Below are 57671 nucleotides of genomic sequence, written 5' to 3'. Positions count from 1 at the left end.
GTGTCACCGGCACCCAGGCCTTGAACTGCGGATTCACCTTAAACGGATAGGTGTGGTCATCCAGAAACACCGTCAACAACTCACCGGAATGGATCAACATCGCATCCAGTTTATTGCGTGCCAGCACCTGCTGCGCCCGTTGTTGCAACGTGGCGATGTGCGCGTGATACAAGGTCTTCAGTGAATCCATTGACGTCTCTCCAGTGTCGCGAAATGGCCGCAAGTTTAGCATACCCCTTGCGCAGTTGCTGATGTCGACACGGCTGTGATCTTGTTAGCAAATAAGCAAAGAGCAGTTTGCAAATAATTAACATCCCTCCCACACTCACGATCATCTGGTATGACCAGATCACCTTTCGCGGTTTCAGGAGACGCACATGCTCTACCAAGGCGCTAACCTTACACTTCACTGGCTGGACGATGGTATCGCCGAGCTGGTTTTTGACGCTGCAGGCTCAGTCAACAAGCTTGATACGCAAACTGTCGCCAGTCTGGGCGAGGCAATTGCAGTGCTGGAGCAGCAGCCAGATCTTCGCGGCCTGCTGTTGAGCTCCGCTAAACCTGCTTTTATTGTGGGTGCGGATATCACCGAGTTCCTTTCACTGTTTAATGCACCCACCGAAAAGCTGAGCCAGTGGCTGAGCTATGCCAACAGCATCTTCAATCGTCTGGAAGATTTACCCGTGCCGACCCTGGCCGCCATTGACGGCTATGCGCTGGGCGGCGGATGTGAGTGCGTGCTGGCAACCGATCTGCGTATTGCTACTGCGGACGCCCGCATTGGCCTGCCGGAAACCAAACTTGGCATCATGCCTGGCTTTGGTGGCAGTGTGCGGCTGCCACGCCTGCTGGGTGCCGACAGTGCACTGGAAATTATTGCGGCGGGCAAAGATGTTGATGGCAATGCCGCCCTGAAACTCGGTCTGGTCGATGCCGTGGTCGCTCGCGAAAAACTGCGCGAGGCGGGGATCACCATGCTCAAAGCCGCCGCCACTGATGGCAGCTGGCGCGCGCGCCGGGCACCGAAACTGGCTCCGCTGAAACTCAGCCCGATTGAAGCAGCCATGAGCTTTTCTATTGCGAAAGCGATGGTGCTGCAGACTGCAGGTAAACACTATCCCGCCCCGCTGATGGCAGTGAAAACCATTGAAGCGGCGGCCAGCCTTGGCCGTGACGATGCATTGAAACTTGAAACCGCGGCGTTTGTGCCGCTGGCGCAGTCTGATGAAGCTCGCGCTCTGGTCGGCATCTTCCTTAACGACCAGTACGTCAAAGGCCTGGCGAAAAAGCGTGGCAGCGAAAGCGGCGCCCCCGCTCAGGCGGCAGTACTGGGCGCAGGCATTATGGGTGGCGGCATCAGCTACCAGTCTGCGTGGAAAGGCGTGCCGGTCAGAATGAAAGATATCAACCCACAGGCGCTAACCCTGGGGATGAACGAAGCCAGTAAGTTACTTAATAAGCTGTTAGAACGCGGCAAAATCGACGGCAACAAACTCGCCAGTGTGATCGCCACTATCCAGCCCACACTCGATTATGCCGGTTTTGATCAGGCCGATGTGGTGGTGGAAGCCGTGGTTGAGAACCCGCTGATCAAGGCCAAAGTGCTGGCTGAAACCGAACAGCATCTGCGTGAAGACGCGATTCTGGCCTCCAATACCTCGACCATTCCTATCAGCCAGCTGGCGCAGGCGCTGCAACGCCCGGAAAACTTCTGTGGCATGCACTTCTTCAATCCGGTGCCACGTATGCCGCTGGTTGAAGTGGTTCGTGGCGAGAAAACCAGTGAAGCCACGCTGAGTAAAGTGGTGGCCTGGGCCAGCAAAATGGGCAAAACCCCTATCGTGGTGAATGATTGTCCCGGCTTCTTTGTTAACCGGGTGCTGTTCCCCTACTTCGCCGCTTTCAGCCTGCTGCTCCGCGACGGCGCTGATTTCCGCCAGATTGATAAAGTAATGGAAAAACAGTTCGGCTGGCCGATGGGTCCCTCCTGGCTGCTGGATGTGGTAGGCATCGATACCGCACATCACGCGCAAAGCGTCATGGCGGACGGTTTCCCGGATCGTATGAAGCATGACTATCGTGATGCGATTGACCTGCTGTTTGATGCCGGTCGTTTTGGCCAGAAAAATGGCAAAGGTTTCTGGCGCTGGGAAGAGGATAAAAAAGGCAAGCTGAAGAAAGTGCCCGATGCAGAGGTGGACACACTGCTGCAACAGGTCTGTCAGCCCGCGCGGGTCTTCAGTGACGAAGAGATCCTGAACCGCATGATGCTGCCGATGCTGAATGAAGTGGTGCGCTGCCTTGAAGAGAAGATTATCGCCTCACCCGCTGAAGCAGATATGGCGCTGGTATACGGCCTTGGCTTCCCGCCGTTCCGTGGCGGCGCATTCCGCTATCTCGATACCCTTGGCAACAGCAATGTGGTCGATCAGGCACGCCGCTATAGCGCGCTCGGTGGGCTCTATGCCTTGCCTGCGCTGCTGGTGCAGAAAGCCCATCAGCATGAAAGCTGGTATCCCGCCGCTAAACCGATTGATGAAGCCGCGCTGAAAAGCGCCTGAGGGCAAAAAGATGGAAAATGTGGTGATTGTTGATGCGGTGCGCACGCCAATGGGACGTTCAAAAGGCGGAGCCTTTCGGAACGTGCGCGCTGAAGACCTCTCTGCGCACCTGATGCGCGAAATTCTGAGCCGCAACCCGGCAGTGGATCCGACTTCGCTCGACGATATCGTCTGGGGCTGCGTACAGCAGACGCTGGAACAGGGATTTAATATCGCGCGTAACGCCGCGCTGCTGGCCGAAATCCCGCACTCTGTACCGGCCACTACCGTTAACCGGCTGTGCGGTTCGTCAATGCAGGCGCTGCACGATGCGGCCCGCGCCATTATGGTGGGCGATGCACAGTGCTGCCTGATCGGTGGCGTGGAGCACATGGGGCACGTGCCGATGAATCACGGTGTGGATTTTCATCCCGGCCTGGGACGCACCGTCGCCAAAGCCGCAGGCATGATGGGCTTAACTGCCGAGATGCTGGCACGTATGCATCATATCAGCCGTGAGCAGCAGGATGCGTTTGCCCTGCGTTCGCACCAGCGCGCATGGCAGGCCACCCAGCGCGGCGACTTCGCCACTGAGATTGTCGCCACTTATGGACACGACAGCGACGGCATTCTTAAACGCTATGACTTTGATGAAGTGATCCGCGAGGAGACCAGCGCCGAAGGACTGGCGGCGCTCAAACCCGCCTTCGATCCGGTGAATGGCACCGTCACGGCGGGCACGTCGTCGGCGTTGTCAGATGGTGCAGCCGCCATGCTGGTCATGAGTGAATCACGCGCCCGTGAACTGGGGCTGACGCCACGCGCCCGCATCCGCAGCATGGCAGTGGTTGGCTGTGATCCGTCGATTATGGGCTACGGACCGGTTCCGGCCAGCAAACTGGCATTGAAACGGGCGGGGCTAAGCGTCAGTGATATCGACGTGTTTGAGCTGAACGAAGCCTTTGCCGCGCAGACGCTGCCCTGCATCAAGGACTTAGGTTTACTGGAGCTGATGGATGAAAAGGTGAATCTGAATGGCGGTGCGATTGCTTTAGGCCATCCGCTGGGCTGTTCCGGCGCGCGCATCAGTACCACACTGCTGAATATTATGGAACGACGCGATGCCCGTTTCGGACTCGCTACCATGTGCATCGGACTGGGTCAGGGGATTGCGACCGTATTCGAGCGTCTGTAATACGTTGAGTCTTACTTTGTCAGATTTACCCGCCGTTAACCGGCGGGTTTTTTCTGTCTGCTACAGCCTGCTACCGGGAATCAGATAAAGGCAAACGCATCGCCATACATCTGTGACTCTACGGCGCCACGCTCGGCACAGAAACGATCGCGGGCAATCTTCGCCATCTCAAACCGTCCGGCGATGTAGATCTCATGCTCGCTCAGCGTGCTGAAGTCCTGCATCACGGCTGTCAGGACTGTGCCTGACCGACCCTGCCAGCCCGCTTCGGGCTGCTCGACGACCGGGATCACCTTCAGGTTCGGGTGCTTGACTGCCAGCGCATCCAGCTCGTCCATATCGTACAGATGCTTGAGCTCACGTCCGCCCCAGTAAATGGCGATATCGCGCTCTGGCTGTTCCGCCAGCGCGGTAAGCAGAATTGAACGGGCATAGGAGAAACCGGTGCCGCCCGCAATCAGAATCAGCGGCTTAGTGCTCTCTTCGCGCAACCAGGCGTCGCCGTGCGGCATATCAACCGTGATCTGGCGATCGTTACGGATGCGATCCATAACGGCCATGGCATAGAGGTTCAGATCGGACGCGCCGATATGCAGCTCAATGATATCTTTTTCCATCGGCGTTGAAGCCAGTGAGAACGGACGCTTGTCGCGCTCATCCATCACTACCATCAGATACTGTCCCGCGCGAAAACTGAATTCCGCTTCAGGGATCAGGCGAACGCGATAGACCGTGTCGGTAATCGCCTCAACTGAAGTTACTTTACAGCTTAACGTTGTCATGCGTTCCCTCTGTCGGGTCGTCTTTATGGTTGTGCTCGCCATCAACGCTGTGGCGGCTGATCAAAAATACCTAGCTCATCCCAGATGGCATCAATGCGCGCGGTGACCGCAGGGTCTTTCACAATGGGTGTACCCCATTCGCGCTGCGTTTCACCCGGCCACTTGTTGGTCGCATCCATCCCCATCTTCGATCCCAGCCCGGACACAGGCGAGGCGAAATCGAGATAATCGATCGGGGTATTTTCCACTAATACCGTATCGCGAGCCGGATCCATACGCGTGGTGATCGCCCAGATCACATCGTTCCAGTCACGCGCATTAACGTCATCGTCACACACAATAACAAATTTGGTGTACATGAACTGCCGTAAAAACGACCAGACGCCAAACATGACACGTTTGGCATGCCCTGCGTACTGCTTTTTAATTGTCACAACCGCGAGGCGGTATGAGCAACCCTCTGGCGGCAGATAGAAGTCCACGATCTCCGGGAACTGCTTCACCAGAATCGGCACCAGCACTTCATTCAGCGCCACACCCAGTACCGCAGGTTCATCCGGTGGACGGCCAGTGTAGGTTGAGTGATAGATAGGCTTATGGCGCTGCGTAATATGCGTCACAGTAAACACCGGGAAGCTATCTACTTCATTGTAGTAGCCCGTGTGGTCACCGTAAGGGCCTTCCGGCGCCATATCGCCCGCTTCGATATATCCTTCCAGCACGATTTCAGCGCTGGCAGGCACCTCGAGATTGTTCGAGAGACACTTCACCACTTCTGTTTTATTGCCGCGCAGCAAACCGGCAAACGCATATTCTGACAGCGTATCAGGCACCGGCGTCACGGCACCAAGAATGGTGGCAGGATCGGCACCCAGCGCCACCGACACCGGAAAACGCTCACCCGGATGCGCTTTCGTCCACTCCAGATAATCAAGCGCACCGCCACGGTGCGACAGCCAGCGCATAATCAGACGATTTTTGCCGATCACCTGCTGCCGATAGATACCAAGATTCTGCCGCTCTTTATGGGGACCACGCGTCACAGTCAGGCCCCAGGTAATCAGCGGTGCCGCATCACCGGGCCAGCACTTCATCACCGGAATGCGCGTCAGATCAACGTCATCGCCACTGAACACCACCTCCTGACAGGGTGCATTACGCAGCCGTTTGGTCGGCATGTTCAGAACCTGCTTAAACTGCGGCATTTTATCGAACAGATCGCGGAAGCCTTTTGGCGGCTCCGGTTCTTTCAGGAAGGCCAGCAGTTTACCCACTTCACGCAGTGCGCTGACCTCCTCCTGGCCCATGCCCATTGCCACGCGCTTTGGCGTGCCGAACAGATTGCACAGTACCGGCATGTCGTACCCTTTCGGGTTTTCAAACAGCAAGGCGGGACCACCGGCGCGCAGTGTACGGTCGGCAATTTCGGTCATTTCCAGTTCGGGATCGATCGACTGGGTAATGCGCTTTAGCTCACCGCGCTGTTCGAGCAGCGCGAGAAAGTCTCTTAAATCGTGATATTTCATGCGGCTTTAGCTTTCCGGCCAGAGTGAATCGGCCATTATAGGTCTGATTAAGCGGATATGCTGAGGTTTATAGTGCAGCCTCTTAAGCAGACGTCAATTTTCAGTTACCTTTTCACCTGCCAGCCGGCCTGTTAAGAAAAGTCTCAGTTTATTTTCTTTGCAGGACGCTTTACCCTGCCCCTGCGCTATAACTCTGGCAGCAGGTTTGCTATTCTTAGCGTCCATTCAATGGGAGCAGTTATGGAATCCTGGTACTTACTCTATTGCAAACGTGGACAGCTATTGCGCGCGAAGGAGCATCTGGAGCGGCAGGAAGTGCATTGCCTGAGTCCGATGATCGCTCTGGAAAAGATCGTGCGCGGAAAACGTACCACGGTGAGTGAGCCACTGTTTCCAAATTATCTGTTTATTGAATTCGATCCGGAAGCGATTCACACCACGACCATCAGCAGCACGCGCGGTGTCAGCCACTTTGTGCGCTTCGGCACCACACCTGCGACCGTGCCATCGGCCGTGATTGAAGCGCTGGAGACTGATGTCCCGCAAATCCTGCTTGATCCGGAAACCCCTCAAAGCGGCGACGAAGTGGTTATCACTGAAGGGACCTTTGAGGGGCTGCGCGCCATCTTTGCCGAGCCGGATGGTGAAACACGCTCGATTCTGTTGCTTAATCTGCTGAACAAGCAGGTGATGCGCAGTGTGGATAACAAGCAGTTCCGCAAGCTTTAAGCCAGTCTGAACAACGTCCGCGCATTCTGATCAATGCGGACCGCCAGTTCCTCAGCATTCTCCCCACGCCATGTCGCCACCTGATGCACAATATGCGGTAAAAAGCAGGGTTCGTTCCGGCGTGAAGTCGGGCGCGGACGCATGTCGCGTGGCAGCAGATACGGCGCATCGGTTTCCAGCAGCAGACGATCGGCCGGAATCAGTGGCAGCAGCTCTCGCAGTTCCAGACCACGACGCTCATCGCACACCCAGCCCGTGATCCCCACGGATAATCCCATGGCCAGACAGCCTTCAAGTTCATCACGCGTGCCGGTAAAGCAGTGAATCACCGCACCCGGCAATTTTGGCAGCCAGGGTTCAAGCACCGCGGCGAAACGTGCATGGGCTTCACGGCAGTGAAGGAACACCGGCATGTTGAGTTCCGCCGCCAGTGCCAGCTGTGCATCAAACGCATACTCCTGCTGCTCATGCGCCGACAGGTTGCGATTAAAATCGAGCCCGCACTCACCGATAGCCACCACTTCCGGTTTTTCAGCCAGTCGACGCAGGGTACTGGCAATGTCCGTGGACCATTCGCTGGCATGATGAGGATGAACGCCCGCGGTAGACCAGCAGAAATCGGGTTGCGCTTCAGCCAGCCGCTGAGCCTGCTGGCTCTCCAGCGCATTAGTGCCGGTAATAAGCATGCCGGTGACGCCCGCATCACGCGCGCGTTTAACCACCTTTTGCCGGTCGGAGGCGAATTGCGTGCTGGTCAGGTTTACACCGATATCAAACATAATTTTTCCCACAGTTTATAAACAAAAACCGCCCATCAGGGCGGTTTGGATTGATCGCTTCCCGCCTGTGCGGGTAACGGTAACGCGGTCGGCATCAGGAGTCGATGTTCTCGTCCTCATCCTGTGACCGGCGGCCTTTACCCACGTAGTAACGGGAAAAGAATACGCCGACTTCAAACAGGCAGTACATCGGAATAGCGAGCAAAGTTTGGGAAAAAACATCCGGCGGTGTGAGCAACATCCCGACGACGAAGGCACCCACCAGAATATAAGGACGTTTCTTCTTCAGATCGTCCGGACTGGTGATGCCGGTCCAGCACAGCAGCACAATCGCCACCGGCACTTCAAACGCCACGCCAAATGCCATAAACAGCGTCATGACAAAATCGAGGTATTTGGCAATATCTGTCGCAACGGTGACGCCGATCGGCGCGGTTTTGGTGAAAAAACCGAATGCCAGCGGAAAGACCACAAAATAGGCAAACGCTACGCCGAAATAGAACAGGAAAGTGCTGGAAAAGAGCAGTGGCATAACCAGCCTGCGCTCATGCCGGTATAGCGCCGGAGCGACAAATGCCCAGACCTGATAGAGGATCACTGGCACCGCAAGAAACACCGACACAATGATAGTCAGCTTAATCGGGGTGAAAAACGGTGAGGCGACATCAGTCGCGATCATGCTCGATCCAACCGGCATCTGGCTAATCAGAGGTGCCGCGACCAGCTGGTAAATATCATTGGCGAAGAAAACCAGCACCAGAAAAATCGCTAATACTGCGATCATGCAATTCAGTAGTCGCTTACGCAGCTCAATCAGATGACTGATGAGCGGTTGAGTATCTTCAACGGCCATTATCGTTCATCACTTGCAGAAGAGGGTGGAGCGGAATGTCGCGCAGTATTGGCCGGTCTGGCGGCTTCAACCGCAGGCGCCTGTGCCGGTGCGCTGGCCACGGCGGCAGGTGCGGCAGAAGATTGCACAGCCGGCGCGGATGAAACGGCTGACGGAGCCTGTGCCGGGGCAGTGGCAACAGCGGAAGGTGCCGCAGCAGGTTGCACAGCCGTGACAGCGTCTGAAACCGGAGCAGGGGCCTGTGCTGGCGCGCTGGCCTGATGTTCTGCGGTAGCCGGTGTCGCCGAAAGTTCCGCCGTGCCAGACTCAGATGCGTCTCCTGCTTCTGAAGCAGGATGAGACACGGGCCTGTGCTGGGCCGAGTGAATGGTGTTTGCCTCGTCTTCCTCTTTTTCAATGTCGATGCTCTGACTGACCGAGCGTTTCATTGAATCCGCCGTTTTACGCAGCTCTTCCATCGACTCTTTCAGCTCAGGTGAGAGCGTGCCGCGGCTCGCTTCTTCCACCTTTTTCAGGCTGTCCTGCAGCTCCTGCAGCTTGAGCTCCTGCGCCAGTTCATGTTGCACATTGGCTGCCAGCGAACGAATCGCCCTGATCCAGCCGACTACGGTTTTCACCGCAACCGGTAAACGTTGCGGGCCGAGTACAATCAGCCCGATAACGAACACTAATACCAGTTCACTAAAACCAATATCGAACACGGTTTACACCTGCTTGTCGTTCTTGGTGTCTTCTTTGGTAGCCGAAGTGTGCTGTTTATCAGCCAGCGTTTTGGCCGCGAAGTCAGCATCCTGCTCTTTCGGTTGATCCTTTTTATCGTCCTCGTCACTCATGGCTTTTTTGAAGCCACGAATCGAAGAACCTAAATCCGAACCCAGATTACGTAATTTGTTGGTACCGAACAGAAGTACAACAATGACGGCAATGATTACCAATTGCCAGATACTGATACCGCCCATGAGATAGCCTCTAATATTCTGTGAAAACGATGAGGTAATGCACCACAGAGTGCCCTTTTCAACCGGGCCTGAGCCAGCGACATTACCTTTTTTTAGACGGACGTGACAATCAGTTTGTCTTACGCCAGCCGATTAACCAGGAGACGATTCCCGCCGCCATTAACACCGCCGGGAAGAAGTCCCAGTCCGGTCGGGTGAGTAGTACAGCCGTTCCGCTTAACAGCAACGTTGCCCCGACGCCAAACAGGTAGCGTGCCTGATGGTGACGAACGCGCTGTGCGTGCATATCACCCACCAATTTATCGACGCTATGCCGTAGCAGCTTGTGCTGGCGCAGGCTGTCGTAAAACAGCTCGGGCAGCTCGGGTAACTTTTCAGCCCAGAATGGCGCTTTCTCTTTCACCGCACGGATAATGGCCGGCAGACCGACCTGATCCTTAATCCACTCTTCCAGGAACGGCTTGGCTGTCTTCCACAGATCGAGCTGAGGATAGAGCTGACGGCCAATCCCTTCCACATAAAGCAGCGTTTTTTGCAGCAGGACCAGCTGCGGCTGCACTTCCATGTTAAAGCGGCGTGCTGTGTTAAACAGGTTCAGGAGCACATGTCCGAAGGAGATCTCAGCCAGCGGCTTTTCAAAAATCGGTTCGCAGACCGTACGAATCGCAAACTCGAAATCTTCGACATTGGTATCGGGCGGCACCCAGCCGGAGTCTACATGCAGTTCCGCGACCTTACGGTAATCACGGTTAAAGAAGGCGATAAAGTTTTCCGCCAGATAACGCTTATCTTCTTTGTTCAGTGAACCCACGATACCGCAGTCAATGCCGATATATTGTGGATCTTCCGGATGGTCATAGCTGACAAAGATGTTGCCCGGATGCATATCCGCATGGAAGAAGCTGTCGCGAAAGACCTGGGTGAAAAAGACCTGCACGCCACGTTCAGCCAGCAGCTTCATATTCACGCCATGGCGTTCCAGCGTAGCAACGTCAGAAATCGGAATGCCGTAGATACGCTCCATCACCATCATGGTTTCGCTGCAGTAATCTGAATAGACTTCCGGTACGTAGAGCATGCGGCTGTCTTCAAAATTCCGGCGCAGCTGAATGGCGTTGGCTGCTTCACGTAACAGGTTCAGCTCATCAAGCAGGGTTTTCTCATAATCGCGCACCACCTCGACCGGACGCAGACGGCGGCCATCCGGCAGCAGACGCGGAACCCAGCGGGCCAGGCGATAGATCAGCTTCATGTCCGCTTTGATCACCGGCAAAATATCGGGGCGGATCACTTTGATCACCACTTTCTTGCCGGTCGATTTCAGCGTGGCGGTGTGCACCTGTGCAATGGATGCCGACGCCAGTGGCTTGATATCAAAATCATCAAACCAGGTTTCAATCGGCGCGCCCATTGAGGCTTCAATCTGCGCTTTCGCTTTGACGCCATCGAAGGGCGCTACACGGTCCTGCAGGATCGCGAGTTGATCGGCGATCAGCGGCGGGAAGAGATCCCGACGGGTCGAGAGCATCTGCCCGAACTTGATCCAGACCGGACCCAGTTGCTCCATCGCCATGCGCATACGTGCGCCGATGGGTTCATGCTGATGCAGATTCGGGATCCAGAAAACAGAGCGACGCCACAGGCGAAACAGGAATGTGAGGCGTGTCTGAGGTATCAGTTCATCAAGGCCATAGGTCAGAAACACCTTCATGATCAGATATAAGCGGCGGATCTCTCCAAAACTCATTTTGCCTCCAGCTGCGCCAGACGCGCATCAAGCGCCTCAAGCGAACGTTCCATCGCGTCGACCTCCTCAGAAAACCAGGCTAATTCCAGCGAGCCAGGCGCAACACGCCACTCTTCGGTGATAGCCTGTCCGAGATAATCCTGGCGACGCTGCACTTCGCCTGTGAAAAAGCGGAATGCCTGTTGCGAGCGCTGACTGATGCCCTGTGCGGCGATATCGCCTACCCAGGGAGCCAGATATTCTGCCGGGTCCAGCTCAGCCAGATCCATCAGCGCGGAGAACTGCTGCACTACCTGCAGGTCGCCATCAACCTGCAGCTCACCGCTGCGAATCAGCGGCGTCAGCTGCTGGCGATCGCGCAGCTTCGTCAGCGTTTTCAGCGAGGTGATCACCGTGCAGTCACTGCTATCCTGCCAGTCCGATAACACGTCCAGTTGCTGTTCACTGAAAACCAGCACCAGCGGATAAGAGAACTCAGTCAGGCGCAGCGTCAGCACTTTGCCATTCAGACGTTGCCGCGCCGGTTTCAGGCCGCGATCGCGATAGAGAATACGGTTCAGCGCCGTTTCCAGGCCCGCGGTAATCAAGGGCATCAGGTTCATTACCATCTCACTCAGAACTTAAATCCACGATGCAGCGCGACAATGCCGCCGGTCATATTGGAGTAAGTGGTATTTTCAAAACCGACATCGTTCATCATCGCTTTCAGGGTCTCCTGATCGGGATGCATACGTATCGATTCGGCCAGATAGCGATAGCTCTCTGCATCCTGCGCCACCAGCTGTCCGATACGCGGCAGAATGTGGAATGAGTAAGCATCATACGCCTTGCTCAGCGGATCCAGCACCGGCTTAGAGAACTCCAGAACCAGCAGACGTCCGCCCGGCTTAAGGACACGGAACATCGAGGCCAGCGCTTTCTCTTTTTCCGTGACGTTGCGCAGACCAAAGGAGATGGTGATGCAGTCGAAATAGTTATCGGGGAAAGGCAGAGCTTCTGCGTTGGCCTGTACGTAACTCACATTGCCAACCACACCCTGATTGCGCAGCTTTTCGCGGCCCATCTTCAGCATGGAGCTGTTGATATCGGCCAGGACAACCTGACCGGTTTCGCCCACCAGGCGAGAGAATTTTGCGGTCAAATCGCCCGTACCGCCGGCCAAATCTAACACGCGCTGACCGCGACGTACGCCGCTGCTGTCAATGGTAAAACGCTTCCAGATACGATGGACGCCAAACGACATCAAATCGTTCATCAGGTCATATTTTGCCGCTACGGAGTGAAACACGTCCGCGACTTTGTCAGCTTTTTCGCTTTTGGCGACCGTCTGAAAGCCAAAATGGGTGGTTTCCTGCTGTGATTCATCTGCCATCGGTTTTACCTGCTCCACAAACAATACTTCCCGAAGTGTATCAGAGTCACGGAAGTCAGGCACGCTGCGCCCATACTATTCGTGGAGGCGTCTCACACGCGGCTCACTCTCATCCGCATCCCTGTCGTCATCTGCATCCTCATCCGCCCGGTTTTCCGGCATGGCGCGTTCGGCCAGTTGCGGGTTGATGGGCCGTTTGATCTCCACGCCCAGCGCCCGAAATCCCTCTGTCTGCGCAATCAGGTTGCCGCGCCCCTCTGACAGCTTTTTCATCGCCTCGCGATAGCTGTTTTGCGCCTTATCAAGACTGTGACCAATGCCGGTCATGTCATCGACAAACAGCCGCATCTTGTCATAAAGCCGGGTTGCCCGATCGGCAATACGCTGTGCATTGCGGCTCTGATGCTCATAGCGCCAGAGATTATTAATGGTTCGCAACGCCACCAGCAGTGTGGTGGGGCTGACCAGCATGATGTTCTGCTGCAGTGCCTCGCCAATCAGCTCAGGCTGGCGATCAATGGCCAGCAAAAAGGCGGGCTCAACCGGGATAAACATCAACACATAATCCAGCGATCGTAAACCGGGCAACTGTTGATAATCTTTTCGGCCCAGCAGACGGATGTGCGCCCGCATGGCAGCGACATGCTCCTGAATCGCCTGCTCACGTTCAATTTCATCTTCTGCATTGAAGTAGCGCTCATAAGCCACCAGCGTCATCTTGGCATCCACGACGACATCTTTGCCCTGCGGCAGACGCACTATTACATCCGGCTGCATCCTGCCCTGTTGTTCTGACTGAATGCTCACCTGGGTTTCATATTCATAACCTTCACGCAGTCCGGAGGCTTCCAGCACGCGGCCCAATACAACTTCACCCCAGTTACCCTGAATTTTGTTGTCGCCCTTCAGCGCTTTGGTCAGGTTTAATGCCTCCTGCGCCATCTGCGCATTCAGCTGCTGTAACTGCCGGATTTCATGGGTCAGGGTGTGGCGTTCACGCGCCTCTGCGCCAAAGCTCTCATGAACCTGACGACGAAAGCCATCAAGCTGCTCACGCAGCGGGCCAATCAGCCCATCCAGACTCTGGCGGTTTTGTTCATCGACGCGACGACCGCTGTTTTCGAAAATACGGTTGGCGAGGTTTTCAAACTGGGCGCTGAGGCGTTGTTCGCTGTTGGTCAGCAGGCGCTGTTTCTCTTCAGCTGCGAAGCGGGTCTCTTCCAGGCGGATGGTCACTTCACGCAGTTCTGCTTCCTGCGCGCTGTTAACCTCCAGCTGATTACGCAGTTCACGATTGAGCTGTTCGCTTTCATTGCGCCAGTAATCAAGCTGTTGCAGTCGCTCATTGGCACCGCTTAGTGCGCCGTGAAGCTGACGCAGTTCCTGCTCACGCTGCTGCGTCTGCTGCTGAAGCTGTTCGATTTGCTGCTGCTGGCGCTGTTGCGCCTCTTCCTGCAGACGGCGCTCGGTCTGGAAACTGGCGACCTGATGACCGGCACGTAACTGTGCCAGCATCCAGCCAATCCCTAACCCGGCAAGCGCCAGACAGGCGCTGATGATGATGTGCTGATCCATGATTTCCCCGCGACTCAGGCTGCTGAGGGAAAAGGTAGAGTCGCACTGTATGAATGTCCAGACAATTTTAGCCAGACTCAGCGGCTTACAGAGCCGCCACCGTCAGCTTTCCAGCCTGCCACGCATCAATCAGGAAAAACGGCATCGGCAGCAGCCATTCACCGTTTTTGACCTGCGCCAGATAGTGCCAGGTTGTCTCGCCGGAGGTGATCGCGACGCGCTGCCGGTTACCGTCAGCGGCGCTGGTTTTACCGGTCATACTGGCAAATCCCGCATTACTACCAACGTGAAAATGCGGCGTATTCCAGCGCACAGGCGTATGGTCAGGCCACGGCTGGGCCTGATGGAAATGAAACAACTCATCATGGCTCAGGAGGCTTTCGCGCACAGTTGGCCACAGCGCTACCTTGAGGAAATACTGGTCGGTGAAGCGTTCACTACCCTGATACTGCGCGATGAAATCACGCATCGCCTGTTCCACACCCCGGAAGACGCCGTGACAGCCGCCCCACATCCCTGCCAGCAGCAGTTCGGTATGAGAGAAGTAGTCACGCATATGGTGGAACCAGTAAGGCGACGCCAGCCAGGCATTAACCGCCGCCGCTTCGCGCTCCGAGAGCAACGAGTCGGCATCGCGCACGATAAAGCGCTTCACCGCGGGATCGTCGAGCACCAGAAAACGCCACAGGGTTGGATACAAAGTTTTTTCATGAGACATATCGACCAGCTGGACGTGCGACTGGTCAAGGCGCAGCCAGACATGCTGCGGCACGCTGTCATCAAGATAGATGCGACAGACCCAGCCGGGATAAAACTCAGGCGCGACTTCAACGTTTTTGATTAAGGTTTCGCAGTAACGTGGCTGATCGCCATACAGGCAGAAAGCAATGACATTCTGCTGCGGCTGACGGAGATCAACAGGCTCAGGTTGCGGAGCGGGAAAGGCCATGCGCTGCCCCTGACTGAAACGTGCATCAGAACGCATCAGCGACGCCAGACCGTAACGTGCGACTTCGTCCTTTTTATCCAGCCAGCCACACACTTCGGTCAGGCCATCCAGCCAGGTTTCAGAAGCTGTAGCCTGCACAGCGGGCGGTGACTGATAAATCTTCTGATAGATTTTGTACGCTTTATTGTACTGACCCAGACGCAGCAGACAAAGGGCGTAGTCGCTCAGCACCTGCATCTGGTTGGGCATTGAGCGCAGCACCTCTTCGCAGCACTGGGCTGCCAGCGCATAGTCGCCCTGTTGCATGGCGGCACGGAAACGTTCGGCACTGCGTTCCAGGCGGGCATTGAGTGCGGCAGGATTCGCGCCGGGGAGAGGACGTCGGACAGGAATGGTGTTGCGCATAAACACTCTCAGGTTTCACTGACGTTACGCGCCATTAACGACCGGCAGCAGGTTTTGAGTCTGGACAAAAACCTGCTGCCTGACGCGGCCTACAGCAAGCGACGCGCCGCTTCGACCACAATCTTCACTGCGTCACTTTCTGTCTGTTTCATGGTGACCGCATCCGGGATCTCTTTCTGCGTGCGGTTCACAATCACGCCCGCCACCATGCCGGCTCGCAGACCCTGGCTGGCGCACATGGTTAACAGTGTAGCGGATTCCATCTCATAGTTAAGTACACCCATCTCCTGCCACTCTTTCATCGAACCTTTAAAGCGGCTGACGACGCGGCCTGAAACAGTGTCGTAACGCTCCTGGCCCGGATAGAAGGTGTCAGATGAGGCGGTGATACCGATATGGGTCTTCGCGCCACAGGCTTCTGCGGCAGCAACCAGTGCGGTGGTACAGGCAAAATCTGCCACTGCCGGGAACTCCATCGGCGCAAAATGCAGGCTGGCCCCGTCCAGACGAACCGATGCGGTGGTCACCAGTACATCGCCAACATTGATATGTGGCTGGATCGCGCCAGTGGTCCCGACACGCAGGAAGGTGCGCACGCCGAGCTGTGCCAGCTCTTCCACCGCAATCGACGTTGAAGGACCGCCAATACCGGTTGAGCAGACCACAACGGGTTTACCATCAATTTTTGCCAGCCATGAAGTAAATTCACGGTGTGAGGCGAGATGCGTGGCATCTTCCATCAGTCCGGCAATTTTCTTCACACGCTCCGGATCGCCCGGCACAATCGCCAGGGTGGCGCCCTGCAGATCGGCTTTAGTCAGGCCAAGATGGAAAACGTCAGACTGTGTCATTTTTCAGACTCCTGTTAAGGGAAGGTATCGCGCCACTCTACGCCAGCACGCCCGATAAATATGTGACAGCATTCACTTAAGAAAATGAAAGTTACATTTCCAGCCAGATGAAATGTGATTGATATCACACAATAACATCTTCCTGGTCCCGATAGCTCTTCGCGAGGCTGTGTCCGGGTCAGCGCAATGTTAAAGAGGAGGATGATTTTATTCGCTGCTGATTCTGTTACCCGACACCTGGCGCATATGCTTTGTCGCCAGGCTATAGTTACGTGATTGCGCAAATGCTTGCACGGAGAGAATAATGAAACCCAGTGATAATATGGCACAAAAACCGGCGACGGGCGGCTTTGCCCCTGCCGTGCAGCCCACCGCCTCTACGACCATCATTACCGAAAGCCCGGCCATTCATGCAGGTGAAACCTCGGTTCCCAGCCAGGGCGAAAACATGCCGGCATTTTTTGCAAAGCCTCACTCAGCGGAAGGCCCGTTGCCTGTTGTCCTGGTGGTGCAGGAAATCTTTGGTGTGCATGAACACATCCGGGATATCTGCCGTCGTCTTGCGCTGGAAGGCTATCTGGCGATCGCGCCCGAGCTCTATTTCCGCGAGGGCGATCCTTCTGAATACAATGATATCCCGACGCTATTCAGCGAGCTGGTCAGTAAAGTCCCTGACACTCAGGTGCTGGCTGACCTCGATCATGCCGCAAACTGGGCGGCGCGCAATGGCGGTGATATCCGTCGCATGGGCATCACCGGTTTTTGCTGGGGTGGCCGCATCAGCTGGCTCTACGCCGCGCATAACCCACAGCTGCGCGCCGCGGTTGCCTGGTACGGGCGACTGACCGGTGAGCGTACGCTGAAGCAGCAGAAGCATCCTATTGATATTGCGGTCGACTTGAGTGCCCCGGTGTTAGGTTTGTATGGTGGTCAGGATGACGGCATTCCACTGGAGAGCGTCGAGCAGATGCGTCAGGCGCTGCATGCCGCCAATGCAACCGCCGAGATCATCGTCTATCCCGAAGCGGGACATGCGTTTAATGCTGATTACCGTCCGAGCTATCATGCTGAATCAGCGAATGATGGCTGGCAACGCATGCTGGCCTGGTTCAGGCAGTATGGTGTGGCATCAAAATAAATGAAAAAGGGGCGCTTCTGCGCCCCTGATTTTACCCACCGGCCCCATTCCTACGCCGTCTCACCACGCAGTTTCTTCGCCGCCGTCACCATATTCGCCAGCGCCTGACGCGTCTCCGTCCAGCCACGCGTCTTCAGACCGCAGTCCGGGTTTACCCAAAGACGTGTTTCCGGAATCCGTTTCGCCGCCTTCAGCAACAGTGCTTCTATCCACTCCACGCTGGGAACATTGGGGGAGTGAATATCATAGACGCCGGGCCCGATTTCATTCGGATACTCGAAATCTTCAAACGACTCTAGCAGGTCCATGTCAGAACGCGAAGTTTCGATCGTGATGACATCTGCATCCAGGGCTGCGATGGCGTCCATAATGTCGTTAAACTCGCAGTAACACATATGCGTGTGAATCTGGGTTTCATCCCGCGCCACCGCAGCATTCAGCCGGAACGCTTCAACGGCCCAGTTCAGATAGGTCGCCCACTCAGACTGATGCAGGGGCAGACCTTCACGCAGCGCAGGCTCATCAATCTGAATAATCCCGATGCCCGCCTTCTCCAGATCTTCCACTTCATCACGCAGCGCCAGCGCGATCTGCTTAGCGATGATTTCACGTGACACATCTTCACGCGGGAATGACCAGCAGAGAATCGTCACCGGACCGGTCAGCATCCCTTTTACCGGCTTGTCCGTCAGCGACTGGGCATAGCGGGCCCACTCCACAGTGATCGCCTCCGGGCGACTGATATCGCCAATAATGACAGGCGGTTTCACACAGCGAGAACCGTAGCTCTGCACCCAGCCGTTCTGGGTAAAGACAAAGCCGTCCAGATGCTCGCCGAAGTACTCAACCATATCGTTACGTTCTGCTTCACCATGCACCAGCACATCCAGCCCCAGCCGCTCCTGCTCGGTAATCGCCTGTTTAATGTGCTCTGCGATGCCGGTGCGGTAATGACTGCTGTCAAGACGGCCCTGTTTAAAGTCGAGACGCAGGCCGCGAATTTCAGTGGTCTGTGGAAAAGAGCCAATGGTGGTGGTGGGCCAGGCGGGCAGATTGAAACGCTGACGCTGCAGGACGGCGCGAACCGGGTAAGCACTCTGCCGCTCACTGTGCTGTGGCGTGATGGCCTCCAGACGCTGCCCCACCGCCGCATTATGCACCCGTCGGGAGTGAGCACGGGCCTGCACCGGCGCGCTCCAGGCGTCCAGCGACGCCGCATCATTGTTGTTCAGAGCCTGACTCAGCAGCGAGAGCTCAGCACATTTCTGCAGCGCAAAGGCGAACCAGCTTTTGACTTCGTCATCCAGGCGGGTCTCGACACTCAGGTCGATCGGGCTGTGCAGCAGTGAGCAGGAAGATCCAATCCACAGCTGCTCACGCTCTCTGGTCAGCGGTTGCAGGCGACTGAACCAGCGGCTCAGATCGGCGCGCCAGACGTTACGTCCGTTGATCACGCCCAGCGACAGCAGCCAGCTGGCGGGGAGTTGCTGATTCAGCTGCTTAATATCATCATTGCCATGGACCAGATCGACATGCAGGCCCTGCACCGGCAGCGCACGAATCACATCAATGTTCTGGCCGATGCTGTCAAAATAGGTGGTCAGCAGCAGCTTGCTGTGGCCCTGCAGAGCGTCATACGCCAGCTGAAAGGCGTCGCGCCAGGTCTGCGGCAGCTCCAGCGCCAGGGCGGGTTCATCAATCTGTACCCATTCGATGCCGCGCTTTGCCAGTTCCGCCAGCACCTGCTGATAGACCGGCAAAATCGCCGCCAGCAGCGACAGACGTTCAAAGGGTTCACCTTTGACTTTACCCAGCCACAGATACGTCACCGGCCCGAGCAGCACCGGCTTAATGTTATGGCCCAGCGCCAGCGCCTCATCAACCTCGTCCAGCAGCTGAGTCCAGCTCAGTTTAAATGTCTGGCCCTGAGTAAATTCCGGCACGATGAAGTGATAGTTGGTGTTAAACCATTTGGTCATTTCTGCCGCCGCCGCGGGTTCGCCGGTCGGCGCACGCCCGCGCCCCACGCGAAACAGCGTATCCAGATCAACGGTGCCCTCTGTGTTCTGATGACGTGCAGGCACATTGCCCAGCAGCAGGCTGGTGGTCAGCACATGATCATACCAGGCGAAATCGCCGACCGGCAGCAGATCGACGCCCGCCTCTTTCTGCTGTTGCCAGTGTCGCGCCCGCAGCTCGCGGCCCGTCGCCAGTAGTGCCTGCTGCGTGCTGTCGCCTGCCCAGTAACTCTCCAGTGCTTTTTTCAGTTCACGGCGCAGACCAATGCGGGGAAAGCCGAGGGTATGGTTGAGGATAGTCATGTGCTGTTCTCCAGATAATCTTTCACTTTGGCTAAAATGGGCAGCCAAAGATGTTTAGCCGTCCAGATGTTTACACTGCTATAATCTGCGGGTACTGTATGTCTCTCAAGCGCAATATGTTCATTTTCGATGTGAAGGACTCTCATGATCGAACTCAAGCACCTGCGGACGCTTCAGGCTCTGCGCAATACGGGATCGCTGGCGGCGGCGGCGGCCCAGCTTCATCAGACGCAATCGGCGTTGTCTCATCAGTTCAGCGATCTGGAGCAGCGGCTGGGATTCCGCCTGTTCGTGCGTAAAAGTCAGCCGCTACGCTTTACGCCGCAGGGGGATATTCTGCTGCAGCTGGCTGAGCAGGTGCTGCCGCAGATTCAGCAGGCGTTGCAGGCCTGTCATGAGCCGCATCAGACCACGCTGCGGGTGGCGATTGAGTGTCACAGCTGCATTCAGTGGCTGACTCCCGCGCTGGACAAGTTCCGCCAGAGCTGGCCGCAGGTGGTGATGGATTTCAAATCAGGCGTGACCTTTGATCCGCAGCCCGCTCTGCAACAGGGTGAGCTGGATGTGGTGCTGACCTCCGACATTCTGGCGCGCTCGGGCCTGTTCTACTCGCCGATGTTTGATTATGAAGTGCGGCTGGTACTGGCGACGGACCACCCGCTGGCGCAGGTTGAGCAGATTTCGCCAGAAGATTTGGCCGATGAAGTGTTAATGATCTATCCGGTTCAGCGTCAGCGTCTGGATATCTGGCGTCACTTCCTGCAGCCAGCGGGCGTGAGTCCGGCTCTGAAAAGTGTGGATAACACCCTGCTGATGATTCAGATGGTGTCGGCGCGCATGGGGATTGCCGCACTGCCGCACTGGGTGGTGGAGAGTTTTGAGAAGCAGGGTCTGGTCGTTACCCGCACGCTGGGCGATGGCCTCTGGAGCCGTCTTTATGCCGCCGTGCGCGAAGGCGAGCAGCGTCAGCCTGTGCTGGAAGCCTTTATCCGCTTTGCCCGTCAGCACGCCTGCGAGCATCTGCCATTTGTGCGCGACGCCGCGCTGCCCGGTGCAGTATTACAGCGGTAATCCGGCGGGCACAAACCTGCGCGAACGCGGGCGAAATCCCCTATAATGCGCAGCCTGTCGACTGAACATGAGAAGATCTCACCATGACTAACAATGATATTCTGCGCAGCGTGCGCTACATGCTCAATCTGAGCGATGCCAAAATGGTGGAGATTTTTGCGCTGGCGCAATGTGACGTGCCGGTAGCGGATATTCAGGCGTGGCTGAAAAAAGATGACGATGCTGCGTTTCGTCCCTGCCCGGATGTGCTGATGGGTTATTTTCTGAATGGCCTGATCTTTTACCGTCGTGGCAAAAGTGAAGATGCGCCCGCGCCGTCCATAGAACGCAAGATGACTAACAATATCTTCATGAGAAAGCTGCGCATCGCTTTTGATCTGAAAACCACCGACATTCCTGATGTCCTGAAGCGCGTGAATTTTACTGTTTCACAGGCTGAGATTGGCGCGATTTTCCGCAAACCGGATCATAAGAACTACCGCGAGTGCGGCGACCAGATTCTGCGGAACTTCCTGAAAGGGCTGGCGATGATTCAGCGTCCTAAGAGTGAGAAGCCTGCCTGATATGGCGCCATCCCCTCCTTCATATTCGCTCTGAGTCCTTTGTTCAACTGCGATGATGCTGTTAAGTCTCCAGGGCTGGCGCGTCTGAAGAGCGAAGCGTCCGGGCCAGGGATGGCCCGGCCGATCCACAGGGAGGTGAGTTTCCTTCGCGATCGGACGCGCCAGCCCGGGAGGCCGCAGTCCGGCTACAGCAACGGTTTGTCCCAGCACCTAATGATTACCGGTCACTACGCCCCACCACCCACCGCTTATGCACCCACAGTGAGGCGAGGATCACCAGCGCGCCCGCAATAAAGCTCGGCCAGTGCGGCTTTTCCTGCCAGATAGCCAGATTCACCAGCAGACCGGCGGGAACGTGCATGTTATTCATAATGCCCAGCGTACCGGCATCGACCTGCGTCGCACCGTAATTCCACATAAAATAGCCGAGACCGGAAGCTGCCACCCCCAGCCAGATCAGAATGCCCCACTGCAATGAAGTCGTCGGCAACTTCTGCGGGTTACCCCAGGCACACCAGGCGATCACCGCAATCAACACTGCCCCCAGATAGAACCAGGAGAAAGCGGTATGCTGCGGCATGGGTCGGGTCTCCTGCAGACGCTTATAACCTACCATTCCCGCCGCAAAGCAGATGTTTGCCAGCTGCACTAACAGCAGGCCAAACCAGAAATGATCGCTGACTTTGTCATAGCGAATAATGGCCGCGCCTGCCACCGCCAGCAACGCACTGAAGATATAGCCGATGCGCAGTGGACGGCGGCTGATCAGATCATAAATCAGCGTCACGTAGAGCGGGGTCATCACCGTAAACAGCAGGAACTCCGACACGCTCAGGTAGAGATAGGCTTCGAAGCTCAGCAGATACATCACGCCCAGCTGCAACATCCCCACCAGCATATAAAGCAGCAATGTCGAAGGGCGATGGCCGCGCCAGCGCAGGAAAGGGAGAAACACCAGCGCAGCAAGCGCCAGACGCATGAGCACAGAGAACCAGCTGTCTACCTGACCGGCAAGATACTCGCCAATCAGGCTGAACGAAAAGGCCCACAGAATGGTGGTAATAATCAATAAAAACACGGTGACGATCCCGAAATAAACAGGCCGTCAGTGTAAACAATGTGCAGCCCTCAGGCTGTTAAATCTGGTTGACATCTGATTACTAACCAGGCGATTAAAACGCCCGAAAAATGACTTGTTTACACTTACTGACATAAGCGGTGCCGGAATGGGTTTTATGCCAGATAAAATGCGCGAAATGATCCATCGGATGATCATATTCGCTCTCAACTGTAATAAAAATGTAACAAATGTGTCACTCATCACAGTAACGTTGCGCAACTAACACTATTCTTTGCGCGAAATGGAACATCCTGCGTCCATTTTTTTCTGCTCTTTTCCTGCCCCAACCTGCTGGGAATAAAAAACCATAATGTGCCCTGGAGGGCCTCACTGATGCTGAGCATTTTTAAACCTGCACCACGTCAGCCGCAGGTGGCGGAGGATCATGTCGATCCGCTCTACCGTCGCCTGCGCTGGCAAATTTTCATCGGGATCTTCTTTGGTTACGCGGCCTACTATCTGGTCAGGAAAAACTTCGCACTCGCCATGCCCTATCTGGTGGAGCAGGGTTTTTCACGTGGCGATCTCGGTTTTGCCTTATCCGGCATCTCCATTGCCTACGGCTTTTCAAAATTCATCATGGGCTCGGTCTCTGACCGATCAAATCCGCGCGTCTTCTTACCGGCTGGTCTGATTCTGGCCGCGGCGGTGATGCTGATTATGGGATTCGTTCCCTGGGCGACCTCCAGCATCATGGTGATGTTCGTACTGCTGTTTGTCTGTGGCTGGTTTCAGGGCATGGGCTGGCCGCCCTGTGGCCGCACCATGGTTCACTGGTGGTCGCAGAAAGAGCGCGGCGGCATCGTATCGATCTGGAACTGTGCGCATAACGTAGGCGGCGGTATTCCGCCTCTGCTGTTCCTGCTCGGTATGGCGTGGTTCAACGACTGGAAAGCAGCACTCTACATGCCGGCGTTTGGCGCGATTGCTATTGCGATTCTGGCCTTTGCGCTGATGCGCGACACCCCACAATCCTGTGGTCTGCCGCCGATTGAAGAGTACAAAAACGACTATCCGCCTGATTACGATGCCAGCCACGAAGAGGAGCTGACGGCAAAACAGATCTTCATGAAGTATGTGCTGCCAAACAAGTTGCTGTGGTACATCGCACTGGCCAACGTCTTTGTTTATCTGCTGCGCTACGGCATTCTCGACTGGTCGCCGACCTATCTGCGCGAAGTAAAACACTTCACGCTGGATAAATCGTCGTGGGCCTACTTCATGTATGAATATGCGGGGATTCCGGGCACGCTGCTCTGTGGCTGGATGTCGGACAAAGTGTTCCGCGGCAATCGCGGTGCAACCGGGGTGTTCTTTATGACGCTGGTGACCATTGCAACTGTGATCTACTGGCTCAACCCGGCGGGTAATCCTGGCGTCGACATGGCCTGCATGATCGTGATTGGCTTCCTGATCTACGGCCCGGTGATGCTGATTGGTCTGCATGCTCTGGAACTGGCACCGAAAAAAGCGGCGGGCACGGCAGCGGGCTTCACCGGCCTGTTCGGCTATCTGGGCGGATCGGTGGCGGCCAGCGCCATTGTCGGTTACACCGTCGATTATTTCGGCTGGGACGGCGGCTTCATGGTGATGATTGCGGGCTGCGTGCTGGCGGTTATTCTGCTGTTACTGACCATGGTCAGCGAACACAAGCACAAAAAGACCCTCGCCTGACGGCCATAAAAACAGGGCCGGATAACCGGCCCTGTTTTACGCTGACGGCTTAAGCCAGATAGAGCGTGCGAAGCATCTGCGGCACCGCATCATCGGCATTCGACCCAATCACATCCAGCGCTGGCAGCGTATCTTTCAACCGCTGATGGGCGTTCTGCATGATAAAGCCTTTACCCGCCATACTCAGCATCTCCACATCATTCATGCCGTCGCCAAAAGCGATACAGCTTTTCAGCGTATGGCCCAGCGTCTTCGCGACCGCCTCCAGCGCATGCCCTTTCGACACGCCGCCCGCCATCACTTCCAGACAGGTGGGCAGCGAGAAACTGACATTAACCCGGTCGCCCCAGCGCGCTTCAATCGCCTGCTCCATCGGAATCAGATGCTCAGGATTTTCGCAGGTGAAGAAAACCTTGCTGATGTTATCAGTAGGCAACAGACCCGGCTCATAGACCTGATAGTTGAAGACCGACTCGCGGAAATAGTCCTGCTCCGCCGGGCTTGAACGGCTGACAAACCACTCATCGTCGCGGTAAACGTGCGTCAGAATATCGCTGTGATGATACTGCAGACCAAACAGATCGCTGGCGATGTCCTCATCCAGATTATGACTGAACACCAGTTCGCCCTGTGCGTTGTGCACGCGCGCGCCGTTTGAGGTGATCATATAGGCAGGAATGGCCAGGCTGTCGCGCATCTGTCCGACATCAATATGATGACGGCCAGTGGCGAACACAAAGTGAATATCTTTCGCGACCAGCTGCTGCAGTGTTTCACGCGCAAAAGGGGTCAGACGATGTTCGGGAGAAAGCAGCGTGCCATCCAGATCGGATGCAACGATGTGATACATGAAAACCTCGGGTATCTGGTTCTGCCGGTTTAACCGGTCGGATAAAAAACGTCAGTGGTGCGATGAAAAAAAGTCGACCACTGCATTGAGTGCTTCGGCGCGCATCTCATCCTTTTCAAACAGGATCTCATGACGCGCACCCTCGATCACCCGTGGCTTATTGCCCTCACACGGATGACCCGCCGCGGCCATTGCGGCACAAAACAGATCCTGTGAACGATTGTCGACCACCCGATCGTCGCTGGCCTGTAACAGCAGTAGCGGCGTGGTGATCTTATCGACCTGACTGATAATATTGCGACCGGCATGGATGCCTTCACGCACCCAGTGGTAGGTTGGCCCGCCGACGCGAATCGCCGGATCGTCCGCATAAAATCGCAGGTTTCGCCGGTAACGCTCGGTGCTGTGCGTCAGCCGGTTAATGCCAAACGGGTGCGCGCGCCAGCGTCCGGTGCCGAGCGCATAGCCATCGCGCATAGCCGGACGTTTCTCCGCCCAGTCAAGAAGCCGATGGGCCAGAAATGAGGGCAGCGGCAAGGCAATGCCAAACATCGGCGCCACTAACGCTGCCGCATGAAACGCCTGCGGCTGACGCGCCAGGAACAGCGTTAAGATTGCGCCACCCATCGAGTGAGCCAGCGCATAGCGCTGCTGATAGTGACCGCTGACAATCTCTTTAAGATAGAGCGTTTCAAGATCGTCGACATAATGGGTAAATTCCGCTACGTGACCACGGTGTGTATCTTCCAGCAGGCGATCGGAACGCCCCTGACCGCGATGGTCCAGAATCACCACATCAAATCCGCAGTGAAACAGATCGTACGCCAGCTCAGGATATTTTATGTAACTCTCGATGCGTCCTGGCACAATCAGGATCACACGCTTATGTTGCGGCGATGTGAAGCGGACATAGCGCAGTGTCAGATTTCCTACGCCGGTAAATTCCCGTTCTTCACGACTGTGCCAGAAATCGAGCAGCGGCCCGGTGGCGAAGGCAGCAAAGGCTTTTTCACGTCGCAGCCAACTGGCTTTGTGTTGATTCATTCGCCCTCCTGATGACCGGATACTGAGTCATGAATGCCATGCGCAGGCCGTAGCGTCGCGCTTATTTCTGGCGTATTGTGTCACAATTCCGCTACTAAAGAGAGCCTGACCCATGACCATCGAATGGTGGCTGACCTATCTGCTTACAACCACAATCCTGAGCCTGTCGCCCGGTTCCGGCGCAATCAACACCATGAGTACCGGTATCAGCCACGGCTATCGCGGCACGGTAGCGTCCATCTCCGGTTTGCAGGTCGGCCTGGCACTGCACATCGTGCTGGTCGGTATCGGTCTGGGCGCGTTGTTTTCTCAGTCGCTGCTGGCATTTGAAATTCTGAAATGGGCCGGTGCAGCCTATCTGGTCTGGCTGGGTATTCAGCAATGGCGCTCCGCAGGTGGCATCGATCTGGATGCGGTCGCCAAAGCGATGCCGCGTCGTCGCCTGTTCAAACGCGCCGTGCTGGTTAACCTGACCAACCCGAAAAGTATCGTCTTTCTGGCCGCCCTGTTCCCGCAGTTTATCCAGCCGCATCAGCCGTTGTTTATGCAGTATCTGGTGCTGGGCGTGACCACCGTGGTGGTCGATATCATCGTGATGATTGGCTACGCCACTCTGGCAACGCGGATTGCTGGCTGGATTAAAGGGCCAAAACAGATGAAGTTGATGAACCGCATTTTCGGTGGTCTGTTTATGGCGGTGGGCGCGCTGCTGGCCAGCGCCAGAAAGATCGCGTAAGGCCTTACGCGCCGACACGCTGAGGTCGGCGCGATCCTTCCCTGCATCACATCCCCTCTCCCTGGCGACACTACGGCGCGGTCAATGGCACCGCACGCAACACAATAATGCCCGGTTTTGATCGCATATACTCCCTGAATGGCGTATCGACCACTTTGCGATGAGCGGCCAGCGAAGAGGCGTTCCTGAACCACAACCGTCCATCATGCCAGACGGCAATCCCGACGTGCGACACATCCAGCCCCTGAGCATTGGTATAAACGCCAATGTAATCGCCGGTCTGAATCTGCTTCAGTACCTGCGATGTGATCGCGCGAGCTGGGATGTAAGTTATGCGTCGGGGAACCACACTCAGACCGGGCAGCCTTTCTTTTCCGCTGACCTCACGATTCAGTTGCTTCACCACCGTCACCGCATCCGGGCTGAGTGTGCGGGTTATGTCAGTGGCATTACGCGGGCTTTCAGCAAACCAGTCGGAAAAAAAGTGACGCCGTTTCAGGTAGCTGACCTCTCCGCCCGCGTAACGCGTCCGAATCAGGTTAGCCTCAAAGCTGGCGCGATCGTGGCTGCGGCTTAGCGCCTGAACGTAATCAAGCAGCGTGAAACAATCCACTCCGTTGAAATTGATCACCAGCGCTTCTGGTGTTTCGGGCGAGCCGATCAGCGTATCCGCCTGATAAGGCGTACCGAGAAACGCAGCGGAGATCTGGTTAATTCTTTCGCCCTGCTGCTGCTCAGACACCGGAGGCAACTGCGCCAGGATGGCCGATATCCTGTCTCCCTTCACCTGGTCAGGAACGCGATAATGGGCAGCCTCAGGCGCGGCGCAGGCGCTGATGCAGAACGCGATTAACAACACTAACAGGGGTTTTGTGTTCATTATCATCTCCATGAAAACAGAGTCCGTCGATACGACCATACCGGAGGTGAAGGTTTCATTAATCAAAGAAGGGTGACGATTTATACGCGGTTGTAACAGTGGGGCGTTAACAGGTGCAGTTTGTGACAGTCGTCACGCACGTGAAGTTCAGAGAGATACCACAGGCAATGAAGTTTTGCCGGATGCGCAATGCGCTCTCCGGCATAAAGGGATTGCAGCGCTTAACGTGAAATAATCAGGTGGATACCAAAACCGGCAAACAGGACGCCTGCCATGCCATCGACCCACTTTGCCAGGCGCTGATATTTAGCGCGGATCCACGGTAGCGCAAAGATAGCCGCGACCAGGGCAAACCAGGCAAAGGTTTCCCCAATAATCAACAGGAACAGGCCCCAGCGCTCTGCCGAACCCACATCATCACCGACGAACAGCGAGAAGACGCTACCGAAGTAAATAATTGCTTTAGGATTCGACAGGTTCGTCAGCAGGCCTTTGAGAAAGCTCATTCCGCGTTTCGGCAGCTCAACTACGGGCTCATCCTGCTGCGGCTGTTTGTGTCGCTGACGTGCCGAACACATCAGCTGCCAGCCCATCCACAACAGATAGAGTCCACCACCGACCATGATGACCTGATGCAGCCACGCCATTTTTTCCAGGATCAGGTGCAGTCCCATCAGCGCCACGCCCGCCCAGACAACGATACCCAGTGTAATACCCAGTACCCCCATCATCGCCTCTTTACGCGAGCGGCTGGCGGCGGTTTGCGATACGAAAAAGAAATCAGGGCCGGGGCTCATCAATGCCACCAGATGAACCAGCGCAACCGTTGCGAATAACATCAGCATAATCAGTGTCCTTTATTCTTCATCATCAAGATGCTCTTTGATCATCACCAGGAAAGGTTTGCCAAAGCGCTCCAGTTTGCGGTGGCCCACGCCGTTGACGCTGAGCATCTCCGACGCGCTGACCGGCATCTGTTCTGCCATCTCTATCAGTGTGGCGTCATTGAACACCACATAGGGGGGAATATTCTCTTCGTCGGCGATCGCTTTTCGCAGCTTACGCAGCTTGGCGAACAGCTTGCGGTCGTAATTGCCACCGAGAAACTTCGCCGGACTGCTGCTTTTTGTTTTCGCAGTAATCAATCGCGGCACTGCCAGCATCAAAGGCACTTCACCGCGCAGCACCGGGCGCGCTGCTTCGGTCAACTGCAACGCCGAATGCATAGCGATATTCTGCGTCACCAGCCCCAGATGGATTAACTGACGTAACACACTGACCCAGTGTTCGTGACTCTGGTCTTTGCCCAGCCCATAAACCGGCAGTTTGTCATGACCCTGTTCACGAATACGCTGATTATTAGACCCGCGTAGCACCTCAACGATATAGCCCATGCCAAAACGCTGACCAACACGGTAGATACCGGAAAGCGCTTTTTGCGCTTCAACCAGACCGTCATAGCGTTTAGGCGGATCGAGACAGATATCGCAGTTGCCGCATGGCTGCTGGCGACCCTCGCCAAAATAGTTCAGCAGCACCAGACGCCGGCAGGTCTGCGCTTCCGCAAACGCGCCCATCGCATTGAGCTTGTGGCGTTCAATATCCTGCAGCTGCCCTGGCACTTTCTCTTCGAGGCATTTACGCAACCAGGCCATATCGGCCGGATCGTAGAGCATCATCGCTTCGGCGGGCAGACCATCACGTCCGGCCCGGCCGGTTTCCTGATAATAGGACTCAATATTACGCGGAATATCGAAGTGAACGACAAAACGGACGTTGGGTTTGTTGATACCCATGCCAAAGGCCACCGTCGCCACCACGATTTGCAGATCGTCACGTTGAAACGCTTCCTGCACCCGGCCACGCTGTTCGCTATCGATTCCGGCATGATAGGCGCCCACGCTGAATCCACGGCTTTGCAGACGCGCGGCGGTGTCTTCCACCTTCGCCCGGCTGTTGCAGTAGATAATGCCGCACTTACCGCGCTGATCCTGAACGTAGCGCAGCAGCTGATCGGTGGGTTTAAATTTCTCCACCAGCGTGTAACGGATATTAGGACGGTCAAAGCTGCTGATCTGGATCAGCGGATCCTGCATGTGCAGCAGGTTAACGATGTCATTGCGGGTGGTTTCATCCGCCGTCGCGGTCAGTGCCATCACCGGTAATTCCGGGAAGCGCTGACGCATCTTTCCGAGTGCGCCATATTCCGGACGGAAATCGTGGCCCCACTGGGAAATGCAGTGCGCTTCGTCCACGGCCAGCATCGCGGGCTGCCAGTGCGCCAGACTTTCCAGGAAGTTATCCATCATCAGGCGTTCGGGAGCGATATAAAGTAGCTTAACCCGACCGGTACGGCAGTCTGCCATCACCGTCTGCTGCTGATCGCGCGTCATGGTGGAGTTGAGATACGCCGCCGCCACGCCATTCGCCAGCAGCTGATCGACCTGATCTTTCATCAGAGAGATCAGCGGTGACACCACCAGCGTCAGTCCCTCGCGCACCAGCGCCGGAATCTGATAACAAAGCGATTTCCCTCCGCCAGTGGGCATCACCACCAGGCAATCGCGCCCGCTTAGCGCCTGATGAATGATCGTCTGCTGACCGGGACGAAAATGCTGATAGCCGAAGGTATCCTGCAATACCTGCTGCGCCAGCGCTTCCTGATTGAGAACTGCCGAGGTTGCCACGCGATTCCTGTCTTACGTTTGAGATTAGAACAAGTCGTTAAGCGTTACACCCACACCCAGACGCGTCTGGCGATGGTTGTAATCGATCAGTGATTCACCGTAACCGCTAAATACCTGAGTATAGAAGCGGACATGCTCACTGATAGGGTAGCTCCAGCCCATTGTCGCGCCGCCATAACCGCTGTTCCAGTTATAGTTGCCCTCAACGCTGAAAATACTGTCGCCTAGCCGGTAGCCCACTTTGGCACGGTAATAACCCATGTATTTGGTGATATCAGGATTATCATCGCTGCTCTCCCCTTCCGGGATGCGATACCAGGGTTTGATTTCCGCCAGGAAGTTACCGTTCTCCGCCATCAGACGCGCATAAACACGGTTCCAGCTGCGTGAAGTCGGATCGCTTCGTCCATTGGACTGATGATTCAGACCCACTTCAACATCCCGTAAGGTCCAGCCCGCCAGTGAATAGTCGGTTGCCCAGCCGAGGAAGATCTGAGGTTCATAGTTGGTTTCGCGGAATGGCGAAGACTCCGCGCTATTCGACAGCTGCCACCAGGAACGCTGTGTATAAGAGGCCGCCAGGACGGAGTTGTCGCCCAGAATACCGCGCCATAACGGAAATGCCAGACTGAGCTGGAATTTCACTTCATCTTTACGGGCATTTTCTCCCCAGTTATAAGATGAGATCGCCTCTTTATTCAGATCGCTGGTATAGGTGTAGAGCAGATAGTTGTTCTCGTAAGGATAGAGAACAAACGGGTTGTCGTGCTTCTCCAGCAGGTTAGCAATAATGCTGCCCTGGACCTGTGGCGCGTCATGAACCTCTTTAATCTGGGCTTCATCCGCCTGCGCCAGCGCAGGAAATATCAACATTGCCGCCAGCAAGGCGCGATGCTTACGCATAGAATTCTCCGGTGAGCAACTGCGTATCAGAATAACTGAAAGGGTGTCGTAAAAAGCAGGCCATTCTACACACAAATGGCAGCGAGCATGAGTGCTGATTTCTTAAACTGGAAACACCCTCGCAGGCGTCATAGAATACACAACTCATTAACGTTCCGCGCCCCTCTGGCCCGATTTTTTCAGGACACATCATCATGTCATCACCCGTGCTGACACAGCAGGACGCTCGTAAGCTGGTCGGCGAAATTTTCGTTTATCACATGCCGTTTAATCAGGCGCTGGGCCTGGAGCTGCTGCGCCTTGACGCAGACTACGCAGAGATCAGTTTCAATAACAAAACCATGCTGGTAGGTAATCAGGCACAGCAGATCCTGCACGGCGGTGTTATCGCCTCGGTACTGGATGTCGCTGCGGGCATGGTGTGCGTCAGTAATGCGCTAACCCGTCAGGAGAGCATCACTGAGGAGGAGCTGCGCCAGCGTCTGTCGCGCATGGGCACCATTGATATGCGTGTCGACTATTTACGTCCCGGACGCGGTGAACGCTTCATCGCCACCAGCAGCCTGCTGCGTGCCGGTAACAAAGTCGGCGTGGCTCGGGTGGAGCTGCACAATCAACATGGCGACTACATCGCTACGGCGACTGCCACCTATCTTATCGGCTAACCACGACATTGAATGGATCGCATATGGATACGCAACAAACCCGGCAGGGCGTTGGCTTTGCACTGGGCGCTTACTTTATCTGGGGCATTGCGCCCGCCTATTTCAAGCTAGTGAAACAGGTTCCCGCGACAGAAATCATGACGCATCGCGTGATCTGGTCTGCGCTCTTTATGCTGTTGCTGATTACCCTGAGCCGCAGCTGGCCCGGTGTACGCAGCGTATTGCGCCAGCCCCGAAAAGTGCTGATGCTTGCGCTGACAGCAGTGACGATCGGCGGCAACTGGCTGCTGTTCATCTGGGCGGTCAACAATCAGCATATGCTGGAAGCCAGCCTCGGTTACTTTATTAACCCGCTGATTAACGTGGTGTTCGGCATGCTGTTTCTGCGCGAACGCTTTCGTCGCCTGCAGTGGCTGGCCGTACTGCTGGCAGCCGTCGGCGTGCTGGTGCAGCTGTGGCAGTTTGGATCGTTACCGATTATCGCGCTGGGCCTGGCGCTGAGCTTTGCCCTGTACGGTCTTTTGCGCAAAAAGATTCAGGTCGATGCGCAGAGCGGTATGCTGATTGAAACACTGTGGCTGTTCCCGCTGGCGGCGATTTACCTGTTTGGCTTTGCCGACAGCGCCACCAGCCATTTATCGGCTAACCCGCTGAGCCTCAACCTGAAGCTGATTGCGGCCGGCATTGTTACCACCATTCCACTGATGCTGTTTGCGGCGGCCTGCAGCCGACTGCGACTCTCCACCGTGGGCTTCTTCCAGTACCTCGGCCCGACGCTGATGTTTGTCCTGGCGGTGGTGTTTTACGGTGAAACCATCACGCCAGACAAGCTGGTGACCTTTGCCTTCATCTGGCTGGCGCTGCTGGTGTTTGTCTGCGATGCGGTGGCGTTTTCATTCCGCTCCCGTTCCCGTGCGCGCGTAGCGTGAGATAAAGCGCGCTAAAGCCGGGCCGGTCAGCAGGATGGTAAAGAGACGCAACGTCTGCATCGCCATCACAAACGCCATATTGACCTGCGTGCCTGCAGCAATAATCGCCACCGTGTCCAGTCCGCCTGGACTGGTGGCGAGATAAGCCGTCATCAGATCGATATCCAGCATTCGGGTCAGCATCCACGCCAGCCCGCCACACAACAACATCAACCCGAAGATCGAGGCCAGCATTTGCGGCAGCGTGCGCAGTGCCAGCAGAAAAATCGGGCGGGTGAAACGCAGTCCCACGCTCCAGCCAATCAGCGCATAGGCCACGGCCAGCAACCATTCCGGCACCTGTAATATCGCGATATGACTGCTGTTCAGTGCCGCACCCGCCAGTGCGGGCAGCAGCAACGCGCCAGAAGGAATGCGCAGTCGTGTGCCCAGCCATGCACCCAGCAGCATGACGACCAGGGTAATGGCAAAACCGCGATTCAGCGCCGGAAACCAGAGCAGCGACACGCTGTGTGCTTCATCGCCCAGCCCGATGCGCGCCACCAGCGCGGCCGCCGAGGCGACAAACAGTACCCGCAGATACTGCATAAACGCCACCAGCCGGACGTCAGCGCCAAAGTCACCCGCCATCGCCACCATGGCCGATGCTCCCCCCGGCGACGATCCCCATGCGCCGGTCGGGCCAGGCAGATGACTGAAGCGCACCAGCAGAAAACCGGACAAGCCACTGGCCGCCAGCGTCAGCAACAGCACCGCCAGTACGATCGGCCAGTCCTGAATCAGCGGTGTCAGAATCGAAGGTGACAGGCTTTGCGCAATCATGCAGCCCAGAACGGCCTGAGCAACCAGGAAGAACCGTTTATCAATGCGCAGCGTGGCACCTGATAGCCCCATCACCACGCCCACGATCATCGGTCCCAGTAACAGCGCGGCAGGCACATGAAAATAGTGCAGCACCGCACCCAGCAACACTGAGACCAGCAACAGCAGCGTCCACTGCGCGCGCAACGAAAAAGCGTCCATAAGAAGTTAATTATTTGTAAAAACAGGAGGATCAGAGTACGCAGAAACGGGGATGAGAGCCAGCAAAACGGGCCATCTGAGATGGCCCGTGGCTGTTTTAAAGCCAGTTTTTACGCTTGAAGTAGAGATAAGGTGCCAGTCCGGCAAGAATCATCAGGCCGATAGCCGCAGGATAACCAAAGCTCCACTTCAGTTCCGGCATAAACTCGAAGTTCATCCCGTAGCTGGAAGCCACCAGCGTTGGCGGCAGAAATACCACGGAGACCACGGAGAAGATCTTGATGATGCGGTTCTGCTCGATATTGATAAAGCCCATTGCCGCCTGCATCAGGAAGTTCACCTTCTGGAACAGCGATTCGTTATGCGGCAGGAGCGATTCGATATCGCGCAGAATTTCACGTGCCTGCTCCAGCTGATTGCCCGGCAGGCGCGCTTTACGCACCAGGAAGTTCAGCGCGCGCTGGGTATCCATCAGACAGAGGCGCACTTTCCAGCCGATATCTTCCAGTTCCGCTAACCGCGACAGCGCCTGATCGTACTCTTCGCCCTGCTGACCTTCCATGATCACCCGGCTGAGTTTCTCCAGCGCGCTGTAGATGTTCTCGATTTCATCGGCAAGCTGTTCGATTTTGGTTTCAAACAGGTCGAGCAGCAGCTCAAAGGCATTGCCGTCGATCAGCGTCTGGTTACGGGCGCGCATACGATAGAGGCGAAAAGCGGGCAGTTCGCGTTCGCGCAGTGTATAGAGGCGGCCTTCACGGATGGTGAACGCCACAGTAGAGTTACCGGCGTGATCGTCAGCATCTTCATAGAAGAAGAAGGAGTGAATATGCAGACCATCTTCATCTTCGAAGAAACGTGCTGAGGCCTCAATGTCTTCCAGCTCAGGCCGTGTTGCCAGGCTCTGACCCAGTTCTGACTGCACCCGATCACGTTCGCCCTCTTCCGGTTCAATAAGATCGACCCAGACGGAGGTGGTCAGTTTGTCGTTTTCGTCTTCCAGCTCCAGTCGCGTCAGGCGGCTGTGATCCAGTTTAAATGCGCTCAGCATAGCAATACTCCCCATTGCAGACTAAATGGGACAAGGCAGTCCGCCGTTCCTCAACATGGAACGTGCGGCCTGAACACGGAAACAGAGTTTCAGAGATAAATCAGTGCTGACTCGTGCGACTGAATCAAAAAGGGAGGTCGCTGATAACCGCTAAGGCTACCCGCGTAAAGAGGTAGCCTTAGATGTTATTCCTGGTATCCAGGTCATTGAGCCAGCATCGACTGGGCGTGTCCAAGGCATTGTCCTCTCATGATAATAGTGGGCGCATGTTACGCTGAGACGAAAAAGCCGTCAACCGCACGCTAAAGCGTTTCCAGCTTTGCGTAAGCCGCCACCAGCCACTTGATTCCCTGCCCCTGAAACGCCACCTGCAGGCGGCTGTGTTCACCGCTGCCTTCCAGATTGATGATGGTGCCTTCGCCAAATTTCGCGTGATGAACACGCTGACCCAGCGCGAATCCGCTGTCATTTTTGGTCACCGGGGCACCCATCCGCTGATGGTTTACCGGACGGCTCACGCTGGCGCGCAGACGCACTTCTTCGATGCACGCTTCGGGCAGTTCGCCGATGAAACGGGAAGGCCGGTGATACACTTCCTTACCATAGAGTCGGCGGGTTTCAGCGTAGGTCAGCGTCAGCTTCATCATGGCACGGGTTACGCCGACATAAGCCAGACGACGCTCCTCTTCCAGACGGCCGCCTTCATCCAGCGACATCTGGCTCGGGAACATCCCCTCTTCCATGCCGACAATAAAGACCTGGCTAAACTCCAGCCCTTTCGCCGAGTGCAGCGTCATCAACTGAACCGCATCCTGCCACTTGTCCGCCTGACCTTCACCCGCTTCAAGGGCGGCATGGGACAAGAAGGCCTGCAGCGGCATCAGATCTTCATCTTCGTCCTGATAGCTGAACTGGCGTGTTGCCGTCACCAGCTCCTCAAGGTTTTCGATACGCGCCTGGCCCTTCTCACCTTTTTCCTGCTCATACATCAGCCACAGGCCTGAGTCTTTAATGACCCGGTCAGTCTGAACATGCAGCGGTAAATCGGCGGTTTCGGTAGCCAGTGAATCGACCAGCTCACAGAAGCGTTGCAGCGCAGACGCGGCACGGCCAGCCAGCGCGCGGCTTTGCAGCAGTTCGCGCGTGGCCTGCCACAACGTCATCTGACGCTCACGGGCGGTCTGACGCACCACGTCGAGCGTGCGATCGCCCACGCCACGTGTCGGGGTATTTACCACGCGCTCAAAAGCCGCATCGTCATTGCGGTTCGCCATCAGACGCAGATAGGAGAGCGCATCTTTGATCTCCTGGCGTTCGAAGAAGCGCATGCCGCCATAAATACGGTACGGCATGCTGCTTTGCAGCAGCGCCTCTTCCAGCACACGCGACTGGGCGTTGCTGCGATAGAGAATGGCGCAGTCGTTGAGCGCGCCGCCGTTCTCCATCCAGACCTTGATGCGGTTAACCACAAAGCGTGCTTCATCCAGCTCATTAAAGGCGCAATAGATAGAGATTGGCTCACCATCGCTGCCTTCGGTCCAGAGCTCTTTACCCAGGCGGCCATTGTTGTTGGCGATCAGGGCGTTGGCGGCTTTCAGGATGTTATTGGTTGAGCGATAGTTCTGCTCCAGACGAATGGTTTCCGCGCCAGGGAAATCCTGCAGGAAGCGCTGGATATTCTCGACCTGCGCGCCGCGCCAGCCGTAGATAGACTGGTCATCATCGCCTACGATGATCACACGACCGCTGTCACCCGCCAGCATCCGAATCCAGGCGTACTGAATGTTGTTGGTATCCTGAAACTCATCCACCAGCACGTTGGTAAAACGTTCGCGGTAGTGATTAAGAATGTGCGGCTTGTTGAGCCACAGCTCATGGGCGCGCAGCAGCAGCTCAGCGAAATCGACTAGACCGGCGCGATCACAGGCTTCCTGATAGGCCTGATAAATGCGCAGCCAGGTCTGCTCAATCGGATTGCCGTAGCTTTCAATATGCTTTGGCCGCAGGCCTTCATCTTTTTTGCCGTTGATGTACCACATGCCCTGACGCGCAGGCCACTGCTTGTCATCAAGGTTCATGGATTTAATCAGGCGCTTAAGCAGACGCAGCTGATCTTCACTGTCGAGGATCTGAAAATCCTGCGGCAGACCGGCATCAAGATGGTGAGCGCGCAGTAAACGGTGCGCCAGGCCGTGGAAGGTGCCGATCCACATCCCGCCCTGACTGGTGCCGATCAGATGCTCGATACGGTGACGCATCTCCGCGGCCGCTTTGTTGGTAAAGGTCACCGCCATAATTGAATAGGGAGAGCAATTCTCCACCGACATCAGCCAGGCAATGCGATGCACCAGCACCCGCGTTTTACCACTGCCCGCGCCTGCCAGCACCAGCAGGTTACTGCGCGGAGCCGCAACGGCAGCGCGCTGATTGTCATTCAAACCATCGAGCAGTTCAGAAACGTCCATAAGCACCGTTTACCAGAGAAAAAGCGTCGTCGTCGCGCTGATTATTCCGCCTGCCGCAAGACAGTATCGCTGCCCGTCAGGCGGCGACACAGATGCCAGATGAGTGACGGCGGCAAAGCAGAAAAGAGGAGACGACTGGATAAATTTACAGCCATTATAGCAGTGAGGTGAGTGATGCCAACCGCGAAATTTCGACATGCGGCAACAGGCGCGCATCCGGGATATGCATCAGGTTGCCCTGCCGCAGGTTAATCCAGCAGGCCTGCAGTCCGCAGCGCAGTGAGCCCGCGACATCGGTTGTGAGGTCATCACCGACATGCAGAATATGATGTGGTGCGATATCAAGGCGTTGCGCGGCAAGCTGATACATATCCTGCCACGGCTTGGCGCGCCCATCCGGCCCGGCCCGCAGCGTAAACTGAAAGTAGTGCGCAATGCCCATTTTTTCCGGGCAGGCGTTACCGTTGGTGACCGCCACCAGCGGGATTTTTTCCGCCAGCGCTTTTAGCGTCTGATGCGTCTCATCCGGCATCTCGACCTGACTCCGCCACTGATGAAAGACCGCCATGACATCTGCCGCGCCCGCTGTCGCTTCAGCGGCCGAGAGGCCGACATTCAGCATCGCCAGCTCTACCGAACGGCGTCGCCACTCCGATACATCATGATAGATTTCAGGCTCACGCTGCAGCAGTTCGTCACGTAACTGCTGATAATCCTGCGGCGTGAAGTCACGCAGCGCCGGATGAAAAGCCTGCAACGCCGCATGGGACTCCAGCGTGGTACGACGAATCACCGGGTAGTTATCGTAGAGCGTGTCATCAAGGTCGAAGCTCATAGCTTTTATGGCCGACAGCGGACGATAAAACTTCATTCGTTCTTTCCTCGTTTGGCGCGGGGATGCGCAGCGTCATACACCGAAGCCAGATGCTGGAAGTCGAGATGGGTGTAGATCTGGGTCGTCGACAGATTCGCATGCCCCAGTAACTCCTGCACGGCGCGCAGGTCGCCGCTGGACTCCAGCAGATGCGTGGCAAAAGAGTGGCGCAACTTATGCGGATGGATATGGCTCGCCAGACCCTGTCTGATGCCCCATTCGGCAAAGCGCTTCTGTACGTTGCGGGGCGAAATGCGGTTGCCGCGCGTCGACAGAAACAGCGCATCATCCTGGGCACCGAACGTTTCACGCAGCGGCAGCCAGTGCTGGATCCAGGTGACGGCCGTGCGGCCAATCGGAACCCGGCGCTCTTTGCTGCCCTTACCCACGACCCACACTTCACCGGAATCGAGATCGACATGGCGGCAATCCATATTGACCAGTTCGGAGAGACGCAGACCGCCGCCATACATCACTTCCAGCATCGCCCGGTCGCGCACCGCCAGCGGATCGTCAAGGTCGATCTCCAGCAGCTGATTCACTTCATCAACATCAATATTTTTGGGCAGATGCCGTGCTTTACGTGGCGTCATTACCCCTTTGGCAGGATTAGCGGAGAGCAAACCCTGACTCACCTGCCAGTCGAGGAAACTGCGCAGCGCAGAGAGGCGCAGCGCCAGGCTGCTGGCAGAGAGTCCGGCACGACGGCTACGCGCCGCCATGCTGCGCACCTGCGCGGGTTCCAGCTGTGCCCAGCTGCTGAGCTTCATCTCGTCAGCAATCGCCACCAGCGCGGCAAGCTGTCGCGCATAGCTGCTCTGGGTTAACGGACTCAGCTGGCGCTCCACTTTCAGGTAGCGCAGGAATCCGTCGACAGCCTCCAGCAGCGTGCTGCTCATGCGCGCTCGACCCAGCGGGAAAGCAGATCAGGCATCATCTGCGACAGGTGCTGCAACAGCAGTGTCCCCATACCCGACTGGTAGTGCTGGCTATCGCGACTGCTGAACACCAGCACGCCGAGATCGCCCTCTTCGCCCATCAGCGACATGGCCACCGAACCGATCGCTTTTGCCTGCGGCAGCAGCAGCAGCAGTTCCGGGCCATTAATGTTGCCGAGATAGTGATGCTGGTTACCGAAGCGCTGAATACGCAGCGGTTCAAACGCCTGACGCGACAGGCTCAGCTGAAAGAAATCGGAAGGCGCGCCCAGCAGCCATTTATCACTAAACAGCCGCACATTGGCACCTGCCAGGCCCAATTCACGTGCCCAGCGGTGCAGTCGGTTGAGCATATCCTGCAGCGAATCAGCCGCTGCCAGATGACTTTCCAGCGACAGCAGACGGTCAAACAGTTCGTGGTTAGCGCTGGCCTGCTCCATCAGCAGCGTGATCTCTTCTTCCAGCCGCTGAATGTGGTTGCGTTGCCGCGCCATGTGCCACTCGACCAGCGACACGCTGCCGCGCACCGGATGCGGCACCGCCATCTGTTCAACTGCGCGGGCATTGCGGATAAAGAAATCGGGATTCTGCCGCAGATAATCACTGACGGCCTGATCGTCCAGCAGAACCGAACTGTCAGTCTGCTCTTCGATATTTTTCATAGATGAATAAACCCATCGTAGACGTGTGTCGCAGGCCCGGTCATATAGAGCGGCTGACCGGCACCTTTCCAGGAGATATGCAGCGTTCCACCAGGCAGATCGACACGGACGTTAGGTGCCAGAATGCCCTGCTGAATGCCGCATGCAACGGCAGCACAGGCGCCACTGCCGCACGCCTGTGTTTCACCCGCGCCGCGTTCATAGACGCGCAGGCGGATATGTTCGGGATTGATGATCTCCATAAAACCCACATTGACGCGATCCGGGAAACGCTCATGGCTCTCCAGAATCGGGCCCAGCAGTTCAACCTGCGCGGTTTTCACACTTTCAACCTGGATGACGCAGTGAGGATTACCCATCGACACCGCACCCAGCATTACCGTCTGTTCGGCAACGCGCAGCAGATAGAGGTTTTCGGCTTTGTTGGCGCGGAACGGCACCTGCTGAGGCTCAAAGTTGGGCTCGCCCATGTTCACGCGCACCTGGTCATCCGGCGTCACGGTCAGGACCATACGGCCATTTTGCGTACTGACCCGGATATCGGTCTTGTTGGTCAGCCCTTTGAGCTGAACAAAGCGGGCAAAACAGCGCGCACCGTTACCGCACTGAGCCACTTCACTGCCGTCGGCGTTGAAAATGCGATAGTGGAAATCGAGATCGGGATCGTAAGGGGGTTCAACAATCAGCAGCTGATCAAATCCGATCCCCAGATGACGATCGGCCAGCCGGCGGATCAACTCCGGCGAAAAAAAGACGTTTTGTGTCACTGCATCCACAACCATAAAATCGTTGCCGAGACCGTGCATTTTGGAGAACTGCATTTTTTGCTCCGCCGGATAAGCCATCAGATTAGTTCGCTTGTACGCCTGAGTTGCCGGTAACCAGTCCGCCCACATCGGCTTTTTTGGCATCCGCTTTCTGGCGTTCGGTCGGCGATTGTTGTTTCTTCGGCTGATCCTTCGGCGGGAAGTAAAGCGGTCCTTTCAGACCACAACCTGCAAGGCTGGTTACAGCCAGTGTCACGGCCAACAGGCTTATTACTTTCTTCATTCTTTATGCTCTTCATGTCCTTTACCTGGATGCTTATCATCGCAGTTGAAGGTGGAAAAGCAACAGGAAATCCCCGCTAATAGCGTGAACCGGGTGACAAGCCAGAAAGATAGCGGCCACCTGCAGAGCGCAGGCAGGCCGTCAGCATCAATGCACCTGATAGCGCGGTTGATAGTCGCTGTTGTCGTTGTCAGGCTGCGTCGTACACAGTTGCGTCAGCGTCTGACTACGGAACGGAATCACCTGGAATCGCTCACCCGTGTTCACAATCTGATAGAACTGCGGCAGGTTAAAGTTGATAAAGCTCGACCCATAGGTGAAGCGATCGTGCGATGAGGAGTAGAACCGACTGACGTCGCGCACCAGCTCCTCTTTGCTGCCTTCACAGTGGTGATAGACCTCAACCCGATTCGTCTCATCAAGAATGTAGATATTGAAGCCGCGCTCATCCGTGGTGTTTTCAAAGAAGAACTGAATGATGCCTTCGCTGGCATAGCCGTTAACGACGGGTGGCAGCGGTGTCTGATTCGTTTCGACTTTAATAGAGAGTCCATGCAGCTTGTTGTTGGAGATCGCGCCATAAAACTCAACGGCATTTTCCAGCTTCTGCACAGAAACACTCATACGTTCAAAGAACAGACCCCAGGTCTGACCTGCCATGCGCAGCGCTTTAAAGCGGCCCGGCTCCTGACGTGTGCTGGAGAGGCGCAGCTCAATGCACTCTGAGACCAGCTGCTGCACGCGCGTGCGGATCAGACCGCGCAGATGCTGGCTGTAACAGAACACTTCCACCGTATCCGGCGGTGCGGCATCCTGATGCATCTTGCCAAGAATGGTTTTCAGTCCTTCGATCATCGCCTGTTCGCCGCTGAAATGCAGTGTACGCACCTCATTCCAGGAGTTGCGATAGAGCAGATCGATACTGCCAATCAGGCACTGCTGCTGCTGACCAAAGCTAAAAACATCCAGCTTGCGGAAGTCGAAGTGCACCACCTGGTTGCGGAAGGCCGCTGTCGGGTCATGCTCAAGGTTAACAATAATCGCCAGGTGACGAATTTCGCACGGACTGTAGAGCGCTTTTGGTGTCGGCGAAGGCAGACGCAGCGGGAAGTGGCTGGAAACATCGTTAACCAGCTCCTGCAGACGCGCCAGATCGCAAATCTCATTGCCTTTAATATGCAGCCGGGTTTTGCGGGTCAGCAGACCATTAAACCACGCCCAAGCCACCAGCTTGTTCAGGTAGCGGTTATATTCCAGCGGCTGATGGCTGATGATCGAATCCATATCCGGTGCCTGGTTATAGAGATACCAGCCGGAACGGTTGGCACGGCCAGGTGGGACATGAATAAAGGTCAGATTCGGTTCAGAGAGATCGGGCGAAATCTGCGGGTTCACCAGCGTCACTTTGCCCGGCAGCGCTTCAAACGCGGCATACAGTTTACGGGTTAATACACCGATATCCTGCGGGCTGGCGCTAACGCTTAAGTTATTGCGGCGGGCAAAGCGGATCAGGTTGCGATAGCTTTGCATCATCGCATCCAGTAATTCGTTATGGGCTTCGCGCACCCGCTCAATTTTCCACTCGGCGCGGTTGTCCAGAACGGCAATCTTCTCTTCGTTCCAGCCCCACTCTTTGACCAGCTGCGATAAAATCTCGCGACGCCAGCCGGTGCGATGATGATGATCTTCGGTGCTGAGCTTTTCACATACTTTGAGATAGAAGCAGCGACGAACCAGATCAAGACGCGGCTGATCGTCAACGCTGGTGAGATAGTGCGTTACGCGTTCCAGCATCATGCAGTAAGGATCGAGTCCGAAGCAGATGATTTCGCCGTCGTGCAGGCGCTGTTTGATATCCATCGCCAGCAGCTGCGTGTTCGGGTATTCCCAGCTATAGGCTTCCAGCAGCAACGTTTTCAGTACGGCTTTATAAGGCGAGTCGATGCTTTTATAGAGCTGCCACAGACTGGCACCAAAATACTCTTCAGCAGACAGCGTACCGAGTCCACCCAGATCGAGCCACTCATTGGGGGTCAGCACGCCTTTCGCGTACAGCGACATCACGTAATCGTCATAGTGATGCTCTTCTTCACCCGGTACCATATTCCACAGGAGACGTTTGCCCGCCATACGAACCGCAGTACGGTAAAACTCATCCAGCAGCAAAATGTGTTGGGTGGAGCCGCAATCTTCACCGCCCAGGCTGCCGCTTTCATTGTGACGGAAGCGGTTCTCATCAATCAGGAAGAAACTGACTTCCACACCCATTGAGACGCACCACTTCTGCAATAACGTACATTTGCGCTGCAGATTCAGGCGCTCTTCATTATCAAGCCAGGATTGATGGCAGACCCAGATATCGAGATCCGAGACGCTATTCTGGCCGACAGACGAGGTGCTGCCCATGGAGTAAATGGCGGTGATTGGCATCTCGCCTTTCGGCGCATCGGCATGGCGCAGGTCGCTGTCGCCGGTGAGATCGGCCAGCAGCTGGCGCTGATTTTCATCAGGCGTGTAGAAGCTGATGCCATATGGAACGCTACCTTCAAGGTAACCCGGCATCTGAGGATGTTGATAATGTAATAAGGTTGGCAGCAGACTGTAGACGCGCTGAAAAGCGGGTCCCATAGCAGCCAGCGCACGATCAACGCGCAGCTGGTTGATTGCATCCAGTCTCTGTTTCAGTGTCTCAATGTAGAGGTACAAGACGTTTCGCCTGATTGTCCCAGTGTTTAAGCACCCTGTTTCCACGCTCTGCCGCTTATTAAAGTAAAAAGTGGGCAGATAATTGCTGGAAACGTGATCAATCTAACACTCGCCAGATTGACCGTAAAGAAAGTTGCGCTACTTAACAGTTTAGCACGTTCTTACCAGCTTCCCGCCTTTTCAGCGCTGGTTCCCACGTTATGGCTTGATAATCCGGGCCTGAAACCGTGTGCAGGCCCTTTTCAATCCGTTGAAACTGACAGTATTCATCCAGAGATGATAGGATATTCAGTGAACGATAAAAATGGTTAACAGCATGTTAGACAAAATTTTCAGAATTGCTACAAGACAAAGCCCGCTCGCATTATGGCAGGCACATTATGTACAGCAACGCCTCATGAGTGCCCATCCGGGACTTCGCGTTGAGCTGGTGCCTATGGTCACGAAAGGTGACATTATTCTTGATACGCCGCTGGCAAAAGTGGGTGGCAAAGGACTGTTTGTCAAAGAGCTTGAGCTGGCGATGCAGGATGGCCGTGCCGATATGGCTGTGCACTCCATGAAAGATGTGCCGGTCAGTTTCCCTGAAGGTCTGGGCCTGGTGACCATCTGCGAGCGCGACGATCCGCGCGATGCGTTCGTTTCCCATCATTATGACTCTATTGACGCGCTGCCACAGGGGGCCATTGTCGGCACCTCCAGCCTGCGTCGTCAGTGCCAGATTAGTGCGCGCCGTCCGGATCTGGTGATCCGTTCGCTGCGGGGTAATGTGGGCACCCGTCTCGGCAAGCTCGATGCCGGAGAGTATGACGCGATCATTCTGGCCGTTGCCGGGCTGAAACGCCTGGGACTGGAAGATCGCATTCGCCAGGCAATGCCTGCCGAAGTTTCCCTGCCCGCCGTAGGTCAGGGTGCGGTCGGCATTGAATGCCGTCTGGACGACAGCGTCTTAATTGACCTGTTACGGGCACTGAACCACGATGACACCGAAGTCTGCGTCAGAGCGGAACGCGCCATGAATACCCGCTTAGAGGGTGGCTGCCAGGTACCCATCGGCAGTTTCGCGGTGCTGGAAGGCAATGACCTCTGGCTGCGCGGCATGGTCGGCGCACCAGATGGCCGGGTGATGGTCAGCGGCGAACGCCGGGGTCCACGCGCGCAGGCAGAACAGATGGGCATTTCACTGGCCGATGAACTGCTGAATGGCGGCGCACGTGAAATCCTGAAAGAAGTTTACCAGGGGCAGCCGCCGGCATGACCATCCTGGTGACGCGCCCGGAACCCGCAGCGGCAGAGCTGGTATCGCGCCTGCATGCCCTTGGCAAACAGGCGTGGAGCCTGCCGCTGATCGAGTTCGCACCGGGCGCTGACCTCGCCTCTCTGCCCCAGAAGCTCGCCGGACTTCATGCTGGCGACCTCGTCTTTATCCTTTCTCAGCAGGTTATTCACTACGCGCAGCACGCGATCAAAGCATGGCCCACTGAGCTGGACTATTATGCAATTGGTCGCAGCACCGCACTGGCGTTTCACACCGTCAGTGGCCAGCAGGTGACCTGGCCACATGCTCATGAAACCAGTGAGGAATTGATCCAGATAAACACGCTTCAGCAGATTTCCGGTAAACGTGCGCTGATCCTGCGAGGCGATCCCGGACGCGAATTGCTGGCAGAGACCTTAACCCGGCGAGGTGCTGAGGTAACGTTTGCTGCCTGCTACCAGCGCTGCCAGAAGCATTATGATGGACCCGTTGAAGGCCGCCGCTGGCGCGATCGCGGCGTCTCGGTGCTGGTGGTGACCAGCGGTGAAATGTTACAACAGCTCTTTTCGCTGTTCCCCGCGGTTGATCGTGAGGAATGGCTGCTCCACTGCCGACTGATTGTCGTCAGTGAACGTTTGGCTACCCTGGCCGCTGGATTAGGTTGGCAGGATATTCAGGTAGCCGATGGTGCCGATAACGATGCGCTGCTGCGCGCGTTACGCTGAACTTTAACAATGGGATGTGCCACATATGACGGAACAAAAAGACTCCTCCGCCATGGTTGAAGAAACCACCCCAGCGGTTGACCGCTCCTCTTCCAGCAACAGCACACCACCGCGTAATGCGAAAAAGGGTGGCATGGTGTTGGGTGCCGTTGCGATTGTCATCGCGCTGGCGATGGGTGCGGGTTTATACCTTAACGGGAAACATCAGGCTGATTTACAGGCACAAACCAATCAAAAGCTGAGCGACCAGTTAAGCGCGTTGCAGCAGCAGGCCGGCAGCGATAAACAGCAGCTGACACAGCAATTAAGTAGCGCTGAAAAGGCGTTGCAGACTGCGCAACAGCAGCAGAATGCCTCAGCAAAAGAGCTGGAAACCCTGCGTGAAAAAGTAGCCGTGATCTCTGGCAACGACGTGCGCAGCTGGCTGCTGGCACAGGCGGACTATCTGGTGAAACTGGCGGGCCGCAAACTCTGGAGCGATCAGGATGTCACGACAGCCGCGGCACTGCTGAAAAGCGCCGATGCCAGCCTGGCCGACATGAACGATCCCAGCGTGATGAATGTGCGTCGTGCACTGACCCAGGATATCAGCAACCTCTCTTCCGTTACGCAGGTCGACTACGACGGGGTGATCCTCAAGCTGAATCAGTTGTCGAATAACGTTGATAATCTGCGCCTGGCCGATAACGACAGCGATGATGCGCCGATGGACAGCGATGGCGGCGAACTCTCAGGTTCGGTGCGCGAATGGCGTCAGAATCTGGTGAAAAGCTGGCATAATTTTATGGATGATTTTATTACCATCCGTCGTCGCGATAACACCGCACAGCCGCTGCTGGCACCGAATCAGGATGTATATCTGCGTGAGAATATCCGCTCGCGTCTGCTGATCGCTGCTCAGGCTGTTCCGCGTCATCAGGATGAGATTTATAAACAATCTATCGATACCGTGTCCGCCTGGGTTCGCGCCTGGTACGACACCAATGATGCCGCCACCAAAGCTTTCCTTGCCCAGCTGGATGAGCTGAGTCAGCAGAACATCAATATGGATCTGCCGGATAACCTGGAAAGTCAGCCGTTGCTGGAACAGCTGATGCAGACGCGGGTGCGCAACCTGTTAGCGCAACCTTCTGCCGCTGCTAATCAGCAGGGGGGCTAAGCATGCTTAAGGTATTTATCCTCTTTATCCTGCTGATTGCGGGCGTGGTGCTGGGACCGATGATTGCCGGTCATCAGGGCTACGTGCTGATTCAGACTGATAACTGGAATATCGAAACCAGCGTCACAGGCCTGGTCATTATCCTTATTCTCAGCCTGCTGGTGATTCTGGCCGTAGAGTGGCTGCTGCGCCGCGTGCTGCACACCGGCGCGCGAACCCGTGGCTGGTTTACCGGACGTAAACGCCGTCGCGCCCAGCGCCATACCCAGTCGGCGCTGATGAAGCTGGCAGAAGGCGACCACCGTCAGGTTGAGAAACTGCTCTCTAAAGATGCCGATCACGCTGATGTGCCTGTAGCCAACTATCTGCTGGCTGCAGAAGCTGCACAACAGCGTGGTGATGAAGCCCGTGCTAATCAGCATCTTGAGCGTGCTGCAGAGCTGTCGGAAAACAATACCATTCCGGTGGAAATCGCCCGCACACGTATTCAGCTGGCACGTAACGAAGATCACGCTGCGCGTCATAGCATCGACCGCCTGCTGGAAGTGGCACCGCGTCACCCGGAAGTACTGCGCCTGGCCGAACAGGCGTATATTCGCACAGGTGCCTGGAGTGCGTTGCTGGATATTCTGCCGTCGATGCAGAAGTCACAGGTCGGCGATGAGCTCCATCGCGATGCCTTGCAGCAGCAGGCCTGGCTGGGTCTGATGAATCAGGCGATGGCTGATCAGGGCAGTGATGGGCTGAAGCGCTGGTGGAGCACACTGAGTCGCAAGACCCGTCAGGATACGACGTTGCAGGTCGCCATGGCGGATCATCTGATTGAGTGTGACGATCACGACACCGCACAGTCTATCGTGCTGGAAGGCCTGAAACGTCATTATGACGATCGTCTGGTACTGCTGATGCCACGTATCAAAAGCGGCAATCCCGAAGCACTGGAGAAAGCATTAAGTCAGCAGATTAAACAGCATGGCGCAACGCCGTTGCTGCACAGTACGCTGGGGCAGTTGCTGATGCGTCATGGTGAATGGCAGCAGGCAGCTGACGCGCTGCAGCAGGCACTGGCGCAGCGTCCGGATGCGTTCGATTATGCATGGCTGGCAGATGTTTATGACCGTCTGCATCGCCCGGAAGAGGCTGCAAAAATGCGCCGTGAAGGGTTGTTGCTGACGCTGAAGAATAACCCAAACGCCTGATGCGATTGTCAGACAGGATAAAGCCGGGCTCGCCCGGCTTTTTTGTGCCCAAAATCTGCCCTCCGGTTCTCGCAGGCAAAAAAAACACCTGCCAGTGGCAGGTGTAAGATCAGGTCGGTAAGACAACCGGGAGGTACCTGACTCAACGTGGTGTCTGTTAACCCTGTAAGGCTCACGCGATACAGGCAGGCAGACAACAGGTACCGAAAATTGGCTCTGCATCATTCCCAGGTTTATGTAGCATAAGCAGACATAAGAGGTGGAATGAGCATCTACAGCAGAAGTATTGCACAAGCCGTGCCAGGTTAAGGTTTATTTTTAAAGTAATTATAAATCAATAATTTAATCACAGTGCCAAATCTGTTCTTAGCCATGTCCGATGTTAAGTGTCGGTATCCGGCGACAGCTGGCATTTTCTCTGTCTCTTAATAGAGACAGCAAGATCAATCTCTCTGTTAACTCAACAATAACAATGACTTATTTGTCGGCAATTCACGACGCTATTGATTCTGCTAATACTGCGTGCGGAGTCAAAGCAGAGTGATTCCGCAGCAATGAAGAAGCCCAATGCGTAGGGAACACGGTCAGAGGAGGAAAGCGTCCCACGCCAGGACGGCGTGGGCCGAGCGGCCATGGATGGCATTAGCGCCTTTCCGATCTGACCGTGTTCCCTTCGCAGACTCGAACTCACAGCAACATTGTTCCACAGCACCCAAGCCGGCCCGGCCCATATCTCCCGCAGACATTCGAATCCACTTTTCTACAGACGAAAAAAACCTGTCTTTTCAGACAGGTTTCTAAAAATGGTCGGCGAGAGAGGATTACACTGCTCTATGAGCAGCGCCCTGCGGGCCGTTGCTGAAGCAACGTTGTCTCGCTTCGCTCGGCTCAAACCTCCTTCGGAGGTCCTCATCCTCTTTTATACAGACGAAAAAAAACCTGTCTTTTCAGACAGGTTTCTAAAAATGGTCGGCGAGAGAGGATTCGAACCTCCGACCCACTGGTCCCAAACCAGTTGCGCTACCAAGCTGCGCTACTCGCCGATTTTTTTAACTGTTTTGCCTGGTGCGAAGAGAGGGACTTGAACCCTCACGTCCGTTAAGACACTAACACCTGAAGCTAGCGCGTCTACCAATTCCGCCACCTTCGCGTTTCCCAGCAAAATCTGGGGTGGCTAATGGGACTCGAACCCACGACAACTGGAATCACAATCCAGGGCTCTACCAACTGAGCTATAGCCACCACAATTCTTAATGTCACAGATTTAAAACCTGCAGCATTTAAATCTCTACTGCCAACCGCGGTAAATCAACCACCGAAGCTCATGCGCACAAACGATATGGCGCGCCCGACAGGATTCGAACCTGAGACCTCTGCCTCCGGAGGGCAGCGCTCTATCCAGCTGAGCTACGGGCGCGTAGCGCCGTTGCGGATGTGCATACTAGAGATAAGCGCCCATCGTGTCTAGTGCTTTTTAAATAAAAAGACGCGTTTGATTACGCTTTGTGCACTTTCTCGACAAATAGTGCATTTCCTCTCTCACAATGCCTAAAAATGCGGCATTTATCAGCAATATCAGAGATCGCCGCGCCAGTGGTAGCGCAAATATTTAAGCAGTTTTAATTGCCTGCGCAGGCGGCTCGGTTGTCGAATCAGACGATAGAGCCACTCCAGCCCCAGTCGCTGCCAGATTTTAGGGGCGCGCTTCACATGACCGGTAAAAACATCGTAGGTTCCGCCTACGCCCATGTAGAGCGCATCAGGACAGTGCGCACGGCACGCCAGCATCAGCAGCTCCTGACGTGGCGATCCCAGCGCTACAGTGACGAGCTTCGCACCGCTAGCCGCAATCCGGGTAAACAGCGCATCCTGATCGGCTGGCGCAAAATAGCCATCCTGCGCGCCAACAATATTCACATTCCACTGGCGGCGTAACTTATCACAGGTTTCATCCAGCACCCGCTGGCGACCACCGATAAGAAACACCGGCGTCCCTTCACGCCCGGCGCGCTCCATCAACGCTTCCCATAAATCTGCTCCCGCAATGCGCTGCACCGACGCCTGCGGATATTTTTTACGAATCGAACGTACAATGCTGATGCCATCGGCATACGCATATTCAGCCTGCGCTAACAGCGTGCGTAATCCCTCATCCCGCTCAGCGGTCAGGATCTTCTCTGCATTGATCGCTACTAAAATACCGCTGCGAACGCGCTGCGGCGGCATCAGAAAATTCACCGCCGACGGCATGTTTTCGAAGCCATACAAATCAACGCCGCGAATCCGGTACTGCGGCGTCTCAGTTAACGTTGTCATATCTTCCGTCAATCCCAGAGGTTAATCAGAGCGGGCTGTGCAACACCCGCCTGCTGCGGTCGCGAATCAAACCTGCGCGATCCAGTAACCAGAAAAGTAATTTAGCTATGCCCAGACAGGCAGCAAAAATGATGCAGAAAAACACCACGCGAGAACCGAACGCATCGAGACCTTCGCGGGCCAGCACAATCATGTTAAATACCGCGCCAAAACAGAAGCTTTGCAGGATGGCGCCGGTGTACCGGTTGGTCTCAAGGCAGCCACGCTGATAGATCGCATCAAAGGCTTTGATAATCATCCCTACCGCGACAGCACCAACTGGAATCGCCCAGACGCCGCCCATCACCACCAGCGATCCAATTAATGTGGGGGAAATCGCCAGGCCAGAATGGTTATTCAGCACTTCCCAGGTGAAGTAGTTCGCACTGTTTAACACCGCCAGCGGCCGATCCGGCCAGAGCCAGGTCGGAATGAAAACGTAGAAATCACGCCACAGCGGCGCCAGACCCTGGAACTCAATGCGGGCGTAGTTATCCAGCAGAAGAGCCAGATTCTCCCACGGTGAGAACGTATCACGCGTCAGATAGAGGAAGGTATAAAACGCTTCATCGCCCATTACGTCGAGGTTATAGCGGCGCAGCGCCAGCCAGAACATCCCCGCAATTGCCAGTACGCCCGCTGTTGCCAGCATCCACAGAGTGATCCAGCCACGGGTGATCCCGATGAACAGGAACAGGGCAAAAGCAATAATGATATTGGCGCGGGTGCCGCCCACCAGTGCGTAGGTCAGCAAACCAAAGGCCACTGTTACCACCAGGAACAGCAGCCAGTTGCGGCGCGTCGGGCTCAGAAAATAGGGGATCAACATCGCCGGAATAAAGAAGTAGAAGAAGCGCTTGAGCGCCACCCCCGAGACTTCACTGGAGAAGATCTGGTTATAGGCAGTCAGGCGGAACAGCAGAAAACCGTTGTGAATGAAAAACACAGTGACGGTTCCCAGCGCCACCAGCGCCAGAATCACGCAGGTCAGGTGCGTTTCAACCCGATTCATCTGCAGCCAGGGCTTCGCCGGTGGCGCACTGGCGGGCTTCAGCCGCACTTTATAACTGACGTAATAAATGGCGTAAAACGCCGTCGCTGACAGCAACGCCTCCAGCAGATTCTCGACCGGCACCACCTCAACATTAAAGCGAAACACCAGCACCGAGGTCAGTGGGAAGCCGAAGTAAAAGGTCAGTAAGAACAGCAGTGTGAAGAACAGATGGAAGTTAAAACGGACGCGCTTAAACTCCCGCCAGGTCAGGGTCAGAATAAAAACCAGCGACAGCATATAGACCACCAGCAGGCCGCCAAACTGCATAAGACTCATGACAACTCCCCTTCGCTGAGCTGTAACGCGGCCCGCCAGCCTGCGAGATACCCCGGCGCAAAAAAGGCGATCGCCTGTTTATCACAGCTCATCAGCTGGCGGCGTGCCTCGGCAATCACCGCAGGCGACAGCGTATCTTCGCTGAACAATACCGGAAGCTGCTGCTCAGCCACATCACGCCAGAACGGATTTTTGCGGGTCAGGATAAACGGCACGTTGGCCTGGATCAGCAGACAAAGTGTTCCCACTCCCTGCTGACGTTCAAACATAAAATAGCCGACATGACAGCGCGCCAGGAGCGCTAAATAATCATCAAACGCCAGATTTTCACGCATCAGATTCACCTGCCCGTCCGGGAACAGTGTCTCTGCTGCAGCCTGAATCTCACTGATGTACGCCTCGTTGCCTGGCGGATAGCCCAGCGGCACCTCGATACGCACCTGTGTGCCAAACTGCGCGCGAATCGCTTTTAAGCCTTCAATGTGCCGGTTACTCGGATCGCCGGAGTTGCCCAGCAGCAGCGTAAACGGCTCTGCGAGATCAGACTCAACAGCGGCGGCGGGCATTCGGGTCGGGAAATAGAGCAGTGAACCCGGCACCCTGCGATGACGCTGCTGGTAGTGATGCAGGTCGCCACGGGTCGCAAAAACCTGAGCAACGCGTCCCTGTGCTAGCCGGCGAACCAGATAGAACAGGCGAAACTTCAGGCTGCGTGAATCTTCATAGAGATCCGCACCCCAGACATGCCAGAAGATTTGGGAACGGCGCAACTTGCCACTGAGTAATGCCAGCCAGATCCACGGGTTAAACTGACCGTGGCAGAAAAAACGCTGCTGACGATGTCTGGCCCGCTGCAGCACCGCCTGCGCCAGCGCTTTCTTGCTGGTAAAGCACTCAATCTGCAATGCACTGAACGGTGCCAGGCTCTCTGGCTGCTGCGTCACTACCATAAAATGGCGTGGCGAAGCCACGGGCTGCTCAACGCTGAGTATATCGTTGAAAAAGCGCAGCACCGTAAGATTGTGGTGGGGAATGTCCGATCCCAAAACGTGAATTAAAGTCATTTTTTCCGGCAGTAAACAATAAAAGCGCCACAACACAGGGCAAAATAAGCCATATAGGTAAACATATAGGCCTGCGCCGCACCTGTCGCGCCATGTAACGGGATCAACCAGCGTGAGAACAGCGTCAGCAACAGAAACTGGCTGATCTCAGTGAGAACATAAAAGCGCAGCGAGGCTTTGGCGATAACCAGATATCCGAAAACATAGGCACCGACTTTAAAAACATCACCGCACAGCTGCCAGACGAAAAGATCGCGCATCCCGCGAAAAGCCTCAGAGAACAACAGGCTGATGGCGAAATCACGCAGCACCCAGACACCAAAACTGGCAACTGCCACGGCGGGCAGTACAAAACGCAGTGCACGGCCAATCTCGCGTGCAATGTCGCGTTTGCTCTCGAGCCGCGCCAGCGTCGGCAGCAGCCAGACGCTAAAGGTTGCGGTGATAAACTGCAGATAGGCATCCGAAATGCTGGTGACACCCTGCCACAATCCGACCTGCGCCCACCCTTCCTGCTCTGCCAGCAGGTTACGCATCAACACCCAGGCGACCGGCAGGGTCACAGCCGTGATCAGCGCCATCAGGGTATATTTTGCCAGATTACGCGCCAGCTCAGGGTGCCATTGCGGACGCAGCCAGCTCAGCGGCAGCGGTGCGCGGCGTTTCAGCATCAGTAGCGCCGGCAGCAGCAGCAAGGCCGGCACCAGTGCCAGGCCAATCAGCGCCCCCTGATAGCCACCCAGCCACCAGCAGAGCAGATAGCCCGCCACGCCAGTCAGGCTGCCGAGAATCAGTGCCAGCGCATTACCGCGCGCATCGCGATAACCCTTCAGCAGCGCCAGGGTAAAGTTGGCCCAGGCGATACCGAGCTGAAGAAAGGCGACGACGCGGATGACGCCCTGATAGCGATCATGACCAAACAGCGCGGTGCTGATGGGTGCCGCCGCCAGCAGAAACAGCAGCGCCAGCACACCGGAAAAGCCCAGCACCATTGCCGATGCCGTGCCCACCATCGCGCGCAGTTGTCCGGGCTGCTGTTGATACTGCGCCACATAGGTGGTGACGCCATTGAAGATGCCCGCGCCCGCCAGCACACCCAGCACGGTGATCAGCTGACGAAAGTTCCCCGCCTGGCCGACACCCTCGGGTCCGAAACTCACCGCCAGCAGTTTGACCACCAGCAGACCAGCCACAATTTTTACCAGCGTGGACGATGCGGTCCACACTGAGGCTCTGGCCAATGACATCAGGAAAAGAAGCTCAGCAGTGAGCTGATAACCGTGCTCTGATTATTATCGGACAGGTTATAGAACAGCGGCAGGCGCAGCAGACGTTCACTTTCCTGCGTGGTATAGCGATCGTCGCCGACAAACTGCGAGAAACGCTCACCGGCTGGCGAACTGTGCAGCGGAATATAGTGGAACACCGTCAGTATCTCAGCTTCTTTCATCCAGTTGATCAGCGCCTGGCGATCGTCCTGATCGCGCAGTTTGATATAAAACATGTGCGCATTGTGTTCACAGCTGGCGGGGATCACCGGCAGGCTGATACGTCCCTGGGCCGCCAGCGGCTGGAGTGCGTCGTAATAGCGCTGCCAGATGCGTAACCGCTGCTGGTTGATGCGCTCAGCGGCTTCCAGCTGCGCCCAGAGATAGGCCGCCTGCAGATCGGCCATCAGGTAGCTCGACCCCATATCGCGCCAGGTATATTTATCGACCTGACCCCGGAAGAACTGGCTACGGTTGGTACCTTTTTCCCGCACGATCTCGGCGCGCTCGACCAGGCTGGCGTCGTTAATGAGTGTCGCGCCACCTTCGCCACCAGCTGTGTAGTTCTTGGTTTCGTGAAAACTGAAGCAGCCAATATGACCAATGGTGCCCAGGGCGCGCCCTTTGTAGCGTGACATCACGCCCTGCGCCGCATCTTCAATCACAAACAACTTATGCTTTGCCGCCAGCGCCATAATGGTGTCCATTTCACAGGCCACGCCTGCGTAATGCACCGGCACAATGGCGCGGGTTTTTTCAGTGATAGCGGCTTCGATCAGCGTTTCATCGATGTTCATGGTGTCCGGGCGCACATCGACAAACACGATGCGCGCGCCGCGCAGCACAAAGGCATTAGCGGTCGAGACAAAGGTGTAGCTCGGCATGATCACTTCATCGCCGGGCTGCAGATCGATTAACAGCGCCGCCATCTCCAGCGAAGCGGTACAGGAGGGAGTGAGCAGCACTTTTTTGCTACCGAAACGCTGCTCCATCCACTGCTGACAGCGACGGGTAAATCCGCCGTCACCGCACAGCTTGCCGCTGTTCATTGCCGACTGCATATAGTCAATTTCTGTGCCCACAATCGGGGGCGCATTAAATGGAATCATGACCTTTCCTGTAAAACCAGTAGGCGGTGCTGTCGAGCCGGGCACCGCTGCGTAAATAGAGGCGCATCGCCGTGAGATTACTCATCTGGGTGGCAACCCGAAGCTGAGCCAGCTGTCTTACCCGCGCCCAGTCCGCCGCCGCCAGCAGCAGTCGCTGACCCACGCCCTGGCCCTGCGCGTCAGGCAGCACGCCCAGCAGACCGATTCGCGCATCGCCGTCTGCCGCGCGCAGCGAAACAAAACCCTTCAACTGACCGGTGGCGTCACTGGCTACCAGGCACTGGTCGTCAAATGTGCCGCGCACCGCATTTTCAATCCACTGCGCATAGAAGCGACCGCTGGCGTCCGGCGCATACCAGGGCGCGCGAAAACGGCTCTGGCTGAAGAGCTGAGATGCGGCATCGCGCAGTGGCGGAATTTGTGCGTCACGCGCAATGCGAATCCCCGCCTGACGTTCCGTCTCTTTAACCGCCAGCGTCAGGTCTGCTTCGCCTTCTGCCAGCTGAAACTGATGCTGCTGCAGCGTATCAATCAGTGCCGTCTCGCTGGCAGCGACTTTCATCTGTATCAGTGCACAGGGATGCCGCAGCGCCTGCTCCAGCGGCGTCTCGCCCTGCGGCTCCAGCCGCACGGTATCAACACCGAAGAATGTGCTCTCCCAGCTAAGGGGATTAATATTGACGTGGACGGGCATGTAATAAATCCAGCAGGTATTGGCCATAGCCAGTTTTTGTCAGCGCTTCACCCGCGGCACGCAACTGGTCATCGCTGAGCCAGCTGTTACGCCAGGGACCAGTTTTACCAGCCGTCTACAGTATAAAGCGCACCAGAGCCGAACCGATAAAACCGGCACCGCCCGTGATCAAAAAGCGCTTCATCGCCACACGCCTTTGGTATCGACAATCCAGTTCTGCTGAACATCGGCGGCGTTGATCGCGCGGAAGGCACGGTGATCGACCAGCATCACCAGAATATCGGCCTGACCCAGCGCCTGCTCGCAGGAGACCAGTTCGGCGTTGACAGCCAGCGAGTCCGCAAGCTGCTCAATGTGAGGTTCAACCACCCAGGTCTTGCCACTGTGCCACTCTGCGATTTTCTGAGTCACGCCCACGGCCGGGCTCTCGCGCAGGTCGTCAATGTCAGGTTTAAAGGCCAGACCAAAGCAGGCGATAGTGACCTCGCTGGCGCGCTTGCCGGTTTGGGTCAGGCAATCCGCCAGCGCGGTTTTCACCTGGTCCAGCACCCACTGCGGCTTGGCGTCATTCACCTCACGCGCGGTGCGGATCAGGCGTGCCAGTTCAGGATTCTGCGCCACGATAAACCAGGGATCGACGGCGATACAGTGACCACCCACGCCGGGACCGGGTTGCAGAATATTGACGCGAGGATGACGATTCGCCAGCGCAATCAGTTCCCAGACGTTAATTCCCTGATCGGCACAAATCAGCGACAGCTCATTGGCAAAGGCGATATTCACATCACGGAAGCTGTTTTCCGTCAGCTTGCACATCTCGGCGGTGCGGGCGTTGGTCTCAACGCATTCACCTTTTAAAAACAGCCGGTAGAGGTCGCTGGCGCGGGCGGAACAGGCAGGCGTCATACCGCCAATCACCCGGTCGTTGTTAATCAGCTCAACCATTACCTTGCCAGGCAGTACGCGCTCCGGGCAGTAGGCGACAAAAATATCGGGCGTCTCACCGTGCTGCGGAAAGCGCAGATCAGGACGCGCCGCAGCCAGCCACTCGGCCATCTGTTCTGTACTGCCCACCGGTGAGGTGGACTCCAGAATCACCAGATCGCCCTTCTTCAGAACCGGTGCGATCGACTCCGCTGCGGCTTTCACAAAGCGCAGATCGGGCTGATATTCATCTTTGAACGGCGTCGGTACGGCGATCAGAAAAGCGTCAGCGGGTTCAGGCTGCGTGGTGGCGCGCAGGTCGCCACGCGTAACCGCCGCATGCACCACTTCATCTAAATCGGGTTCTACGATATGGATCGCGCCACGATTGATGGTTTCAACGGCACGCGCGTTGATATCCACGCCCACCACTTTTTTTCCCTTTGAGGCAAAAACGGCTGCCGTCGGCAGCCCAATGTATCCCAGTCCAATCACGGAGATGGTTTCAAAACTCATAATTCAGCTCTGTTATCTTTTAAGGCTTGTAAAATTCGGCCACAGGCTTTGCCATCGCCATACGGATTATGGGCATGACTCATCGCCTGCCAGGCATCGTCGTCGCTCAGCAATTCACTGACACTGGCCACGATCCTGTCGATATCCGTCCCTACCAGTTTAACGGTACCCGCATCAACCGCTTCCGGACGCTCGGTCGTGTCACGCATGACCAGCACCGGTTTACCCAGTGAAGGCGCTTCCTCCTGAATGCCGCCGGAATCGGTCAGAATCAGCCAGGCACGGTTCATCAGCCAGACAAAAGGCAGATACTCCTGCGGTTCAATCAGAATGATATTCTCAATGCCGCTGAGAATCCGGTTAACCGGCTCGCTGACATTCGGATTGAGGTGCACCGGATAGACGATCTGCGCCTCAGGATGCTGGCGGGCAATCTGCGCCAGCGCGCTGCAGATACG

53 protein-coding genes, 4 tRNA genes, 1 other RNA gene and 1 pseudogene (2 of these 59 running past the window's edge) are annotated in these 57671 nt (G+C 56.1%); 14 read left to right on the top strand and 45 right to left on the bottom strand.

The annotated features are described in order from the left end of the window. Nucleotides 1-190, bottom strand: partial view of a Xaa-Pro dipeptidase gene (gene pepQ, locus Q7C21_RS12080; protein WP_004571217.1) — the start only. The gene continues 1142 nt to the left of window position 1, outside the view; 190 of the gene's 1332 nt are visible here — the first part of the coding sequence; the start codon lies at nt 188-190; its stop codon lies off the left edge, out of view. A gap of 187 nt (nt 191-377) precedes the next feature. Between pepQ and fadB the strand changes: the two genes are divergently transcribed. Beyond that, nucleotides 378-2561 (top strand): fatty acid oxidation complex subunit alpha FadB, encoded by a 2184-nt coding sequence (fadB, locus tag Q7C21_RS12075; RefSeq protein WP_008926463.1) that lies wholly within the window; start codon nt 378-380, stop codon nt 2559-2561. Nucleotides 2562-2571: 10 nt separating this feature from the next. Beyond that, nucleotides 2572-3735 carry an acetyl-CoA C-acyltransferase FadA gene (gene fadA, locus Q7C21_RS12070; protein WP_182630199.1) on the top strand — a complete coding sequence of 388 codons (1164 nt, stop codon included), beginning with the start codon at nt 2572-2574 and terminating at the stop codon, nt 3733-3735. Between the two features lie 80 nt (nt 3736-3815). Here the strand turns inward: fadA and fre are convergent, their stop codons facing one another. Continuing rightward, nucleotides 3816-4517, bottom strand: a complete 702-nt coding sequence (fre, locus tag Q7C21_RS12065) for an NAD(P)H-flavin reductase (RefSeq protein ID WP_008926461.1) — start codon at nt 4515-4517, stop codon at nt 3816-3818. Nucleotides 4518-4558: 41 nt separating this feature from the next. Beyond that, nucleotides 4559-6043, bottom strand: a complete 1485-nt coding sequence (gene ubiD / locus Q7C21_RS12060; protein ID WP_008926460.1) for a 4-hydroxy-3-polyprenylbenzoate decarboxylase — start codon at nt 6041-6043, stop codon at nt 4559-4561. Between the two features lie 240 nt (nt 6044-6283). Here ubiD and rfaH point away from each other — a divergent pair, with 240 nt between their 5' ends. Further along, the gene (gene rfaH / locus Q7C21_RS12055; RefSeq protein WP_008926459.1) at nt 6284-6772 is read left to right on the top strand and encodes a transcription/translation regulatory transformer protein RfaH; all 489 of its coding nucleotides are present in this window, start codon (nt 6284-6286) and stop codon (nt 6770-6772) included. Here the strand turns inward: rfaH and tatD are convergent. The 10 genes from tatD to udp form a co-directional block, all read right to left on the bottom strand. Further along, nucleotides 6769-7551 (bottom strand): 3'-5' ssDNA/RNA exonuclease TatD, encoded by a 783-nt coding sequence (gene tatD / locus Q7C21_RS12050; protein ID WP_039658603.1) that lies wholly within the window; start codon nt 7549-7551, stop codon nt 6769-6771. The genes rfaH and tatD overlap by 4 nt on opposite strands. Before the next feature lie 94 nt (nt 7552-7645). Next, entirely contained in the window at nt 7646-8404 is a 759-nt protein-coding gene (gene tatC / locus Q7C21_RS12045) for a Sec-independent protein translocase subunit TatC (RefSeq protein ID WP_008926457.1), read from the bottom strand. Beyond that, nucleotides 8404-9105 carry a Sec-independent protein translocase protein TatB gene (gene tatB, locus Q7C21_RS12040; RefSeq protein ID WP_078805033.1) on the bottom strand — a complete coding sequence of 234 codons (702 nt, stop codon included), beginning with the start codon at nt 9103-9105 and terminating at the stop codon, nt 8404-8406. Before tatB ends, tatC begins: the two co-directional genes overlap by 1 nt. A gap of 3 nt (nt 9106-9108) precedes the next feature. Further along, the gene (tatA, locus tag Q7C21_RS12035; RefSeq protein ID WP_008926455.1) at nt 9109-9363 is read right to left on the bottom strand and encodes a twin-arginine translocase TatA/TatE family subunit; all 255 of its coding nucleotides are present in this window, start codon (nt 9361-9363) and stop codon (nt 9109-9111) included. Between the two features lie 109 nt (nt 9364-9472). After that, the gene (gene ubiB, locus Q7C21_RS12030; RefSeq protein ID WP_008926454.1) at nt 9473-11110 is read right to left on the bottom strand and encodes a ubiquinone biosynthesis regulatory protein kinase UbiB; all 1638 of its coding nucleotides are present in this window, start codon (nt 11108-11110) and stop codon (nt 9473-9475) included. Then, complete coding sequence (locus tag Q7C21_RS12025; RefSeq protein WP_008926453.1) at nt 11107-11712, bottom strand: SCP2 domain-containing protein; 606 nt, start codon at nt 11710-11712, stop codon at nt 11107-11109. Before Q7C21_RS12025 ends, ubiB begins: the two co-directional genes overlap by 4 nt. An 11-nt stretch (nt 11713-11723) precedes the next feature. Continuing rightward, the gene (ubiE, locus tag Q7C21_RS12020) at nt 11724-12482 is read right to left on the bottom strand and encodes a bifunctional demethylmenaquinone methyltransferase/2-methoxy-6-polyprenyl-1,4-benzoquinol methylase UbiE (protein WP_008926452.1); all 759 of its coding nucleotides are present in this window, start codon (nt 12480-12482) and stop codon (nt 11724-11726) included. Between the two features lie 75 nt (nt 12483-12557). Continuing rightward, a complete protein-coding gene (gene rmuC / locus Q7C21_RS12015) occupies nt 12558-14057 on the bottom strand; it encodes a DNA recombination protein RmuC (protein WP_105100016.1) in 1500 nt (499 codons plus the stop codon). Between the two features lie 85 nt (nt 14058-14142). Continuing rightward, on the bottom strand, nt 14143-15411 hold the full coding sequence (locus Q7C21_RS12010) for a tetratricopeptide repeat protein (RefSeq protein ID WP_375150744.1): 1269 nt from the start codon (nt 15409-15411) through the stop codon (nt 14143-14145). Nucleotides 15412-15500: 89 nt separating this feature from the next. Then, nucleotides 15501-16262 (bottom strand): uridine phosphorylase, encoded by a 762-nt coding sequence (gene udp / locus Q7C21_RS12005; protein WP_008926449.1) that lies wholly within the window; start codon nt 16260-16262, stop codon nt 15501-15503. A 304-nt stretch (nt 16263-16566) separates the two neighbouring features. Here udp and Q7C21_RS12000 point away from each other — a divergent pair, with 304 nt between their 5' ends. Further along, entirely contained in the window at nt 16567-17400 is an 834-nt protein-coding gene (locus tag Q7C21_RS12000) for a dienelactone hydrolase family protein (protein WP_008926448.1), read from the top strand. A gap of 50 nt (nt 17401-17450) precedes the next feature. Here the strand turns inward: Q7C21_RS12000 and metE are convergent, their stop codons facing one another. Continuing rightward, a complete protein-coding gene (gene metE / locus Q7C21_RS11995) occupies nt 17451-19721 on the bottom strand; it encodes a 5-methyltetrahydropteroyltriglutamate--homocysteine S-methyltransferase (RefSeq protein WP_375150743.1) in 2271 nt (756 codons plus the stop codon). A 144-nt stretch (nt 19722-19865) separates the two neighbouring features. Here metE and metR point away from each other — a divergent pair, with 144 nt between their 5' ends. Then, a complete protein-coding gene (metR, locus tag Q7C21_RS11990) occupies nt 19866-20792 on the top strand; it encodes an HTH-type transcriptional regulator MetR (RefSeq protein ID WP_003854400.1) in 927 nt (308 codons plus the stop codon). A gap of 83 nt (nt 20793-20875) precedes the next feature. Next, nucleotides 20876-21355: a DUF1456 family protein gene (locus Q7C21_RS11985; RefSeq protein ID WP_003854397.1), complete on the top strand. Its 480-nt coding sequence runs from the start codon at nt 20876-20878 to the stop codon at nt 21353-21355. 217 nt (nt 21356-21572) lie between these two features. Here the strand turns inward: Q7C21_RS11985 and Q7C21_RS11980 are convergent, their stop codons facing one another. Next, entirely contained in the window at nt 21573-22433 is an 861-nt protein-coding gene (locus tag Q7C21_RS11980) for a carboxylate/amino acid/amine transporter (RefSeq protein ID WP_008926446.1), read from the bottom strand. A 375-nt stretch (nt 22434-22808) separates the two neighbouring features. Between Q7C21_RS11980 and glpT the strand changes: the two genes are divergently transcribed. Continuing rightward, nucleotides 22809-24149, top strand: a complete 1341-nt coding sequence (gene glpT / locus Q7C21_RS11975) for a glycerol-3-phosphate transporter (protein ID WP_008926445.1) — start codon at nt 22809-22811, stop codon at nt 24147-24149. A gap of 49 nt (nt 24150-24198) precedes the next feature. On the opposite strand, the gene yigL is transcribed toward glpT, so the two are convergent. Continuing rightward, nucleotides 24199-24999 (bottom strand): sugar/pyridoxal phosphate phosphatase YigL, encoded by an 801-nt coding sequence (yigL, locus tag Q7C21_RS11970; RefSeq protein ID WP_003854392.1) that lies wholly within the window; start codon nt 24997-24999, stop codon nt 24199-24201. A gap of 51 nt (nt 25000-25050) precedes the next feature. Beyond that, nucleotides 25051-26043 carry a lysophospholipase L2 gene (pldB, locus tag Q7C21_RS11965; RefSeq protein WP_105100013.1) on the bottom strand — a complete coding sequence of 331 codons (993 nt, stop codon included), beginning with the start codon at nt 26041-26043 and terminating at the stop codon, nt 25051-25053. A 112-nt stretch (nt 26044-26155) separates the two neighbouring features. Between pldB and rhtB the strand changes: the two genes are divergently transcribed. Beyond that, the gene (rhtB, locus tag Q7C21_RS11960; protein ID WP_003854387.1) at nt 26156-26779 is read left to right on the top strand and encodes a homoserine/homoserine lactone efflux protein; all 624 of its coding nucleotides are present in this window, start codon (nt 26156-26158) and stop codon (nt 26777-26779) included. 70 nt (nt 26780-26849) lie between these two features. Here the strand turns inward: rhtB and Q7C21_RS11955 are convergent, their stop codons facing one another. From Q7C21_RS11955 to pldA, 4 genes are all read right to left on the bottom strand, one after another. Next, complete coding sequence (locus Q7C21_RS11955) at nt 26850-27659, bottom strand: DUF1460 domain-containing protein (RefSeq protein WP_140034195.1); 810 nt, start codon at nt 27657-27659, stop codon at nt 26850-26852. Between the two features lie 221 nt (nt 27660-27880). Next, on the bottom strand, nt 27881-28504 hold the full coding sequence (gene rhtC, locus Q7C21_RS11950; RefSeq protein ID WP_003854380.1) for a threonine export protein RhtC: 624 nt from the start codon (nt 28502-28504) through the stop codon (nt 27881-27883). A 12-nt stretch (nt 28505-28516) separates the two neighbouring features. Continuing rightward, on the bottom strand, nt 28517-30346 hold the full coding sequence (gene recQ / locus Q7C21_RS11945; protein ID WP_039658611.1) for an ATP-dependent DNA helicase RecQ: 1830 nt from the start codon (nt 30344-30346) through the stop codon (nt 28517-28519). Between the two features lie 24 nt (nt 30347-30370). Then, a complete protein-coding gene (gene pldA, locus Q7C21_RS11940; protein WP_003854378.1) occupies nt 30371-31249 on the bottom strand; it encodes a phospholipase A in 879 nt (292 codons plus the stop codon). A gap of 194 nt (nt 31250-31443) precedes the next feature. Between pldA and Q7C21_RS11935 the strand changes: the two genes are divergently transcribed. Both Q7C21_RS11935 and rarD read left to right on the top strand, forming a co-directional pair. Continuing rightward, complete coding sequence (locus Q7C21_RS11935) at nt 31444-31914, top strand: thioesterase family protein (protein WP_003854376.1); 471 nt, start codon at nt 31444-31446, stop codon at nt 31912-31914. 23 nt (nt 31915-31937) lie between these two features. After that, complete coding sequence (gene rarD, locus Q7C21_RS11930) at nt 31938-32843, top strand: EamA family transporter RarD (RefSeq protein WP_003854374.1); 906 nt, start codon at nt 31938-31940, stop codon at nt 32841-32843. Here the strand turns inward: rarD and Q7C21_RS11925 are convergent. The 10 genes from Q7C21_RS11925 to Q7C21_RS11880 form a co-directional block, all read right to left on the bottom strand. After that, the gene (locus Q7C21_RS11925; RefSeq protein ID WP_003854372.1) at nt 32808-33866 is read right to left on the bottom strand and encodes an AbrB family transcriptional regulator; all 1059 of its coding nucleotides are present in this window, start codon (nt 33864-33866) and stop codon (nt 32808-32810) included. The two genes, rarD and Q7C21_RS11925, sit on opposite strands and share 36 nt — an antisense overlap. 97 nt (nt 33867-33963) lie before the next feature. Continuing rightward, nucleotides 33964-34917 carry a magnesium/cobalt transporter CorA gene (gene corA / locus Q7C21_RS11920; protein WP_003854370.1) on the bottom strand — a complete coding sequence of 318 codons (954 nt, stop codon included), beginning with the start codon at nt 34915-34917 and terminating at the stop codon, nt 33964-33966. Between the two features lie 178 nt (nt 34918-35095). Next, nucleotides 35096-35152 carry a YsgD/CorL family protein gene (gene ysgD, locus Q7C21_RS11915; RefSeq protein ID WP_369690086.1) on the bottom strand — a complete coding sequence of 19 codons (57 nt, stop codon included), beginning with the start codon at nt 35150-35152 and terminating at the stop codon, nt 35096-35098. A gap of 67 nt (nt 35153-35219) precedes the next feature. Further along, entirely contained in the window at nt 35220-37382 is a 2163-nt protein-coding gene (uvrD, locus tag Q7C21_RS11910; protein WP_003854368.1) for a DNA helicase II, read from the bottom strand. 154 nt (nt 37383-37536) lie between these two features. Further along, the gene (gene yigB, locus Q7C21_RS11905) at nt 37537-38253 is read right to left on the bottom strand and encodes a 5-amino-6-(5-phospho-D-ribitylamino)uracil phosphatase YigB (protein ID WP_039658612.1); all 717 of its coding nucleotides are present in this window, start codon (nt 38251-38253) and stop codon (nt 37537-37539) included. Then, nucleotides 38250-39155 (bottom strand): tyrosine recombinase XerC, encoded by a 906-nt coding sequence (xerC, locus tag Q7C21_RS11900; protein ID WP_008926439.1) that lies wholly within the window; start codon nt 39153-39155, stop codon nt 38250-38252. Before xerC ends, yigB begins: the two co-directional genes overlap by 4 nt. After that, nucleotides 39152-39856, bottom strand: coding sequence for a DUF484 domain-containing protein (locus Q7C21_RS11895; protein ID WP_003854361.1), 705 nt, complete (start codon nt 39854-39856; stop codon nt 39152-39154). The genes xerC and Q7C21_RS11895 overlap by 4 nt, the downstream gene beginning before the upstream one ends. Further along, nucleotides 39853-40677: a diaminopimelate epimerase gene (dapF, locus tag Q7C21_RS11890; protein WP_008926438.1), complete on the bottom strand. Its 825-nt coding sequence runs from the start codon at nt 40675-40677 to the stop codon at nt 39853-39855. Before dapF ends, Q7C21_RS11895 begins: the two co-directional genes overlap by 4 nt. Nucleotides 40678-40705: 28 nt before the next feature. After that, the gene (locus Q7C21_RS11885; protein ID WP_008926437.1) at nt 40706-40906 is read right to left on the bottom strand and encodes a lipoprotein; all 201 of its coding nucleotides are present in this window, start codon (nt 40904-40906) and stop codon (nt 40706-40708) included. Nucleotides 40907-41053: 147 nt separating this feature from the next. Further along, nucleotides 41054-43612, bottom strand: a complete 2559-nt coding sequence (locus Q7C21_RS11880; protein WP_003854355.1) for a class I adenylate cyclase — start codon at nt 43610-43612, stop codon at nt 41054-41056. A 316-nt stretch (nt 43613-43928) separates the two neighbouring features. Here Q7C21_RS11880 and hemC point away from each other — a divergent pair, with 316 nt between their 5' ends. The 4 genes from hemC to hemY are packed head-to-tail and all read left to right on the top strand — an operon-like array spanning nt 43929 to nt 47953. Beyond that, the gene (gene hemC, locus Q7C21_RS11875; protein WP_033743361.1) at nt 43929-44870 is read left to right on the top strand and encodes a hydroxymethylbilane synthase; all 942 of its coding nucleotides are present in this window, start codon (nt 43929-43931) and stop codon (nt 44868-44870) included. Then, on the top strand, nt 44867-45595 hold the full coding sequence (hemD, locus tag Q7C21_RS11870) for a uroporphyrinogen-III synthase (RefSeq protein WP_003854352.1): 729 nt from the start codon (nt 44867-44869) through the stop codon (nt 45593-45595). Before hemC ends, hemD begins: the two co-directional genes overlap by 4 nt. A 25-nt stretch (nt 45596-45620) precedes the next feature. Further along, on the top strand, nt 45621-46754 hold the full coding sequence (gene hemX / locus Q7C21_RS11865) for a uroporphyrinogen-III C-methyltransferase (RefSeq protein WP_003854351.1): 1134 nt from the start codon (nt 45621-45623) through the stop codon (nt 46752-46754). A gap of 2 nt (nt 46755-46756) precedes the next feature. Beyond that, nucleotides 46757-47953: a protoheme IX biogenesis protein HemY gene (hemY, locus tag Q7C21_RS11860; RefSeq protein ID WP_375150742.1), complete on the top strand. Its 1197-nt coding sequence runs from the start codon at nt 46757-46759 to the stop codon at nt 47951-47953. Between the two features lie 804 nt (nt 47954-48757). Here the strand turns inward: hemY and Q7C21_RS11855 are convergent. From Q7C21_RS11855 to wecB, 14 genes and pseudogenes are all read right to left on the bottom strand, one after another. Next, a non-coding RNA gene (locus Q7C21_RS11855) (RtT sRNA) lies at nt 48758-48887 on the bottom strand. A 32-nt stretch (nt 48888-48919) separates the two neighbouring features. Further along, nucleotides 48920-48996: transfer RNA gene (locus tag Q7C21_RS11850), tRNA-Pro, on the bottom strand. Between the two features lie 20 nt (nt 48997-49016). After that, nucleotides 49017-49103, bottom strand: a tRNA-Leu gene (locus tag Q7C21_RS11845). 16 nt (nt 49104-49119) lie between these two features. Continuing rightward, nucleotides 49120-49195 (bottom strand) — tRNA-His (locus Q7C21_RS11840). A gap of 98 nt (nt 49196-49293) precedes the next feature. Further along, nucleotides 49294-49370: transfer RNA gene (locus tag Q7C21_RS11835), tRNA-Arg, on the bottom strand. Between the two features lie 158 nt (nt 49371-49528). Beyond that, a complete protein-coding gene (wecG, locus tag Q7C21_RS11830; protein ID WP_375150741.1) occupies nt 49529-50269 on the bottom strand; it encodes a lipopolysaccharide N-acetylmannosaminouronosyltransferase in 741 nt (246 codons plus the stop codon). A gap of 25 nt (nt 50270-50294) precedes the next feature. After that, nucleotides 50295-51638 (bottom strand): ECA oligosaccharide polymerase, encoded by a 1344-nt coding sequence (wzyE, locus tag Q7C21_RS11825; RefSeq protein ID WP_078805041.1) that lies wholly within the window; start codon nt 51636-51638, stop codon nt 50295-50297. Next, nucleotides 51635-52702, bottom strand: coding sequence for a TDP-N-acetylfucosamine:lipid II N-acetylfucosaminyltransferase (locus tag Q7C21_RS11820; RefSeq protein WP_375150740.1), 1068 nt, complete (start codon nt 52700-52702; stop codon nt 51635-51637). Before Q7C21_RS11820 ends, wzyE begins: the two co-directional genes overlap by 4 nt. Further along, complete coding sequence (wzxE, locus tag Q7C21_RS11815; protein ID WP_187513415.1) at nt 52699-53949, bottom strand: lipid III flippase WzxE; 1251 nt, start codon at nt 53947-53949, stop codon at nt 52699-52701. The genes Q7C21_RS11820 and wzxE overlap by 4 nt, the downstream gene beginning before the upstream one ends. After that, on the bottom strand, nt 53949-55079 hold the full coding sequence (rffA, locus tag Q7C21_RS11810) for a dTDP-4-amino-4,6-dideoxygalactose transaminase (protein WP_039658617.1): 1131 nt from the start codon (nt 55077-55079) through the stop codon (nt 53949-53951). The genes wzxE and rffA overlap by 1 nt, the downstream gene beginning before the upstream one ends. Continuing rightward, nucleotides 55066-55773: a dTDP-4-amino-4,6-dideoxy-D-galactose acyltransferase gene (gene rffC, locus Q7C21_RS11805; protein ID WP_375150739.1), complete on the bottom strand. Its 708-nt coding sequence runs from the start codon at nt 55771-55773 to the stop codon at nt 55066-55068. Before rffC ends, rffA begins: the two co-directional genes overlap by 14 nt. Further along, nucleotides 55751-55867, bottom strand: a pseudogene (locus tag Q7C21_RS11800) (glucose-1-phosphate thymidylyltransferase 2 RmlA2); the annotation flags it as partial. The gene rffC and the pseudogene Q7C21_RS11800, both read right to left, overlap by 23 nt. 86 nt (nt 55868-55953) lie before the next feature. Beyond that, nucleotides 55954-57213: a UDP-N-acetyl-D-mannosamine dehydrogenase gene (wecC, locus tag Q7C21_RS11795; RefSeq protein ID WP_187513413.1), complete on the bottom strand. Its 1260-nt coding sequence runs from the start codon at nt 57211-57213 to the stop codon at nt 55954-55956. Further along, nucleotides 57210-57671 carry the 3' end of a non-hydrolyzing UDP-N-acetylglucosamine 2-epimerase gene (wecB, locus tag Q7C21_RS11790; protein ID WP_008926425.1) on the bottom strand. 669 nt of this gene lie beyond the right edge of the window, so 462 of the gene's 1131 nt are visible here — the last part of the coding sequence; its start codon lies beyond the right edge, outside the window — the gene reads right to left on this strand; its stop codon occupies nt 57210-57212. Before wecB ends, wecC begins: the two co-directional genes overlap by 4 nt.

The organism is Pantoea sp. ANP04 (assembly GCF_041982285.1).
GTDB lineage: Bacteria > Pseudomonadota > Gammaproteobacteria > Enterobacterales > Enterobacteriaceae > Pantoea > Pantoea eucalypti.
This window is presented reverse-complemented; position numbering and strand designations above follow the sequence as displayed.

Bases quoted from the DNA above. Each gene is read 5' to 3' on its own strand.
- wecC (WP_187513413.1), bottom strand. From the start codon at position 57,213: ATGAGTTTTGAAACCATCTCCGTGATTGGACTGGGATACATTGGGCTG.
- uvrD (WP_003854368.1), bottom strand. From the start codon at position 37,382: ATGGACGTTTCTGAACTGCTCGATGGTTTGAATGACAATCAGCGCGCT.
- dapF (WP_008926438.1), bottom strand. From the start codon at position 40,677: ATGCAGTTCTCCAAAATGCACGGTCTCGGCAACGATTTTATGGTTGTG.
- Q7C21_RS12010 (WP_375150744.1), bottom strand. From the start codon at position 15,411: ATGCGCAACACCATTCCTGTCCGACGTCCTCTCCCCGGCGCGAATCCT.
- Q7C21_RS11935 (WP_003854376.1), top strand. From the start codon at position 31,444: ATGTCATCACCCGTGCTGACACAGCAGGACGCTCGTAAGCTGGTCGGC.
- Q7C21_RS12025 (WP_008926453.1), bottom strand. From the start codon at position 11,712: ATGAACCTGATGCCCTTGATTACCGCGGGCCTGGAAACGGCGCTGAAC.
- metE (WP_375150743.1), bottom strand. From the start codon at position 19,721: ATGACTATCCTCAACCATACCCTCGGCTTTCCCCGCATTGGTCTGCGC.
- yigL (WP_003854392.1), bottom strand. From the start codon at position 24,999: ATGTATCACATCGTTGCATCCGATCTGGATGGCACGCTGCTTTCTCCC.
- corA (WP_003854370.1), bottom strand. From the start codon at position 34,917: ATGCTGAGCGCATTTAAACTGGATCACAGCCGCCTGACGCGACTGGAG.
- Q7C21_RS12000 (WP_008926448.1), top strand. From the start codon at position 16,567: ATGAAACCCAGTGATAATATGGCACAAAAACCGGCGACGGGCGGCTTT.
- hemX (WP_003854351.1), top strand. From the start codon at position 45,621: ATGACGGAACAAAAAGACTCCTCCGCCATGGTTGAAGAAACCACCCCA.
- xerC (WP_008926439.1), bottom strand. From the start codon at position 39,155: ATGAGCAGCACGCTGCTGGAGGCTGTCGACGGATTCCTGCGCTACCTG.
- Q7C21_RS11895 (WP_003854361.1), bottom strand. From the start codon at position 39,856: ATGAAAAATATCGAAGAGCAGACTGACAGTTCGGTTCTGCTGGACGAT.
- hemD (WP_003854352.1), top strand. From the start codon at position 44,867: ATGACCATCCTGGTGACGCGCCCGGAACCCGCAGCGGCAGAGCTGGTA.
- ubiE (WP_008926452.1), bottom strand. From the start codon at position 12,482: ATGGCAGATGAATCACAGCAGGAAACCACCCATTTTGGCTTTCAGACG.
- tatA (WP_008926455.1), bottom strand. From the start codon at position 9,363: ATGGGCGGTATCAGTATCTGGCAATTGGTAATCATTGCCGTCATTGTT.
- hemY (WP_375150742.1), top strand. From the start codon at position 46,757: ATGCTTAAGGTATTTATCCTCTTTATCCTGCTGATTGCGGGCGTGGTG.
- fadB (WP_008926463.1), top strand. From the start codon at position 378: ATGCTCTACCAAGGCGCTAACCTTACACTTCACTGGCTGGACGATGGT.
- Q7C21_RS11925 (WP_003854372.1), bottom strand. From the start codon at position 33,866: ATGGACGCTTTTTCGTTGCGCGCGCAGTGGACGCTGCTGTTGCTGGTC.
- hemC (WP_033743361.1), top strand. From the start codon at position 43,929: ATGTTAGACAAAATTTTCAGAATTGCTACAAGACAAAGCCCGCTCGCA.
- metR (WP_003854400.1), top strand. From the start codon at position 19,866: ATGATCGAACTCAAGCACCTGCGGACGCTTCAGGCTCTGCGCAATACG.
- ubiD (WP_008926460.1), bottom strand. From the start codon at position 6,043: ATGAAATATCACGATTTAAGAGACTTTCTCGCGCTGCTCGAACAGCGC.
- tatD (WP_039658603.1), bottom strand. From the start codon at position 7,551: ATGTTTGATATCGGTGTAAACCTGACCAGCACGCAATTCGCCTCCGAC.
- glpT (WP_008926445.1), top strand. From the start codon at position 22,809: ATGCTGAGCATTTTTAAACCTGCACCACGTCAGCCGCAGGTGGCGGAG.
- pldA (WP_003854378.1), bottom strand. From the start codon at position 31,249: ATGCGTAAGCATCGCGCCTTGCTGGCGGCAATGTTGATATTTCCTGCG.
- Q7C21_RS11955 (WP_140034195.1), bottom strand. From the start codon at position 27,659: ATGAACACAAAACCCCTGTTAGTGTTGTTAATCGCGTTCTGCATCAGC.
- rhtB (WP_003854387.1), top strand. From the start codon at position 26,156: ATGACCATCGAATGGTGGCTGACCTATCTGCTTACAACCACAATCCTG.
- wecG (WP_375150741.1), bottom strand. From the start codon at position 50,269: ATGACAACGTTAACTGAGACGCCGCAGTACCGGATTCGCGGCGTTGAT.
- ubiB (WP_008926454.1), bottom strand. From the start codon at position 11,110: ATGAGTTTTGGAGAGATCCGCCGCTTATATCTGATCATGAAGGTGTTT.
- rffA (WP_039658617.1), bottom strand. From the start codon at position 55,079: ATGATTCCATTTAATGCGCCCCCGATTGTGGGCACAGAAATTGACTAT.
- Q7C21_RS11885 (WP_008926437.1), bottom strand. From the start codon at position 40,906: ATGAAGAAAGTAATAAGCCTGTTGGCCGTGACACTGGCTGTAACCAGC.
- pldB (WP_105100013.1), bottom strand. From the start codon at position 26,043: ATGAATCAACACAAAGCCAGTTGGCTGCGACGTGAAAAAGCCTTTGCT.
- udp (WP_008926449.1), bottom strand. From the start codon at position 16,262: ATGACACAGTCTGACGTTTTCCATCTTGGCCTGACTAAAGCCGATCTG.
- rhtC (WP_003854380.1), bottom strand. From the start codon at position 28,504: ATGCTGATGTTATTCGCAACGGTTGCGCTGGTTCATCTGGTGGCATTG.
- tatC (WP_008926457.1), bottom strand. From the start codon at position 8,404: ATGGCCGTTGAAGATACTCAACCGCTCATCAGTCATCTGATTGAGCTG.
- Q7C21_RS11985 (WP_003854397.1), top strand. From the start codon at position 20,876: ATGACTAACAATGATATTCTGCGCAGCGTGCGCTACATGCTCAATCTG.
- rmuC (WP_105100016.1), bottom strand. From the start codon at position 14,057: ATGGATCAGCACATCATCATCAGCGCCTGTCTGGCGCTTGCCGGGTTA.
- yigB (WP_039658612.1), bottom strand. From the start codon at position 38,253: ATGAAGTTTTATCGTCCGCTGTCGGCCATAAAAGCTATGAGCTTCGAC.
- Q7C21_RS11820 (WP_375150740.1), bottom strand. From the start codon at position 52,702: ATGACTTTAATTCACGTTTTGGGATCGGACATTCCCCACCACAATCTT.
- rarD (WP_003854374.1), top strand. From the start codon at position 31,938: ATGGATACGCAACAAACCCGGCAGGGCGTTGGCTTTGCACTGGGCGCT.
- wzyE (WP_078805041.1), bottom strand. From the start codon at position 51,638: ATGAGTCTTATGCAGTTTGGCGGCCTGCTGGTGGTCTATATGCTGTCG.
- wzxE (WP_187513415.1), bottom strand. From the start codon at position 53,949: ATGTCATTGGCCAGAGCCTCAGTGTGGACCGCATCGTCCACGCTGGTA.
- fadA (WP_182630199.1), top strand. From the start codon at position 2,572: ATGGAAAATGTGGTGATTGTTGATGCGGTGCGCACGCCAATGGGACGT.
- rffC (WP_375150739.1), bottom strand. From the start codon at position 55,773: ATGCCCGTCCACGTCAATATTAATCCCCTTAGCTGGGAGAGCACATTC.
- fre (WP_008926461.1), bottom strand. From the start codon at position 4,517: ATGACAACGTTAAGCTGTAAAGTAACTTCAGTTGAGGCGATTACCGAC.
- rfaH (WP_008926459.1), top strand. From the start codon at position 6,284: ATGGAATCCTGGTACTTACTCTATTGCAAACGTGGACAGCTATTGCGC.